General features: G+C 29.7%; 50 protein-coding genes (1 of these 50 only partly in view). 29 read left to right on the forward strand and 21 right to left on the reverse strand.

Annotated features, from left to right (window positions below):
- Together rsmA and mgtE are read left to right on the forward strand one after the other, a co-directional pair.
- Window positions 1-796, forward strand: partial view of a 16S rRNA (adenine(1518)-N(6)/adenine(1519)-N(6))-dimethyltransferase RsmA gene (gene rsmA, locus Q0662_RS09310; RefSeq protein WP_298949080.1) — the 3' portion only. It extends 8 nt beyond the left edge of the window; the window shows 796 of its 804 coding nt (coding positions 9-804); its start codon lies beyond the left edge, outside the window; the stop codon is at window positions 794-796.
- Window positions 786-2135: a magnesium transporter gene (mgtE, locus tag Q0662_RS09315; protein ID WP_298949081.1), complete on the forward strand. Its 1350-nt coding sequence runs from the start codon at window positions 786-788 to the stop codon at window positions 2133-2135. The genes rsmA and mgtE overlap by 11 nt, the downstream gene beginning before the upstream one ends.
- Window positions 2136-2145: 10 nt before the next feature.
- Here the strand turns inward: mgtE and Q0662_RS09320 are convergent, their stop codons facing one another.
- Window positions 2146-2676 (reverse strand): RNA methyltransferase, encoded by a 531-nt coding sequence (locus Q0662_RS09320; RefSeq protein ID WP_298949083.1) that lies wholly within the window; start codon window positions 2674-2676, stop codon window positions 2146-2148.
- Window positions 2677-2794: 118 nt separating this feature from the next.
- On the opposite strand from Q0662_RS09320, the gene mutS reads away from it, so the two are divergent.
- Window positions 2795-5425, forward strand: coding sequence for a DNA mismatch repair protein MutS (gene mutS / locus Q0662_RS09325; protein WP_298949085.1), 2631 nt, complete (start codon window positions 2795-2797; stop codon window positions 5423-5425).
- A gap of 127 nt (window positions 5426-5552) precedes the next feature.
- On the opposite strand, the gene Q0662_RS09330 is transcribed toward mutS, so the two are convergent.
- Both Q0662_RS09330 and Q0662_RS09335 read right to left on the reverse strand, forming a co-directional pair.
- The gene (locus tag Q0662_RS09330; RefSeq protein ID WP_298949087.1) at window positions 5553-6236 is read right to left on the reverse strand and encodes a hypothetical protein; all 684 of its coding nucleotides are present in this window, start codon (window positions 6234-6236) and stop codon (window positions 5553-5555) included.
- Window positions 6237-6316: 80 nt separating this feature from the next.
- Entirely contained in the window at window positions 6317-6856 is a 540-nt protein-coding gene (locus tag Q0662_RS09335) for a hypothetical protein (RefSeq protein ID WP_298949089.1), read from the reverse strand.
- 539 nt (window positions 6857-7395) lie between these two features.
- Between Q0662_RS09335 and Q0662_RS09340 the strand changes: the two genes are divergently transcribed.
- Window positions 7396-7677: a twin-arginine translocase TatA/TatE family subunit gene (locus tag Q0662_RS09340; RefSeq protein ID WP_298949091.1), complete on the forward strand. Its 282-nt coding sequence runs from the start codon at window positions 7396-7398 to the stop codon at window positions 7675-7677.
- Window positions 7678-7682: 5 nt separating this feature from the next.
- On the opposite strand, the gene Q0662_RS09345 is transcribed toward Q0662_RS09340, so the two are convergent.
- Entirely contained in the window at window positions 7683-8324 is a 642-nt protein-coding gene (locus Q0662_RS09345; protein WP_298949093.1) for an O-methyltransferase, read from the reverse strand.
- A gap of 123 nt (window positions 8325-8447) precedes the next feature.
- Window positions 8448-8891, reverse strand: a complete 444-nt coding sequence (locus Q0662_RS09350; RefSeq protein ID WP_298949095.1) for a nuclear transport factor 2 family protein — start codon at window positions 8889-8891, stop codon at window positions 8448-8450.
- Window positions 8892-9063: 172 nt separating this feature from the next.
- Between Q0662_RS09350 and panB the strand changes: the two genes are divergently transcribed.
- The 3 genes from panB (at window position 9064) to Q0662_RS09365 (ending at window position 11438) form a co-directional block, all read left to right on the forward strand.
- Window positions 9064-9882: a 3-methyl-2-oxobutanoate hydroxymethyltransferase gene (gene panB, locus Q0662_RS09355; protein WP_298949097.1), complete on the forward strand. Its 819-nt coding sequence runs from the start codon at window positions 9064-9066 to the stop codon at window positions 9880-9882.
- A 136-nt stretch (window positions 9883-10018) separates the two neighbouring features.
- Window positions 10019-10957 (forward strand): 2-hydroxyacid dehydrogenase, encoded by a 939-nt coding sequence (locus Q0662_RS09360; protein WP_298949099.1) that lies wholly within the window; start codon window positions 10019-10021, stop codon window positions 10955-10957.
- Between the two features lie 25 nt (window positions 10958-10982).
- Window positions 10983-11438: a DUF1801 domain-containing protein gene (locus Q0662_RS09365; RefSeq protein ID WP_298949101.1), complete on the forward strand. Its 456-nt coding sequence runs from the start codon at window positions 10983-10985 to the stop codon at window positions 11436-11438.
- A 538-nt stretch (window positions 11439-11976) separates the two neighbouring features.
- Here Q0662_RS09365 and Q0662_RS09370 read toward each other — a convergent pair.
- Genes Q0662_RS09370 through Q0662_RS09385 form a run of 4 tightly spaced genes read right to left on the reverse strand, consistent with a single transcriptional unit; the run spans window position 11977 to window position 18631 of the window.
- A complete protein-coding gene (locus tag Q0662_RS09370; protein WP_298949103.1) occupies window positions 11977-12834 on the reverse strand; it encodes a class I SAM-dependent methyltransferase in 858 nt (285 codons plus the stop codon).
- Window positions 12835-12890: 56 nt separating this feature from the next.
- On the reverse strand, window positions 12891-14768 hold the full coding sequence (gene mnmG, locus Q0662_RS09375; RefSeq protein ID WP_298949105.1) for a tRNA uridine-5-carboxymethylaminomethyl(34) synthesis enzyme MnmG: 1878 nt from the start codon (window positions 14766-14768) through the stop codon (window positions 12891-12893).
- Window positions 14769-14816: 48 nt separating this feature from the next.
- Window positions 14817-15227: an rRNA maturation RNase YbeY gene (ybeY, locus tag Q0662_RS09380; protein WP_298949106.1), complete on the reverse strand. Its 411-nt coding sequence runs from the start codon at window positions 15225-15227 to the stop codon at window positions 14817-14819.
- A complete protein-coding gene (locus tag Q0662_RS09385) occupies window positions 15224-18631 on the reverse strand; it encodes a DUF4175 family protein (RefSeq protein WP_298949107.1) in 3408 nt (1135 codons plus the stop codon). Before Q0662_RS09385 ends, ybeY begins: the two co-directional genes overlap by 4 nt.
- A gap of 111 nt (window positions 18632-18742) precedes the next feature.
- Here Q0662_RS09385 and Q0662_RS09390 point away from each other — a divergent pair, with 111 nt between their 5' ends.
- The 3 genes from Q0662_RS09390 (at window position 18743) to Q0662_RS09400 (ending at window position 22422) form a co-directional block, all read left to right on the forward strand.
- Entirely contained in the window at window positions 18743-19579 is an 837-nt protein-coding gene (locus Q0662_RS09390; RefSeq protein WP_298949108.1) for a hypothetical protein, read from the forward strand.
- 201 nt (window positions 19580-19780) lie between these two features.
- Complete coding sequence (gene gltX / locus Q0662_RS09395; protein ID WP_298949110.1) at window positions 19781-21304, forward strand: glutamate--tRNA ligase; 1524 nt, start codon at window positions 19781-19783, stop codon at window positions 21302-21304.
- Window positions 21305-21498: 194 nt separating this feature from the next.
- A complete protein-coding gene (locus Q0662_RS09400) occupies window positions 21499-22422 on the forward strand; it encodes an SPFH domain-containing protein (RefSeq protein ID WP_298949111.1) in 924 nt (307 codons plus the stop codon).
- 66 nt (window positions 22423-22488) lie between these two features.
- Here the strand turns inward: Q0662_RS09400 and tatA are convergent, their stop codons facing one another.
- From tatA to Q0662_RS09415, 3 genes are all read right to left on the reverse strand, one after another.
- Complete coding sequence (gene tatA / locus Q0662_RS09405) at window positions 22489-22677, reverse strand: twin-arginine translocase TatA/TatE family subunit (protein ID WP_298949113.1); 189 nt, start codon at window positions 22675-22677, stop codon at window positions 22489-22491.
- Window positions 22678-22746: 69 nt separating this feature from the next.
- Window positions 22747-23436 (reverse strand): head GIN domain-containing protein, encoded by a 690-nt coding sequence (locus tag Q0662_RS09410; protein ID WP_298949115.1) that lies wholly within the window; start codon window positions 23434-23436, stop codon window positions 22747-22749.
- 235 nt (window positions 23437-23671) lie between these two features.
- Entirely contained in the window at window positions 23672-25936 is a 2265-nt protein-coding gene (locus tag Q0662_RS09415; protein WP_298949117.1) for an RNB domain-containing ribonuclease, read from the reverse strand.
- A gap of 948 nt (window positions 25937-26884) precedes the next feature.
- Here Q0662_RS09415 and rpiB point away from each other — a divergent pair.
- Together rpiB and Q0662_RS09425 are read left to right on the forward strand one after the other, a co-directional pair.
- Window positions 26885-27319 (forward strand): ribose 5-phosphate isomerase B, encoded by a 435-nt coding sequence (gene rpiB, locus Q0662_RS09420; protein ID WP_298949119.1) that lies wholly within the window; start codon window positions 26885-26887, stop codon window positions 27317-27319.
- Between the two features lie 45 nt (window positions 27320-27364).
- A complete protein-coding gene (locus Q0662_RS09425; protein WP_298949121.1) occupies window positions 27365-27808 on the forward strand; it encodes a GNAT family N-acetyltransferase in 444 nt (147 codons plus the stop codon).
- A gap of 203 nt (window positions 27809-28011) precedes the next feature.
- Here Q0662_RS09425 and Q0662_RS09430 read toward each other — a convergent pair whose 3' ends face one another.
- Both Q0662_RS09430 and Q0662_RS09435 read right to left on the reverse strand, forming a co-directional pair.
- Complete coding sequence (locus Q0662_RS09430; RefSeq protein ID WP_298949163.1) at window positions 28012-28578, reverse strand: pseudouridine synthase; 567 nt, start codon at window positions 28576-28578, stop codon at window positions 28012-28014.
- A gap of 72 nt (window positions 28579-28650) precedes the next feature.
- A complete protein-coding gene (locus tag Q0662_RS09435; RefSeq protein ID WP_298949122.1) occupies window positions 28651-28824 on the reverse strand; it encodes a hypothetical protein in 174 nt (57 codons plus the stop codon).
- A gap of 188 nt (window positions 28825-29012) precedes the next feature.
- Between Q0662_RS09435 and recA the strand changes: the two genes are divergently transcribed.
- Window positions 29013-30023, forward strand: coding sequence for a recombinase RecA (recA, locus tag Q0662_RS09440; protein WP_298949124.1), 1011 nt, complete (start codon window positions 29013-29015; stop codon window positions 30021-30023).
- 142 nt (window positions 30024-30165) lie between these two features.
- On the forward strand, window positions 30166-30705 hold the full coding sequence (locus Q0662_RS09445) for a GNAT family N-acetyltransferase (RefSeq protein WP_298949125.1): 540 nt from the start codon (window positions 30166-30168) through the stop codon (window positions 30703-30705).
- A gap of 2 nt (window positions 30706-30707) precedes the next feature.
- On the opposite strand, the gene Q0662_RS09450 is transcribed toward Q0662_RS09445, so the two are convergent.
- The 3 genes from Q0662_RS09450 to Q0662_RS09460 all read right to left on the reverse strand — a co-directional run bounded on the left by Q0662_RS09450 (window position 30708) and on the right by Q0662_RS09460 (window position 31623).
- The gene (locus Q0662_RS09450) at window positions 30708-30860 is read right to left on the reverse strand and encodes a PspC domain-containing protein (RefSeq protein WP_298949126.1); all 153 of its coding nucleotides are present in this window, start codon (window positions 30858-30860) and stop codon (window positions 30708-30710) included.
- Window positions 30861-30997: 137 nt separating this feature from the next.
- Window positions 30998-31429, reverse strand: a complete 432-nt coding sequence (gene dut, locus Q0662_RS09455; protein WP_298949128.1) for a dUTP diphosphatase — start codon at window positions 31427-31429, stop codon at window positions 30998-31000.
- A 2-nt stretch (window positions 31430-31431) separates the two neighbouring features.
- A complete protein-coding gene (locus tag Q0662_RS09460) occupies window positions 31432-31623 on the reverse strand; it encodes a hypothetical protein (RefSeq protein ID WP_298949129.1) in 192 nt (63 codons plus the stop codon).
- Between the two features lie 190 nt (window positions 31624-31813).
- On the opposite strand from Q0662_RS09460, the gene Q0662_RS09465 reads away from it, so the two are divergent.
- The 4 genes from Q0662_RS09465 (at window position 31814) to Q0662_RS09480 (ending at window position 36472) form a co-directional block, all read left to right on the forward strand.
- A complete protein-coding gene (locus Q0662_RS09465) occupies window positions 31814-32809 on the forward strand; it encodes an NAD(P)H-dependent glycerol-3-phosphate dehydrogenase (RefSeq protein WP_298949130.1) in 996 nt (331 codons plus the stop codon).
- An 87-nt stretch (window positions 32810-32896) separates the two neighbouring features.
- Entirely contained in the window at window positions 32897-33556 is a 660-nt protein-coding gene (locus Q0662_RS09470; protein ID WP_298949132.1) for a hypothetical protein, read from the forward strand.
- A gap of 5 nt (window positions 33557-33561) precedes the next feature.
- A complete protein-coding gene (locus Q0662_RS09475; protein WP_298949133.1) occupies window positions 33562-34830 on the forward strand; it encodes an MFS transporter in 1269 nt (422 codons plus the stop codon).
- A gap of 166 nt (window positions 34831-34996) precedes the next feature.
- The gene (locus Q0662_RS09480; protein WP_298949135.1) at window positions 34997-36472 is read left to right on the forward strand and encodes a Na+/H+ antiporter NhaC family protein; all 1476 of its coding nucleotides are present in this window, start codon (window positions 34997-34999) and stop codon (window positions 36470-36472) included.
- A 23-nt stretch (window positions 36473-36495) separates the two neighbouring features.
- On the opposite strand, the gene Q0662_RS09485 is transcribed toward Q0662_RS09480, so the two are convergent.
- From Q0662_RS09485 to pheS, 4 genes are all read right to left on the reverse strand, one after another.
- Window positions 36496-36678 (reverse strand): hypothetical protein, encoded by a 183-nt coding sequence (locus tag Q0662_RS09485; RefSeq protein WP_298949136.1) that lies wholly within the window; start codon window positions 36676-36678, stop codon window positions 36496-36498.
- Window positions 36679-36729: 51 nt separating this feature from the next.
- A complete protein-coding gene (locus Q0662_RS09490) occupies window positions 36730-37041 on the reverse strand; it encodes a GIY-YIG nuclease family protein (RefSeq protein WP_298949138.1) in 312 nt (103 codons plus the stop codon).
- A 154-nt stretch (window positions 37042-37195) separates the two neighbouring features.
- Window positions 37196-37591, reverse strand: coding sequence for a hypothetical protein (locus tag Q0662_RS09495; RefSeq protein ID WP_298949140.1), 396 nt, complete (start codon window positions 37589-37591; stop codon window positions 37196-37198).
- Window positions 37592-37671: 80 nt separating this feature from the next.
- Window positions 37672-38691 (reverse strand): phenylalanine--tRNA ligase subunit alpha, encoded by a 1020-nt coding sequence (pheS, locus tag Q0662_RS09500; protein WP_298949141.1) that lies wholly within the window; start codon window positions 38689-38691, stop codon window positions 37672-37674.
- 208 nt (window positions 38692-38899) lie between these two features.
- On the opposite strand from pheS, the gene gdhA reads away from it, so the two are divergent.
- From gdhA to Q0662_RS09555, 11 genes are all read left to right on the forward strand, one after another.
- A complete protein-coding gene (gdhA, locus tag Q0662_RS09505; RefSeq protein WP_298949165.1) occupies window positions 38900-40243 on the forward strand; it encodes an NADP-specific glutamate dehydrogenase in 1344 nt (447 codons plus the stop codon).
- A gap of 306 nt (window positions 40244-40549) precedes the next feature.
- The gene (locus tag Q0662_RS09510) at window positions 40550-41389 is read left to right on the forward strand and encodes an alpha/beta hydrolase (protein WP_298949142.1); all 840 of its coding nucleotides are present in this window, start codon (window positions 40550-40552) and stop codon (window positions 41387-41389) included.
- 30 nt (window positions 41390-41419) lie between these two features.
- Window positions 41420-42502: a DNA polymerase IV gene (dinB, locus tag Q0662_RS09515; RefSeq protein ID WP_298949143.1), complete on the forward strand. Its 1083-nt coding sequence runs from the start codon at window positions 41420-41422 to the stop codon at window positions 42500-42502.
- Window positions 42503-42595: 93 nt separating this feature from the next.
- A complete protein-coding gene (locus Q0662_RS09520; protein ID WP_298949145.1) occupies window positions 42596-43732 on the forward strand; it encodes an FAD-dependent oxidoreductase in 1137 nt (378 codons plus the stop codon).
- 9 nt (window positions 43733-43741) lie between these two features.
- Window positions 43742-44458 (forward strand): methyltransferase domain-containing protein, encoded by a 717-nt coding sequence (locus tag Q0662_RS09525; protein WP_298949147.1) that lies wholly within the window; start codon window positions 43742-43744, stop codon window positions 44456-44458.
- Window positions 44455-45507 (forward strand): type III polyketide synthase, encoded by a 1053-nt coding sequence (locus Q0662_RS09530; RefSeq protein WP_298949149.1) that lies wholly within the window; start codon window positions 44455-44457, stop codon window positions 45505-45507. The genes Q0662_RS09525 and Q0662_RS09530 overlap by 4 nt, the downstream gene beginning before the upstream one ends.
- Window positions 45508-45563: 56 nt before the next feature.
- Window positions 45564-46001: a hydroxymyristoyl-ACP dehydratase gene (locus Q0662_RS09535; protein WP_298949167.1), complete on the forward strand. Its 438-nt coding sequence runs from the start codon at window positions 45564-45566 to the stop codon at window positions 45999-46001.
- Window positions 46002-46117: 116 nt separating this feature from the next.
- Entirely contained in the window at window positions 46118-47389 is a 1272-nt protein-coding gene (locus tag Q0662_RS09540) for a beta-ketoacyl synthase (RefSeq protein ID WP_298949151.1), read from the forward strand.
- A gap of 63 nt (window positions 47390-47452) precedes the next feature.
- Window positions 47453-47704 (forward strand): acyl carrier protein, encoded by a 252-nt coding sequence (locus Q0662_RS09545; RefSeq protein ID WP_298949153.1) that lies wholly within the window; start codon window positions 47453-47455, stop codon window positions 47702-47704.
- On the forward strand, window positions 47697-48266 hold the full coding sequence (locus tag Q0662_RS09550; RefSeq protein ID WP_298949155.1) for a 4'-phosphopantetheinyl transferase superfamily protein: 570 nt from the start codon (window positions 47697-47699) through the stop codon (window positions 48264-48266). The genes Q0662_RS09545 and Q0662_RS09550 overlap by 8 nt, the downstream gene beginning before the upstream one ends.
- Window positions 48256-48717: a 3-oxoacyl-ACP synthase gene (locus Q0662_RS09555; RefSeq protein ID WP_298949157.1), complete on the forward strand. Its 462-nt coding sequence runs from the start codon at window positions 48256-48258 to the stop codon at window positions 48715-48717. The genes Q0662_RS09550 and Q0662_RS09555 overlap by 11 nt, the downstream gene beginning before the upstream one ends.
- Window positions 48718-48776: the final 59 nt, after the last annotated feature.

A 48776-nucleotide genomic window follows, 5' to 3' on the forward strand; every position in this document is an offset into this window, starting at 1 on the left:
AAAAGCAAAAAAACATTTAGGCCAACATTTTTTAAAAGATGAAAGTATTGCAAAAGATATTGCAGATGCTTTAACAGAAAATGGTTATAATAATGTGTTAGAAATTGGGCCAGGTATGGGTGTTTTAACCAAATATTTATTGCAAAAAACACCAAAAGTTACAGTAATGGAGCTAGATAGAGAATCTGTAGTGTATTTAAAAGACGTTTTTCCTGTAGAACAATTAAATATAGATACCTCTGCAGAAAAATTTAAAATTATAGAGGGCGATTTTTTAAAGCAAAACTTACAAAGTATATTTATAAACCAACAAGTAGCAATTATTGGTAATTTTCCTTATAATATATCTTCTCAGATTGTATTTAAGGCCATAGAAAATAGAGCATTTGTTCCAGAGCTTTCAGGCATGTTCCAAAAAGAAGTAGCCAAAAGAATTGCAGAAAAAGAAGGCTCTAAAGTATATGGTATTTTGTCTGTATTAACCCAAGCTTTTTACGATGTAGAATATCTTTTTACAGTGCCACCTACTGTTTTTAATCCACCACCAAAAGTAGATTCTGGTGTCATTCGATGTATCAGAAAAGAAAATTACACACTTCCTGTAGACGAAAAATTATTTTTTAGAGTCGTAAAAACAGCCTTTAACCAACGTAGAAAAATGTTGCGTTCTAGTTTAAAATCTTTTCAACTTTCGGATTCTTTAAAAGAAGACCCTATATTTGCCAAACGTCCTGAACAATTATCGGTTTCAGCATTTATTTTACTCACGCAAAAAATAGCAGAAAATGGCATTTGAAATTACAGACGAATTTTTAGACGATCTAACAACGCTTATTGTCGAAAAAGATAATAAAGCCATAACAGCCCTATTTTCTGATGTACATTATGCAGATATTGCAGAGGTTTTAGATGAGCTAGATTTTGATGAGGCTGTTTATATAATAAAGCTTTTAGATAGCGAAAAAACATCTGAAATTCTTACTGAATTAGATGAAGACATTCGTGAAAAAATCTTAGAAAATCTATCTGCTCAAGAAATTGCAGACGAAGTTGAAGAAATGGATTCTGATGATGCTGCTGATATTATTGGAGAACTTTCTGAGGAACGACAACAACGGGTAATTAATGCGTTAAGTGATGATGATTTAGCTGCAGATATAAAAGAATTACTGTCTTACGAAGACAATACAGCTGGTGCATTAATGGCAAAAGAGCTGGTAAAAGTTTACGAAACTTGGACGGTTGCTGGTTGCATGCGTAGAATTAGAGGACAAGCCAAAGAAGTTACAAGAGTACACTCTATTTATGTTGTAGATAAAAAAGAAAAATTAGTTGGTAGACTATCTTTAAAAGACTTAATTATTGCCAAATCTGATCAAAAAATAGCAGAAATTTCGAAAAATACAGTAGATGCTGTAAATGTTTCTTTAGATGATGAAGAAGTAGCTAAAATTATGGCAAAATACGATTTAGAAGCCATACCAGTTGTAGATGATAACAACGTTTTATTAGGTAGAATTACTATTGATGATATTGTAGACGTTTTAAAAGAAGAAGCAGACAAAGATTACCAAATGGCAGCTGGTTTAACGCAAGATGTAGATTCAGACGATAGTATTTTTCAATTGACAAAAGCACGTTTGCCTTGGCTATTTTTAGGTTTAATTGGTGGTGTAGGTGCTTTTATTATTATGGAAGGTTTTCAAGGAGTATTTACAAAATACGCTGCTTTGTTCTTTTTTACACCATTAATTGCAGCCATGGCTGGTAATGTAGGTGTACAATCATCAGCAATTATTGTACAAGGTTTGGCTAATGATGATGTAAAAGGAAGTATTAATAGCAGACTTTTAAAAGAAATGTTATTAGCGGCCTTGAACGGGTTTATTCTTTCGTTATTTTTATTTCTCTTTGTTTGGATCTATGAAGGCAAAACAGATTTAGCTTTGGCAATAGCTGTATCTCTGGTAGTTGTAATTATTGTAGCTGGTTTAATAGGTACTTTTGTACCCTTATTTTTAAATAAAAGAGGTATAGATCCAGCCATTGCAACAGGGCCTTTTATAACGACTTCTAATGATATTTTTGGAATCTTAATTTACTTTATGATTGCGAAAATGATTTTAGGTATTTAGGTTTTAGAAGCTATCGTTTGAGCTTGCAAAACAAATCCCAAATTACAACACCTGTAGTTACAGAAATGTTTAAAGAGTGTTTGGTACCCAACTGAGGTATTTCTATACAGTCATCAGAAGCATTTACCACGTCTTGTTGTACGCCTTTTACTTCATTACCCATTACAATAGCATATTTTTGATTTTTTTCTGGGAAAAATGTGTTTAGTTTGGTCGAATTTTCAGCCTGTTCTATAGCCAACACTTTCACTTTTTCTGCTTTCAACTTTTTAACCAATGCTAAAGTATCTTCAGCGTATTCCCAATTTACAGATTCTGTAGCACCCAAAGCTGTTTTATGAATATCTTTATTGGGTGGTGTTGCAGAAATGCCACATAAATAAATTTTTTCAATCAAAAAAGCATCGCTAGTTCTAAAAACAGAACCAATGTTGTTTAAACTTCTAATATTGTCTAAAATCACAATTAAAGGCATTTTTTCAACAGCCTTAAACTCATCAACCGAAATTCTACCTAACTCGTTATTTTTTAATTTTCTCATATTCTGTAGTTGGTGGTTGGTGTTTTTTAGTTGATGGTATGCTAACTATTAACCAAAAACTAAACACTAACAACTATATTTTATATCTTCGCAAAACTAATCCAAAAATTTCTAAAACTTGGCAAAATCCAAAGCAAAAAAGGTTACACCTTTAATGAAACAGTACAATGCCATTAAGGTAAAATACCCTGATGCTATGTTGCTTTTTCGTGTAGGAGATTTTTACGAAACTTTTGGAGAAGACGCCAAAAAAGCGGCCGAAATTTTAGGGATTATTTTAACAAAAAGAGGTGCTGGTTCCGATTCTGAAACAGCTTTGGCAGGTTTTCCTCATCACTCTTTAAACACCTATTTACCAAAGTTGGTCAAAGCAGGTATGCGTGTTGCAATTTGCGATCAGTTAGAAGATCCCAAAATGACCAAAACTATCGTAAAACGTGGTGTTACAGAATTGGTTACACCTGGTGTTTCTTTAAACGACGAGGTTTTACAGTCTAAAAAAAACAATTTTTTAGCAGCCATTCATTTCCATACTTCAATTCGCTCTGCAACAAATAAACAAATCGGAATTTCGTTTTTAGATGTTTCTACTGGCGAATTTTTAGTGGCTGAAGGAAATGCAGAGTATATTGATAAATTGGTTCAAAATTTTAATCCGAGTGAAATTTTAGTTGAAAAACAAAACAAACAACAATTTTTAGAGCTTTTCGAAAATAGATATTACGCTTTTTATTTAGACGATTGGGTTTTTCAAAAAGAATATGCCTACGAAACTTTACAAAATCATTTTGAAGTTAAAAACTTAAAAGGTTTTGGTATACAAGATTTAAAAAACGGCATCATTGCAGCAGGTGCTGTGTTGTATTATTTATCGGAAACGCAACACAATCAATTAAAACACATACAAACTGTTGGTAGAATTGCTGAAGACAATTATGTTTGGATGGACCGATTTACTGTTAGAAATTTAGAATTATATAATCCAAATTCTGTAAATGCAGTTACACTTTTAGATGTGATTGACAAAACCATATCACCCATGGGTGGAAGGTTGCTAAAACGTTGGTTGGCATTGCCTTTAAAAAATATAGACGAGATAAAAAACAGGCACGAATTGGTGAAGTTTTTTATAGATTCTGTCGATTTTTCGAAAACAGTTACCTATCAATTAAAACAAATATCAGACTTAGAAAGGTTGATTTCTAAAGTGGCAACAAGCAAAGCGTCACCTAGAGAAATTGTGTTGTTAAAAAGCTCTTTACAAGCCATATTACCTATAAAATCTGCTGCAGAAAAAAGCAAAAATAAAACGGTTAAAAAGCTGGGCACACAACTGCATTCTTGCGATGTTTTAATTGCTAAAATTTCTGAAACTTTGTTTGATGATGCTCCTGTAAACATCAATAAAGGAAATGCCATTGCAAATGGTGTGCATCAAGAATTAGACGATTTACGTGCTATTGCATCGTCTGGAAAAGAGTATTTAGATGAAATGTTGGCGCGCGAAACTGAACGAACAGGAATTAGTAGTTTAAAAATAGCTTTTAACAACGTTTTTGGGTACTATATAGAGGTTAGAAATACGCATAAAGACAAAGTACCCACAACGTGGATACGCAAACAAACCTTAGTAAATGCAGAACGTTATATTACTGAAGAACTCAAAGAATACGAAACCAAAATATTAGGTGCTGAAGAGAAAATACAGGTTTTAGAGCAAGAAATTTTTAGCAAATTATTGCAATACATCATTCAGTTTATACAAAAAATACAAGAAAATGCGCAAATTATTGCTAAAATAGATTGTTTGATCGGTTTTTCTGTATTAGCTGTAGATAACAATTATGTGCGTCCGCAAATGGATGAAAGTACCGATTTAGAAATTAAAAACGGACGTCATCCTGTAATTGAAAAACAATTGCCCATTGACCAAACCTATATTGCTAATGATGTTGTTTTAAACAGAAATCAACAACAAATAATTATGATTACTGGACCTAATATGTCTGGTAAATCTGCTATTCTAAGGCAAACTGCACTTATTGTTTTATTAGCACAAATGGGGAGTTATGTACCTGCGCAAAATGCAAAAATTGGTATTGTAGACAAAATTTTTACCAGAGTTGGCGCCAGTGATAATATTTCTATGGGCGAATCTACATTTATGGTAGAAATGAACGAAACTGCATCAATCTTAAATAATATTTCTGAGCGTAGTTTGGTGTTGTTAGATGAAATTGGGCGTGGAACCTCTACTTATGACGGAATTTCAATTGCTTGGGCAATTTCTGAGTTTCTACATGAACATCCATCTAAAGCAAAAACCTTGTTTGCCACACATTACCACGAATTAAATGAAATGACTACCACTTTTGAGCGTATTAAAAACTTTAATGTCTCTGTAAAAGAATTGGAAGACAACATTATTTTCTTACGCAAGCTGGTTTCTGGAGGCTCTAACCATAGTTTTGGAATTCATGTTGCTAAATTGGCTGGAATGCCAAATATGGTGATTCATAGGGCGAATAAAATACTAGCGCAGTTAGAAAAGAATAACAAAAATAGTGAGGTAAAAGATGTTTTAAAACAAGCCCAACATGAAGAAATGCAACTCAGCTTTTTTCAGTTAGATGACCCGCTTTTAGAAAATATTAGAGAAGAAATTTTAGCAACAAATATTGATACACTAACGCCAATTGAAGCGCTTATGAAACTGAATGAGATTAAGCGAATGTTGGTGAAGAAGTAACGTGTTTGTAAAAGGTTAGTTACGTGGTTTAGCAATAAAATAAATAATTACTGACAAAGAAAATCCACGAGGATTTTCGTAAGTAAGCAAAAAGCAAGCAATTAATTTTGTACGGTGTTATGGGCTTTTAATTATTTCTATCTGTATATAACCTTAATATTCGATGAATATTATTATTATTATTATTATCTATTTTTTTATAGGGGAGAACTTTTAAGAAACTTAAATTATGAGTAATTATTATATTATCATTATCATCATAACATTTTATTCTTAACTCTTTTGGTTCGTATATTTTTTTAAATTTAGTAAAAGTTAACTCTAACCTGCTATTTTCACAATCGATTTCTTTTTCACCTTTTTTATTCCTAGTCACAATTATTTTCTCAAAAGAATAATCCTTTTTATTTATTTTAAATAAATTAAATTGATGCTTTGATTCAGTTTCAATAAGGTAGTAATTATAACTCTCTCTAAAACTTAAAATATTACCATTACTCTTTTTTGCCCATTTTAAATTCGCATACATAACTTGATATAAATAGTTAAATTTAGCTTTATGATTACCTCGAGTTTCTATTATTTTTATTTTAGAACTAAACAGTTTTTTAAATGAGACTAAAAAATCTATATTATTATCGATACTATCTTTAAAATTTTTAAAAATAGATTTAACTTTATAATTAACACCTTTTTGGAAAGCATAATTATATCTTATATTATTCCTTGCATCTCTCAATATTGAGGAAGCTATTTTTTTTTTATAGCTATCTAAAAGAACTATTTCTTTTAGTTTGATTACATTATTCAAAGTATCTTTTTGTGAAAATACAATTATAGTATTACACAAAAAGATACCTAAAATAAAATATTTTATAAAATTATTATACACTATAATAATCTTATTGCAGCTATTGTCATTGCTACTTCTTTAGCTATTTTAGCAATGTCCTTTAAAACACAACCAGTTCTACAAATAGCTCTACCAAAACCTGTTCTTCTATCTTCTTTACATTGATCCCAACATGATGTTTTTGCTAATAATTTATTTTTAAATAATGCTTTAGTCATATTTTGATTTTCAATTAGAAAATTTGTTGATAAACCTGTTTTTTCAAAAAAATCATTTTCTATTTGAAGGTTTGTTATTCCTTCAACATCTATCAAACCACTAGCTCTAAATTTAACATCAAAGTTATTCCCGTTTTCTAAAACAATATTAAATGTGAAATCTTCTGTAAAAGATTCAGAATTAGTTGAAGTTTTACCCATTAAATCGTTATCTATTTTAGAATGAAAAAGAGCAGGTAATTTTACATCACTAAATTTTTTTGAAGTTTCTATTTCATCATTATTACAAGAGTTTAATAAAATAACAAATAGAGTAAGTAAAGTTAGTTTTACAGGTAGTTTAATTTTTAAATTTTTCATTTTAATTTGTATTTAATATTTCACGCATTCAATTTTTTAGGAGTATTGAATACTTGCAATTTTGCCTTCTTTTTCAAGAAACTCAGTTAACAGACAATTCAAAGTTTTAACTCTTTTATTTTTTTCTTCCAAGCAGAGTTTATTCTCGGATATGGTTAAATCTTGGTTTTAATTGCCCATAACTCTTTATAAACAAATAATAAGTTGTTATATCCCGTCTATAAAGTGTGTTATTTTTTCTGTTATAAAAATAAACACTAAAAACGATGTTGTCAATCCCTGAATTCAGGGATATTTTGGCATCCCTGAATCCAGGGATATTTATCCCTGAATTCAGGGATACGAAGTTTTTAAATAAATGATAATCAGCACTTTACATTTTAGTGTTTTTTACACAAAAAAAGAAGGTTTAAAAAATGAAAAAGCTAGCAAAAGAAATTTTAGCTATTGTTGAACCTTATTATTTACTAAAAAAAGAAAGCAACGTTAAAGAATAATAGTTTATTCTATTTATTAAAATAACTCATTATCTTTGTCGTATGAATATAATATTCTTTTTTATTAGCGGTCCAGAAATTATGGTTATCATGTTAATTGTGGTAATGGTTTTTGGTGCAGATAAAATCCCTGAAATTGCTAGAGGTTTGGGTAAAGGAATGCGTCAGGTAAAAGACGCTACAAACGATATTAAAAAAGAAATAAAAGATAGCTCTGAGAAAACAAAAATAGATACTGATGTTGCCCAAGACATCAATAAAGAAATTAATGCTGTTAAAGACGATATAGACGACTTAACTGGCCCTATAAAAAGACAATTTTAAAACTTTTATTTTACTCTACTAATGGTTAAGCCATCTCTAATAGGTAGTAAAACTGTTTCTATTCTATCATCTGTATTTAATAGTTGATTATACTCTAAAAGCACTTTGGTGTCTTTATCTTTAGGGTCTAACTCTTCTACCACTTTTCCACTCCAAAGTACATTATCAGACAAAATAATACCTCCAGAATTCATTTTATCGATAATTAAATGAAAGTAATTCATATAATTAGATTTGTCTGCATCTATAAAGACCAAATCAAACTTTTTATGAAGGGTTGGAATAATTTCAAGTGCATTTCCAACAAACTGTTTTATCTGTTTTTGATAGCCAGATTTTTTAAAGTATTTGTTTTGTAGTGTTTCTAATTCTTCGTTTTTATCAATAGTAAAAATAGTACCCTCTTTTGCCAAACCTTCTGCCATACAAAGTGCTGAATAACCTGTATAAGTGCCAATTTCTAAAATGTTTTTTGGAGAAGTAAGCTTTGTAATCATCGACAAAACTCTACCTTGAAAAGCTCCACTTAACATTCTTGGGTTTAGTACTTTTTGCCACGTTTCTCTAGTTAATTCTTGCAAAATTTTCGGTTCACCTTGGGTATGTGCAACAACGTAAGTATCTATTTTTTCTGGTAAAAAGTGCATCTGATTTAATTTATTCTATTTTTAAAACTAATATGTACGTAAAAAACCGCAACAGAAAATCAAAATTACAAAAAAACGGAACTTATACTTACAAGTTCCGTTGAATTTTATCTTCTAAAAAATTTAATTCATTTCTTTTAAAGCTTTGCAATTTTCTCTTCTTCTAATGTCTACCAAAAAAATAATTTTCCATTGATTATCTTCTTTAAAAAGCTGAAATGAGTTGGCTCCACAATGGCTAAACTTTCCATTGAAATAAAACTCGTAAGGTGTCCAAACAGAAGCTAAATTTGTATCAACATTAATTTGATAGGCAAGTAGCTTTTCTAAATACACATGTTCTGGTTTTTTATTAGCAACCGAGGTTAATAATTTTAGTCTGCTTTCATTTTTTAAAGTACTTGTGCCCTCTTTGTTTATTGAGGTGGTTTGTATTTTAATATCTTTATGAAGTGTGGTTTGCATCAGAGTGCTATCACCTTGGTGTAAACCTTTAAAAAAGGTGCCAATTACTTTTTTTATTGCTAATTCTTCTTTGTTTTTTTGTGCGTGTAGATTGGTTATCAACAAACAAAAAAACAATACAATCCATTTTTTTAAACATAGTCCGTTTATTTTAAAGTGGTTAAAGCTACTAAATTAATTTTAGAGTTGGGGTTTTTAAGATAAATGGCAAAAAAATACACATAACAAGAAATCTATAGCTTTTTCTTACTTTTACCACTTTAAAATAAAATATATGTCTGTAGCTAATAAACAATATAAACGTATAACTGTAAAATCTTTGGTAGAAATGAAAGCAAATGGAGAAAAAATCTCTATGCTAACTGCTTACGATTATACCATGGCAAAGATTTTAGATAGTGCAGGTATCGATGTATTATTAGTGGGCGATTCTGCCTCTAATGTAATGGCAGGTCATGAAACAACATTACCAATTACGTTAGATCAAATGATCTACCACGCAAGCTCTGTTGTTAGAGGTATAGAACGTTGTTTGGTGGTAGTAGATTTGCCCTTTGGTAGTTATCAATCTGACCCAAAAGAAGCTTTACGTTCTGCTATTAGAATTATGAAAGAATCTGGCGGGCATTCGATAAAATTAGAAGGTGGTAAAGAAATAAAAGATTCTATAAAACGAATTTTAAATGCAGGTATTCCTGTAATGGGGCACTTGGGTTTAACACCACAATCTATTTATAAATTTGGTACGTATACTGTAAGAGCAAAAGAAGAAGAAGAGGCAGAAAAATTAATGGATGATGCCTTAATGTTAGAAAGACTTGGTTGTTTTGCCTTGGTTTTAGAAAAAGTGCCTGCAAAATTGGCTAAAAAAGTTGCAGATGCTTTAACCATACCTGTTATTGGTATTGGTGCTGGAAATGGTGTAGATGGTCAGGTTTTAGTTACGCATGATATGATTGGTATGACACACGAATTCAATCCGCGTTTTTTACGTAGATATTTAGATTTATTTAAAGATATGACAGGCGCTTTTGAAAATTATATTACTGATGTAAAAAGTGGTGATTTTCCTAATGAAAAGGAGCAGTATTAATTTAGACTCCTAGGTTCTTATGAATTTGATAAACTTAACAATACTCTAAATCAAATCATTAAAAGGATGTCGAAATTCGTCTCCTTTCTAAAAATTTAGTTATCTATATTGTCCGATAAATCCAAAAAGCGAAATTTTGAAAATACTACATCTAGATACCAACCATCCATTAATGCTCAATCAATTAAACGATTTAGGGTTTACTAATGAGGAAGATTACACATCTTCTAAAGAAGAAATTGAAGGAAAAATTCATTTGTATGATGGTTTTATTATTAGAAGTCGATTTTCTATTGACAAACACTTTTTAGACAAAGCTAAAAACCTAAAATTTATTGGTAGAGTGGGTGCTGGTTTAGAAAACATCGATTGCGATTACGCAAGAACTAAAAACATCGAATTAATTGCGGCTCCAGAAGGGAATAGAAATGCTGTTGGCGAACATAGTTTAGCCATGCTTTTATCGTTATTTAATAAACTAAACAAAGCCGATAAAGAAGTTAGGAACGGAAAATGGTTGCGTGAAGAAAATCGTGGAATTGAACTAGATGGAAAAACCGTTGGTTTGATTGGCTATGGAAATATGGGGAAATCTTTTGCTAAAAAACTACGTGGTTTTGATGTAAAAGTACTTTGTTATGATTTAAAAAATAATGTTGGTGATGAAAATTGCACACAAGTTTCTCTTAAAGAATTACAAGAAAAATCAGACATTTTAAGCTTGCACACACCACAAACAGACCTCACAAAAAATATGATAAATGCCAATTTTATCAATAGTTTTAAAAAGAATTTTTGGTTGATTAATACTGCACGTGGTTCTGCAGTAGTTACTAAAGATTTAGTAGCTGGTTTGCAATCTGGTAAAATTTTAGGAGCTGGATTAGATGTTTTAGAATATGAAAAATCATCTTTTGAAAACCTATTTTCTGACGTTAAAATGCCAGAAGCTTTTCAATATTTAATAGATACAGAAAACGTAATTTTATCGCCACATGTGGCAGGTTGGACAATAGAAAGTAAAGAAAAGTTAGCACAAACCATTATAGATAAAATAAAGGCAAAATTTTGTTAACTTGTTGTCTTAAAAAACAACTGTTATGCAAAACAAAGCAAATTCTCTAGAAGATTACATTCACCAAGCTCCAAAAGAAAGACAAATTGTAATTAAAAAATTACGAGAAACCATCAGCCAAAACCTACCAAAAGGATTTGAAGAAGGGGTTCAATATAGAATGATTGCTTATTATGTTCCACATGAAATATATCCAGAAGGTTACCATTGCAACCCAAAAGAACCTTTGCCTTTTATGAGTTTTGCTTCGCAGAAAAGTTCTGTAAACCTTTATCATATGGGTTTGTACGCTGTTCCAGAAATACATGATTGGTTTGTAAATGAGTATCCAAAATTTAGTTCTAGAAAATTAGACATGGGTAAAAGTTGTATCCGTTTTAAAAAGGTTGATGATATTCCCTATGAATTAATTGCAGCATTATGCAAAAAATTGTCTGTAAAAGAATGGATAACTGTGTATGAAAACAACATCAAAAAATAAAAAAGTTGAAAATGATTTATAGGAATTGGCTGATTGTTGTTTAAATCTGAAGACCTAAAAGTAAGAAGAGCTTGATACAAAAACGTTTAGGTTTTTTACAAATAATTATGATCATACTTTTAATAGAAATATGCCAAGAAAAAAAAACTATTCTAAGTAAAATAGAACTTTGATTACTTAAAGATGAGGTAGTTGAATAAATTAAATTTCAACTAATAATACATAAAAGAGGTGGAAATTTAAAATCGGAAAAATTACTTTGTTCGGAAATAAACCCTCTACTATCACTTTAATTTTTTTAAATTGAAGAACGTTAATAAAAAAATTTTGGAGTTACAATATTTTTAAATGTCAATTTTATACGCTGTTTATTTGATATCGAAACAAAATAACTAAAAACTATATACTTTAAATAAACCATAACCAATGTTTATTAAAAATACCTTTAAAAAAAAGCTTTTAAAGGTGTTTTTATTTTTAGTAAGGTATTTCTATAGAATTATAGCTTAAAAACCATAAAAGCGTCTTAAAATCTAAATTATCGGTTTTTTATCACGTAAATCAAAGAGGAGTATTCAGAATTTTGTTTTGCCTTAAGATTAGATCTAAACCCGTTATAAAGAGCTTTTATTGGATTCATTTTTTGGCTCTTGTATTTTTCACTTAAAAGAGAAACATAGTACGCATCAAACTTCATTGGTTTGGTTTGCACAACTTCCATTTGAACTTCTGTAAATAACTTTTGTATGGCTTTTTGAGAGAAATGCCAAAGGTGTCTTGGAACATCAAAAGCAGCCCAATGTTCTTTATACAATTTAGCATCGTAACTTTTATAATTAGGAACAGCAATTACCAAATAGCCATCTTCCTTTAAAAGTGCTTTTAATTTTTTAATGTAAGTTTTTAAATCTTTTACATGTTCTAAAACATGCCACAGAGTAATTACATCAAAACTTGTGTTCTCTATTTTGTAAAGATTATCTTTTAAATAAATGCCTTTTTTGTGGGCAATATCTCTTGCTTTCAAACTAGGTTCTACTCCTAAAACATTCCAATTATTATTGCTACAATGTTTTAAAAAATCTCCTGTTCCAGCTCCAACATCTAATACATTTTTTTCTGGCGTATCAAATGAGTTTATCAATTTTAATTTTTGTTGTAAAGCAACATTTTTTACTTTTTGATAAACTTTATCTAACACTGTTTTTTTGCTATCAGTATGCGAAATATAATTTTCGCTTTCATAATAATTTTCTAAATTTTCTGGGACAGGTGTTGTTACCAACATCTGATAATCTTCGTTAATTTTTACCTGAAATTTTTTACCAGAAACTGTATAATCTTTACAAGTTAAAAAGGGTTTTAAATTGGTGTAGAGTTTTTTTTCAATCTCCATTTTTTACTTTTTATACAAATTGTTCCACGAGGAACACTTAGCAATTTTTTATTTTTTTACCTACCCATATAGACTAACAAAACAGAAATATCACTTGGTGAAACTCCACTAATTCTGCTTGCTTGAGATATTGAGGTTGGCTTAATTTTATTCAACTTTTCTCTAGCCTCATAAGAAAGAGATTTCACTTTATCGTACTTAAAACTAGAAGGAATAATTACATTTTCTAACCTGTTTAACTTGTCTGCGTTGTTCTTTTCTTTTTCTATATAACCAGAATATTTTAAATGAATTTCAGCTTGCTCGATAATCTCATTATCTATATGATGCTCCGCAATAAATGTGTTTAATTTTTCAATGTTTTTAAAATCTAAAAAATTTAATTGTGGTCTTGCAGCAATCTTAAAAAGTTTCATAGATTGTTTTACCAGGGCTAAATTTTTAGCTTCTAAAATAGGATTTATCTCTTCTTGCTTTACACTAGTTTCATTTAAAAACTTAATTAACAAATCGGTTTTTTCTTGCTTTTCTATAACTCTATCTAAACGTTCTTTAGACGTTAAACCAATTTTAAAACCTCTTGGAGTTAATCTTAAGTCGGCATTATCTTGCCTTAATAAAGTTCTATATTCTGCTCTTGAAGTAAACATCCTGTAAGGCTCTTCTGTACCTTTTGTGATTAAATCGTCTATTAAAACACCTATATAAGCTTCGTTTCTTTTTAGAATAAAAGGATCTTTTTCTTGCACTTTTAACGCTGCATTTACACCTGCCATTAAACCTTGTGCAGCTGCTTCTTCATAACCTGTTGTTCCATTTATTTGTCCAGCGAAAAATAAGTTTTCAATTAACTTAGTTTCTAAAGAATGTGTTAATTGTGTTGGTGGAAAATAATCGTACTCGATAGCATAACCATATCTAAAAAACTTCACATTTTCAAAACCTGCTACAGATCGAATTGCTTTGTCTTGAATATCTTCTGGTAATGAAGTAGAAAACCCATTTACATACATTTCACAAGTGGTCCACCCTTCTGGTTCTACAAAAATTTGATGACGCTCTTTGGTAGCAAATCGATCTATTTTATCTTCAATAGAAGGGCAGTATCTTGGCCCGGTAGATTGTATTCTACCATTAAACATTGGTGAACGATCAAAACCATCTCTAAGTAAATCGTGCACCTCTAAATTGGTATATGTTAACCAACAAGAACGCTGTTTTTTTAAAGAAGATGTTGTAGGTAAATAAGAAAATTTTTCTGTGATTTGATCTCCTGGTTGTTCAATCATTTTAGAATAATCTAAAGATCTACCATCTACTCTTGGTGGTGTTCCTGTTTTCATTCTGCCAGATTCGAAACCTTTTTTTACAAGGTCTTCTGTAATTCCTGTAGAAGCCCCTTCTCCTGCTCTACCCCCACCAAAACTTTTATCACCAATATGAATTAAACCATTTAAAAAAGTACCTGCAGTTAAAATAACTGTTTTTGCTTTTATTTCTAAACCTAAAGCTGTCTTTACTCCTACAATTTTATCACCGTCAAACATTAAACCATTTACAGAATCTTGATAGAAGTCTAAATTTTCGGTTTCTTCTAAAAGTGTTCTCCAACATTCTGCAAACTGCATTCTATCAGATTGTGCTCTTGGACTCCACATTGCAGGTCCTTTAGATTTGTTTAGCATCTTAAATTGGATTGCTGTTTTATCTGTAACAATTCCACTATAACCTCCTAAAGCATCAATCTCTCTTACAATTTGTCCTTTTGCAATACCACCCATTGCAGGGTTACAACTCATTTGTGCAATATTTTGCAAATTCATTGTAATTAACAAAGTATGTGCACCCATGTTTGCAGCGGCAGCAGCAGCCTCACTTCCTGCATGCCCACCACCAACTACTATAACATCAAATGTTGTTGAAAATAAACTCATATTCTATAGTTCCACGTGAAACTTTTATTTTATTTAATTGATTATCAATTACTTAATTAAAGATAAAGCTAAATTTTCTTGTTTCGTCATTTCTAATTGCTCTTTTACTGACTTATCTTTAAAACCAATGTAATGTAATACACCATGTATCATTACTCTGCGTAATTCTTCGTTAAAAGAAACCTTAAAATCGGTTGCATTATCAGCAACTCTTTCTACAGAAATGTAAATATCGCCATTGATTAATTTTCCTAAAGAATTATCAAAACTGATAATATCTGTTAACGTATCATGATTTAAAAATTCTACATTTAGTTTGTGCAAATAATCATCATCACAAAAAATATAGTTCACCTCCCCTAACTCACAATTGTGTTTTGTTATGATTTGATGAATCCATTTTTGTACAGATACTTCGTCTTCTAAAATAAAATTGGTTTCGTAATTAAACGTGATCATTCTTTTTTTTCTGGTTCAGAAAAATACTTTCGAACCTTTATTTTATAATTTTGTTGCAAAGGTAAGGATTGTCTGTTTAATATTTCTATTTGATTGTAAAACTGCTTTTTAAATTCGAGTGCCTTTACTTTATATCTTTGACGCTCTTTCAAATTTGCTGTAGATTTTCTTTTGTTGTCTTTACCTTGCTCTAGAGCTGCTTTGTCTAATTTTAGAAGTTGATAATTTAGATTTTGCATTTTTTGAATGGTTGTTGCATTAAAACCTTTTTCTAAAATTTCATTCTCTAATTGTTCCATGGTTTTTAAAGCTCTTTTTGCAGCTCCATTTCCATTTGGATTTCTTTGTTCAGCTTCTTTTATGGCCTCTTGTAATTGTTGCCTTAATTGAGATTGTTGCTTGTAAATTTCATAAATTTCACCATCTAAATCATCATTTTCTCCATTACTGTTTTTACCTTCACCTTTCCCTTCTCCTTTTCCTTTTCCTTTTCCGTTTTTACTTGACTTATCTCCTTTACCAGAATTTCCAGTTTTACCATCTTCACCGGGTTTTTTACCTTCTTTACCTTGTCCAGGTTTTTCTCCAGGCTTCTTTCCTGTTTTGTCGCCTTTCTTTTTGCTATTTTTCATTTTCTCAGTTAAGTCTTGCTGTTTTTTAATAATATCTGGCAAGCTAAACTCTCCTGATTTTTTTCCTTTGCCCATTTTCATGGACATAGAGTTTTTCATGCTATTTAAAATATTACTTAAATAATCAGCCAAATTATTAGTGGCTGTCATTACATAACGTTGGTTAGAAAGACCATTATTAAATCTGTTTTCAGAAAAGTTTTCTAGAGATTGTTCTAAATTGTAATGTGTGGTAGATAAATCGTCTTGAATTTTAGCAGAAATTTTTGGCAAACGCATGGAAAGTACATACAAGCTATCGTCTATATGTTCAAAATAAGTTCTAATATCATTTTGCTTTTTTAAAGCTTTACCAAAATTTGGATGCATGGTAGAAATATCGCTAAACTTGTTCATCAAGTTTTCTTGTTTAAAAGAAAACGTAACTAAATTTTCTAGTATTTTTCGCAAATCATCCATGTTTTCTTCCATAGATTCACCTTCCATGGCTTGCATAGCTTTTTGCATTTTAGCACTCATTTCTTTCATTTTTTGAGCACTGTTATTCTGATTCTTTTTAGCAGAATTTTTATCTTGTTTTTGTAGGTTTTCTTTCGATTTTTTTAGCTCCTCATCAATAGCGTCTTTCTCATCATCTACATCTGGTAATTCCATTGGCTCTTTTAACTTTTCGTTGTCTTTAGCCAATTCTTCCAGTTCTTTCTTTAAATCGTTAAACTCTTTATGAATGTCTTGTTGCTCTCTAACAGTTGTGTCTTCCTTTTTTGCAAGCTCTTCTTGTTTTTTTGCCAATGCTTCCAATTTATTGGCAATTTGCATTGTTTTTTGCTCAACATAAAAACGTTTTGTTAATTCTAACATTCGTTCTAAACTACGCTGTTGTTGTTTGTTTTGTTGTGCTAATTCTTTGGCTTTTTTTACTAAATCTTCTTTATTTAGTTTTTCTGCCATTTTTGCAATTTCTTCCAACAATTTTTCTTGTCTTTCGTGCTTTTTTAATTCTTCAATACGTTTATTTAATTCTTCTTTATTTTCTTGTAGGTTTATATTTTCTTCTTTCTTTTCGTCTAAATTTTGTTGCAACTGATCGGTTTGACGCTGCATCATTTTTTTATAATTTTCTTGACGTTTTATAAAATTCTCAACCTTCTTTTTATCATTCCAATTTATTTTTTTCTTGTTCTGAAAATCTTGTTGAATTTTATCTAACTCTTCTCTTTGTTTTTGTTGTTTTTGAATTGAATTTTCTAGACTATTAATTATGTTTCTTTGTTCGTGTAGCAACTCCTCCTCTATTTCGTTTGCTGTTTTTTGTCGGAAATTAAAAAGTTTACTTTTTGCTTTTTTATTTCCGTTTACAGCATCATTATCAAAAACCTCAAAATACATTTCATAGTTGGTGCCTTTTATCAAATTTAATCCTTCAGGAAATTGATAGAAAAAAGTTTGCACATTAGCTCTAGATATTGGTAAAATATAAGTGTTTAATTGATTTGGGGAATCCATATCATAATAAACCAATTGTAATTTTTTTAAACCATAATCATCAGAAATTTGACCAGCAAACTGGGCAATACCTCTAGAAATACTATCTATATTAGATTGTACAGTTATTTCTGGGGCTTCATCTTTTATTACATTTACAGAAAATTGTAAATTCTCGTAATCTTTTAAATTTTTATTTGAAGATGCTATTTGATAATCTAACGCTTTTCTAACGCTTTTTGTAAATTTAAAATTGTTGTCATCTGTCTTTTTAAATGCTTCTCTTTGCTCTTCATTTATAAAAACAACCTCATCTGTTTGTTGGGTTGCTACCAACCAAGATATTTTTGTGCCTTCAGGTACTATTAAGTTACCAGAGTTCTGAATAGTTTCATTCTTTTTACCCACATAATATGGATATTTTAATTGCAAAGAAATATTATTTATAGTTGGTGTGTTAATGACATTAATTTGATAATCTTGAGACTGCACTCCGTTAGCTTCTACAAAAAAGGTAAGTGGTTTTTGAACATCAGAAAACATGTAAGAAAAAGAACCGTTTCCATTATTTTGCAAATAATATTGCTGATTATTATAAATAATTTTAGCATCTGAAGGCAATACAGAACCAACCGTCTTTAATGAAACTGTTATGGGTTTGCCTTGTATAACTTGTAAATTTTGATTGTTTAGATTAAAATAAAATGGCGCTGGTGGTGTGTATTTAGTTCTATGGTTTACAACGCGTTTTAAACTATCTTTAAAAATAGCGTTATTACCTGTAAATAAAGTAGTTAACCATATTAAAATAGGAACAATTGCATACTTTAAATACTTTTTATTTTGGGTAAAATCAATAGCTTTTACAAACGGAATCGGTTGTAATTCTTCTGATTTTTGATTGATACTTGCCAATAACAAATCAGATTGATTGGTGTATTCTTTAAGTTGTAAAGCATTTAACAACTTGTCTTCTACTTTTGGAAAATGAGCTCCAATAATTTTAGACGATTGCTCTAATGAAATCCCTTTTCTAAAACCAATCAACTTAAAAATTGGAATGGCTATAAAACGAATTAGTAGAAAAACTTCAACTACAATAAAAATCCAAAAAAGTAAGGTTCTTGCTGTGGGTTTTAACCACAAAAAATACTCTAAAAAAAGGGTAAAAAATAAGTATAAAAAGCCTAAGGAAAGAAACAAGATTGTTCCTTTAATTAGTTCGTTTAGGTAGTATTTTCTAGTAAACTGATGTAGTTTTTTTTCTATTTTTTCAAATCCATTCATAATCAACTAATAAAAATAGTATTTTTGATAGGAAAACCAACAAATAATTTGTTAAAAGACTTTGTAAGCAATTGTAGATATTGGCTACTAAACTAAAGTAAAAACAATTTTATGAAAAAACTAACTACAATTCTATTTTTATTCTTTACAATATTAATAGTTGCACAAAACCCTTGGACAAAAGACAAAGGAGATTTGTTTATCAACTTATCTTACACAACAATCTCAGATTATAGCGAGCTTTTTGGGTATCCAGATTATACTATTTCTGGCTCAATTACAGATCAAACTTATCAAATTTATGGTGAATATGGTTTTACAAACAAAACCTCATTTGTTTTTAATATCCCTTTTAAATCGATAGATAATAAAGAAATAGTTAACCCTTGTTTGGTAGCTCCTTGTCCGGAATCTTCTAATGAAAAGTCTTCATTTGGAAACGTTTCTTTAGGAATCAAACATCAACTGTATAACAAAGGTTGGGTGGTAGCAGCCCAATTAATTTCTGAAATAAATACGGGTTCTTATGACGAAAACACAGGAATTAGAACAGGTTATGATGCATTTACATTTACACCTCAACTTTTAGCAGGTAAAAGTTTTGGAAAAACGTTTTTTCAATCTCAAATTGGTTTTGATATTAAAACCAATAATTATAGTAATAATTTTAAAATTGGTGGCGAATTTGGTGGTAAAGTATCAAAAAATATATGGTTAATTGGTTATATAGACGTTGTAAAATCTTTTGAAGATGGTAATGTTAATTTACCTTCAAATAACTTATTAACAGGTTTATACATAAATAATCAAGAATATGGTGCTTACGGTTTAAAAGGAATTTTACAGTTTTACGATATTGGTATAACAGCTGGTTTTGGTAGTGCTTTTTTTGGAAACAATGTGCCTAAAAAAGCTGCATTTAGTTTTGGTATTTTTAATACGTTTTAAAATATATTGCAGCAAATTCAGAAATAAAATAATAAAATTTAGAATTCACTGTTTTTAAAAACTTGTGAGATTTTTTTAAAATCAATGTTTTATATTCATAATCAATATTTTTTGTTTTTTTTTAATTCGTGAATTCGTGGTACGTTTTTTTATTAAAAACTATCTTTGCACCCGTTAAAAGCAATCTTTAAAAAACAAAAAATGGAATCAAATGTTCGTGTTCGTTTTGCGCCAAGTCCAACAGGACCGTTGCATATTGGTGGTGTAAGAACCGCTTTATATAATTATTTATTCGCTAAAAAACACCAAGGTACTTTTGTGTTAAGAATAGAAGATACAGACCAAACACGTTATGTAGCTAACGCAGAACAATATATAATTGACGCTTTACAATGGTGTAACATTCCTTTTGATGAAGGACCAAAAACAGATGATAAATTTGGGCCTTATAGACAATCTGAACGTAAAGAAATTTATAAAAAATATGTAGATATTTTAATAAATACAGGTTGGGCATATTATGCTTTTGATACTTCAGAGCAATTAGATGCACATAGAAAACAACACGAAAGTGAAGGTAAAACCTTTATGTACAATTGGCACAATCGTGCAAAAGGCCGTTTGATAAATTCGTTGGTGTTGTCTGAAGATGAAGTGCAGCAAAAAATTAATGCTGGTGAAAAATTTGTAATTCGTTTTAAAACACCACAAGACGAAATTTTACAAATGGAAGATGAAATTAGAGGTAAAATTAGCATAGATACCAACACGTTAGATGACAAAATTTTATGTAAAAGTGATGGCATGCCAACATATCATTTAGCAAATGTTGTCGACGATCATTTAATGGAAATTTCTCATGTAATTCGTGGTGAAGAATGGTTACCATCTATGCCATTACACGTTTTATTATACAGAGCTTTTGATTGGAAAGCTCCTAAATTTGCACATTTACCCTTAATTTTAAAACCCGTTGGTAAAGGTAAATTAAGTAAAAGAGATGGAGATAAATTAGGGTTTCCAGTGTTTCCTTTAAAGTATAGAAATGAAAAAACAGGAGATGTCTCTAGAGGTTATAAAGAAGATGGTTATTTTGTAGATGCATTTATAAATATGTTAGCTTTTTTAGGGTGGAATCCTGGTACAGAGCAAGAACTTTTTTCTTTAGAAAAATTAATACAAGAGTTTGATTTAAAACGTGTTAGTAAATCTGGAGCTAAATTTAATCCAGATAAAACGAAATGGTTTCAGCAACAATACATGCAACTAAAATCAAATACAGCTTTAACTAATTTATACTTACCTATTTTAGAGGAAAAAGGAATTAAAACGGAAAAATCTTACGTTGAAAAGGTAATTTCATTAATAAAAGAAAGAGCTATTTTTATAGATGATTTTTGGGGTTTATCAGCTTTCTTTTTTACATCGCCAACAGAATTTGATGCAAAAGCTTCTAAAAAAAATTGGAAGCCAGAAACTGGCTCGTTAATGACAGAATTAATTAATGTAATAGAAAGTATTGAAGATTTTTCATCAGAAAATACAGAAACACATATTAAAACTTGGATTACCAATAAAGAAATTGGTTTTGGTAAGGTAATGCAACCTTTACGACTTTCTTTGGTTGGTAAGTTAGCAGGTCCTCACCTATTTGATATTATAGCTATGATTGGTAAAGAAGAAACCATCAACAGAATAGAAAATGCAATTCAGAAATTATCATGAAATCAGAATTTGATTTAAGCGAAGCAGAAATGCGTTCTTATGGATATAAAATTATGGTTGCTATTTTATAAGTACATGTTCTTAAAAGTTTTCTTAAAAAATTTATTATACCTATTTTTTACAATTAATATAATTAACAGCTGTTTTTCAGTATCTTTATACAGTATTAATTATTAACATTAAAAAAATTAACTATGCCACCTACTATTATTATTATTATTGTAGTTCTTGCAATTATTATTTTCGCATCTTATTTTATTGTAAAACAACAAACAGCTGCAATTATAGAAACGTTTGGTAAATTTACAAGTATTCGTCAATCTGGTTTTCATTTAAAAATACCTGGAGTACAAAGAATTGCAGGTAGATTAAGTTTAAAAATACAGCAGTTAGATGTTATTATAGAAACCAAAACTTTAGATGATGTTTTTGTAAAGTTAAAGGTTTCAGTACAATATAAAGTGATAAAAGACAAAGTATATGATGCTTTTTACAAATTAGATTACCCTCATGATCAAATAACATCTTACGTGTTTGATGTAGTAAGGGCAGAAGTACCAAAAATGAAATTAGATGATGTATTTGTTAAGAAAGATGATATTGCTATTGCAGTAAAATCTGAATTAAATGATGCTATGATGGAATATGGTTATGATATTATTAAAACCTTAGTTACAGATATAGATCCTGATGCACAAGTAAAAGCAGCAATGAACAGAATTAATGCTGCAGATAGAGAAAAAACAGCAGCACAATATGAAGGTGATGCACAACGTATTTTAATTGTAGAAAAAGCAAAAGCAGAAGCAGAAAGTAAACGTTTACAAGGTCAAGGTATTGCAGATCAACGTAGAGAAATTGCACGCGGTTTAGAAGAATCTGTAGAAGTTTTAAATAAGGTTGGTATTAACTCTCAAGAAGCATCTGCATTGATTGTTGTAACACAACATTATGATACTTTACAATCTATTGGTCAAGAAACTAATAGTAACTTAATTTTATTGCCAAATTCGCCACAAGCAGGTAGCCAAATGTTAAATGACATGGTTGCAAGTTTTACAGCAAGTAACCAAATTGGAGAAGCTATGAAAACCGCAAAAAAGAAGGAAGAAAATTAATGTAAAATTAAAAAAAAAAGTGCTATCAAATGATAGCGCTTTTTTTTCGTTTATATGTTAACTATTCTATTTCTTCTCTTCAATTTTTTCTTCAGAATCATCTTTAGAAGCGTTTTTAAACTCTTTAATACCACTTCCTAAACCTTTCATTAACTCTGGTATTTTTCTTCCTCCAAAAAGTAATAACACAACCACTAATATAATAATTACTTGTGGACCGCCAATAAAACCCGATACTATTGATAAACTATACATTTCTTCTTTAATTTAATAGTACAAAGATACAAAAAAGGTTGTTATACAAACTCTTTTGTATTTCTTCTGTTAATTTCTTTTTTCTATAATACCACCAATTAATTTTTTATCTTTTACAACCTCTGGGTTTCCTTTATAAAAAATAGTACCACCAAAACTAACTTTAGCATTTAAAGTTTCGCCTGGGTTTACTTCTGCTTTTGCTCCAGTTCCTGATTTTACATTAGAATTACCAGCAACTTGTAAATTAAAACCATGATAAATACCATATAAATCTACATCTATTTCTTGATTTTTTGCAGTACCAGAAAGTTTTACAATACCACCAGAAGAAGCTCTAACAATTAAATAATTAGTTTTTGTGGTTAGGTTGATAAATGCTCTTTCTTGTGCATTTACCTCTAATTTATCTTGATAAAAATCTTTACTTGTTATAGTTGCACTTTCATTTGCGTCTATAATATTAATAGCTCTATTATAATATAATTTTACCAGTATTTTACCATCTGCTGCATTGTCTGCAGGAGTTAAAGAAAATGGTAAAGACAATTTTAATGTATTATTTACATTTTTAATTTTAACCATTTCAGACTTTTCTCCAGTTATTTCTAACTTTTGATCTGTACTTTTAATCAACTCTACTTCTATACCATTATAAACTTTTAGAATATTATAATCTCCTAAGTTTTTATTTACTGTAGATTGTGCAGTAACTGTTAATCCAATAAAAAACAGCAATATAAAATTAAGTTTTTTCATTTTTTTAAATTTGATTTGATAATTACTTTAATAATTATACCAATTATAACGATTTTTTTAGCTCTCTATTACATAAATAACGTTAAAATTTATCTCATTTTTAGCGTTTTTCTAGTAATTTAATTTAATAATATTTTATCTTTTATAACTCGTATACTAATATATTTTTTATAACAATTAATCATAATATATAAATGATATTTTATTTTTGTTAGAAGAATAACTAAAATATTAATTAATCCTCAATTAAGTTAAAATCTAAGTGCTTGCGTTCTAAATCTGTTTTCTTTACTTGAACGCTTACATCATCTCCTAGTTGATACATTTGTTTGGTAGATTGCCCTACAATAGCATATTGTTTTTCATCAAAAATATAATAATCGCTTTTTATATCTCTAATACGAACCATACCTTCACATTTATTTTGTTTTATTTCAACATAAATACCCCATTCTGTAACACCTGTAATTACCCCTTCAAAAATTTCATTTTTATGTTCTTGCATGTATTTTACCTGCATGTATTTTATAGAATCTCGTTCAGCTTTACTAGCTAACTCCTCTCTTTTTGAAGAATGCTTACATTTTTCTTCATAAGAAAGCGCTTTTGGGCTGTTTCCACCATCTAAATAATGCTGTAATAATCTATGTGTCATTACATCTGGATAACGTCTAATTGGTGATGTAAAATGACTGTAATAGTTAAAAGCTAATCCATAATGACCAATGTTTTGGGTTGTATAAACAGCTTTAGACATGGTTCTAATAGTTAAAGTTTCTATCATATTAGATTCTGCTTTACCATGTACATCACTTAAAAGTTGATTTAAAGAGTCTGATGTGGTTTCTTTTGTATCTGTATTAATTTTATAACCAAATTTGCTAATAATATTCTGTAAAGAAGCTAATTTTTCTACATCTGGCTCATCATGAACTCTATAAATAAAAGTTTTACCAGAAGGTCTGCCTTGTTTTTGTCCTATAAATTCAGCTACTTTTCTATTGGCTAATAACATAAATTCTTCAATTAATTTATTAGCATCTTTAGAGGATTTAAAAAATACTCCAACAGGATTTGCTTCTTCATCTAAGTGAAACTTTACTTCTACTCTATCAAAAGAAATAGCACCTTGTTTCATACGTTTTTTACGTAATTTTTTTGCTAATTCATCTAATTTTAAAGTAGCCTCTACAATTTCTGTAGAAACTTTATAAGCAGCTCCTGTTATAGAAACATCATTAGGAATTGTATTTTTAAAAGACTTTTTGATACTTATATTCTCATCCTTCGAAAATTCACTCGAAGTGACGCTTTTGTTTTCTTGATTCTGCTCTATTAAATATTGTGCTTCTTCATATGCAAAACGCTGGTCTGAATAGGTTACTGTTCTACCAAACCACTCGCCTACTATTTGTGCTTTTTCATTAATTTCAAAAACTGCAGAAAAAGTTAATTTTTCTTCATTAGGCCTTAAAGAACAAACACCATTAGATAACATTTCTGGTAACATAGGTACTACCCTATCTACTAAATATACAGAGGTTGCACGTTCGTAAGCTTCGTGATCTAAAATAGTGTCTTGTTGTAAATAATGAGAAACATCTGCAATGTGAATACCAACTTCGTAATTTCCATTTTCTAACTTAGTAAAAGACAATGCATCATCAAAATCTTTAGCATCTTTAGGATCTATGGTAAAAGTTAAATCTTTACGCATATCTCTACGTTTGCTAATTTCATCTTTAGTAATTTCTATGGATAGATTTTCGGCATCTTTTTCTACTTCTGCAGGAAACTCGTAGGGTAAATCGTATTCTAATAAAATGGAGTGCATTTCTGTATTATGATCTCCTGGTTTTCCTAATACTGTGGTGATTTTACCAAATGGGTTTTTAGAATTTTCTGGCCAATCAGAAATGGTAGCTTGTACTTTATCTCCATGTTCTGCACCATTCATTTTATTTTGCGATATAAAAATATCTGCATACATTTTGTTATTATCTGGAATTACAAAACCAAAATTTTTATTTTTTTGTAAAACCCCAACAAATTCCGTTTTTGCGCGTTCTAAAACTTCTACAATGTCTGCTTCTACTTTTTTACTTCTTTTACGCTGATAAATATAAGCTCTAACCACATCTCCATGCAATCCTTTTCCTAAATTAACATTGGGTATAAAAATATCATCTTCATAATCATCTGTTATAAAATATCCATTTCCATTTGATGTAATATCTAAAGTTCCTATAGAGTATTTACGGTCTTCGTTTATTTGAAACTTACCTCTATCTACTTCTTTTATTTTTTTAGTTGCTGTTAGTTCTGTTAATTTTTTTAAAATTTGAGTTTTACCATCAGTATCAGAAATACCTAATTTACCAGCAATTTGTTTGTAATTATAAAACTTACTACTATCTTCATTTAAAATTCTAAAGATATTTCTGGTTAAATCTTTAATAATTTTACCTTTCTTTTTATATATTTTCTTCTTTTTTGGCATATACTACAGTGTATTTTTAAAGTGATCCCAAAATACAATTATTTGTGTTGAATCTTATTAATTAAGTGTTATGATTCTTTGCTTGTATTTTGATTGTATGTTAATTTTTAAATGGAATTTTTATTACTTATGGAAGTACTACTTTATAAACCTAAAAATAAGTAATATTCTTTATTTAAAATACAATTGTAATAAAACGATATTAGAATAGTATTTAGAAATATATTTCGATTATAGAGAAGGATGTCTTTTTAAAGATTCGAAATACTAATGCAAACATAGGTAAAAACTTTGTATATAACTATTTTACTTTCTTTTCTATTTTAATCTTCTTTTTCTAGAAAATTTAAACACTTATAAACATTCTATATTATAATTATTTTTCTTTTAGAAAATTTTAAAAAAAATATGATGTTTATAATAGTATGTGAATAGTTACTATAAATTTTTAAACTTTTATTTTTATGTATGAGTTATTAAAAATAGCTGACAATTTATAAGTTATTTAAATCCTTAAAAATCAACTTTAAAATACAGTTGTTAACAATAGTTATAAACAGCTATCAACCTATTTTAACTCATAACTATTTTACTTTTCTATGTAAATAAATTGTAAATTTTATGTTGATAAAGTTTTATCAAAAATCAATAAAAAAAGTTGCGTATATCAATTTACTACTTGTATTGTAATAATTTTTTTACCCACCAAAAAAACTTACGAGTTTTTCAATACAACTTCTTAACATTCTCTTAAAACGCTAAAAACTTAAAAATTAAAGAGTTATTAAAATTGTATAAAATAACGTTGTTTATAACTGTTGATAAGCATAAATTTCTATATTTTTGTTGATGTAACTTCGTCATTACGAATGTAATGAAGTAATCTTTTTATTTATGAACAGATACTTTATTATTTTTCTTGTAATGGTAAAATTTAAAAAATAAATAATGACAATTGCCATAGGAAACGATCACGCAGGAACTGAATACAAGTTCGAAATTATTAAACATTTAGAAGAAAAAGGACATTCTGTAATAAATTTTGGTACAGATACTAATAGTTCTATGGATTATCCAGATGCAATACATCCAACAGCAGATGCTGTAGAATCTGGTAAAGCAGAATTAGGTATTATTTTATGTGGTTCTGGAAATGGCGCACAAATTACTGCTAACAAACACCAAGGTATTAGAGCTGCTTTATGTTGGAATAAAGAGTTGGTTGCTTTAACAAGACAACATAATGATGCGAATGTTTTAACTATTCCTGCACGTTTTGTGTCTTTACAACAAGCAATTGGTTTTGTAGACGTTTTTTTAAATACAGAATTCGAGGGTGGAAGACATGCTACAAGAGTAAATAAAATTTCTTGTGCTGGGTAATTTTTTCTTTCATTACTGTAGAGATAAGAATCTATTTTTAAAGTTATGAATTTTAGAACAAAATTCTTTTCAGAATTAACCACAACAGAATTGTATCAAATACTACAATTACGTTCTGAAGTTTTTGTGGTTGAGCAAGACTGCGTGTATCAAGATGTTGATTTTAAAGACCAAAAAGCAATCCATATTTTTGGTAAAAAAAATGATAAAATTATTGCTTACACACGTATTTTTAAACCTGGAGATTATTTTAAAAATGCAAGTATTGGTAGAGTAGTGGTTGCTGCAAACCAAAGAAAATTTGGTTATGGACATCAAATAATGAAAGTTTCTATAGATACCATAAAAAAATATTTTAAAGTTGATGAAGTTACTATTTCTGCTCAAAAATATTTACAAAAATTTTACGAATCTCATCAATTTAAACAAATAGGAGATGAGTATTTAGAAGATGGAATACCTCATATAAGAATGGATAGAGAATTTTAATTAGATTAATAAATATTTTCTATTTTATTATCACAACCACCTTTTTATTTTTTTTCACTTTTTTTATTCATTTTGTAGATTAAATACCCAAAACCTACCAAAAAGTGTAAAATAATTATGACAGCAACAATGTAAATTGTAGTGTTAGAATTATCCATAGTTCCAAAATTAAATAGAATTAAAAATATAGAAGGTAATATTTGTTACATTAAACTATCTACCTCTAGAACTTCACCAACTTCTAAATTTCCTAATTCAATTTTTCCAATACGAACTCTTATTAATCGTAAGGTAGGAAAACCCACGGCAGCTGTCATTTTTCTAACTTGTCTAAATTTTCCTTCTCTAATACAAATAGAAACCCAACTTGTTGGGCCATGTCTAGCATCTCTAATTTTTTGACTTCTTAACGGAAAATTAGGATCTTTAATTATAGCAGCTTTCCCTGGTTTTGTTAGATATTTTTTTCCATTAAAACCAATTTCTACACCTTTTTTAAGTTGATGAATTTCGTTTTCAGTAATAATTCCATCTACTTGAACATAATATTCTTTTTCGTATTTACTACTTCTAATTGCTTCAGATACTTTACCATCTGTTGTTAATAAAAGTAAGCCCTCAGAAGGCACATCTAATCTTCCAATTGCCATAGTTCCCTTAGGAAAATTAAACAATTCTCCTAACAATCTTTTCTTGCGTTTAGCAGGGTTTACAAACTGAGAAATCATTCCCCATGGTTTGTGAATGACAAAATGATGATGATTTTTAATCAAATTATAAAATTTTAAATTGCACTTAAAATTCGTTTTCCTCTCTAAGAGTCGTATATTTTATTTAGAAAATTATTGGTCTGTATATTGTGAAATAGAATCAATATATAACTCAGTATCAAGCTCTATCCACAACATAAAATTATCAAAACCTTTGGTGGTAATTTTTTGATTGTTATAAATTAATTTTTTTATCTGAATTTCGTCAACCTTTATTATTTTTTTGATAAACCTACTTGTTTTCATTAACTTTAAAAGAGATTAATGCTCCTTTTTCTATTGTAACAACACTATTTTTATAGTTAAGAGAAAGTATATTATTCATGTTTATAAATTATATGACAATACTACAAAATTCGAAATTATTTTTTAGGAATTTATAGAGAGTTTTTTGTAACTTGCTATACTTTTTAAAAAACAATTTAGCAATATTTATGGCAGCAGCAGATAAAGAAAAAACAGCAAAACTAAAGGCTTTACAACTAACTTTAGATAAATTAGATAAAACTTACGGAAAAGGCTCTGTAATGAAATTAGGAGATGTAGTAACCGAAGATGTAGATGCGATTTCATCTGGTTCTTTAGGTTTAGATTTAGCTTTAGGTGTTGGTGGTTATCCAAGAGGTAGAGTTATCGAAATTTATGGACCAGAATCATCAGGTAAAACAACCTTAACAATACATGCAATTGCAGAAGCACAAAAAGCAGGTGGTATTGCAGCATTTATTGATGCAGAACATGCTTTTGATAAATTTTATGCAGAAAATTTGGGGGTTGATATAGATAATTTAATTATTTCTCAACCAGATCATGGAGAACAAGCATTAGAAATTGCAGACAATTTAATTCGTTCTGGAGCTATAGATATTGTTGTTATTGACTCTGTTGCAGCATTAACACCAAAATCTGAAATTGAAGGTGAGATGGGAGACTCTAAAATGGGTTTACATGCACGTTTAATGTCTCAAGCCTTGCGTAAATTAACAGGTACTATTTCCAAAACAAATTGTACGGTTATATTTATCAATCAATTACGTGAAAAAATTGGGGTAATGTTTGGTAACCCAGAAACAACTACAGGAGGTAATGCACTTAAGTTTTATGCATCAGTTCGTTTAGATATTAGAAGAAGAACACAAATTAAAGACGGAGACAAAGTTATTGGAAACAGTACCAAAGTTAAAATAGTTAAAAATAAAGTAGCGCCTCCTTTTCAAATTGCAGAATTTGATATTATGTATGGACAGGGAATTTCTAAAGTTGGTGAAATTTTAGACATTGGTGTTGAATTAGGAATTGTTAAAAAAAGTGGTTCTTGGTTTAGTTATGGCGAAACCAAATTAGGCCAAGGTAGAGATGCTGTTAAAGGTTTGATAAAAGACAATCCAGAATTAGCAGAAGAGTTAGAAGGAAAAATAAAAGATGCCATTGATAATCAAGAATAAGTTAGTAAAACTAAACCTGATAAAAATCGGCATGTAATCAATATTATATTATTTTTAAACTGCTATAAATTAATCAATCTATAGCAGTTTTTTTATGCCTTATTTTTAATTATTTTTGAGAGTATAAGTAAACTATTTTACATTGATAAAAGTAGCAGAAAACCTTTTTTTAAAAGAAATAAAAAACTCCGATTGCGCAACTCTTTATAGTTTGATGCAAGAAATATATCCATCAGCTTACAAACATTTTTGGTTAGATGATGGGCAATGGTATGTAAACACTCAATATGCTAAAGAAAATATTTTAAAAGAACTATTAGTAACAAATGCAAATTATTATTTTATTGTTTATAAGGATGAATTTGTGGGCAATTTTAGAATTATTTGGGATGAAAAATTATCAGGTTTGTCTCAAGAAAAACAAGTAAAATTACATCGTATTTATTTGCATCAAAAATTACAAGGTAAAGGAATAGGAAAACAATTATTACTTTGGTTTGAAGCTTTTTCTAAATTAAAAAACTATACTGTTATTTGGTTAGACGCTATGGATGCACAACCACAAGCATTTCAGTTTTACAAAAATTTGGGTTATAAATACCATTCGCACACCTTTTTAATGTTTGATAATATGTTAGATGAGGTTAAAAAAATGAGTCAGCTTTATAAAGAAATTAAGTAAATTTATTCGTTAGACAATACCTTAACCAACCATAATATTAAATAAGCACCAATACCAAAACCAACAAATAGTACTAATAAAACAAACAGAATTCTAATATTTTTTGCTGTAAAATTTGTTTTTGTACTTAACCATTTACATACTCCTAAAATCATAATTTTTGTTTTTTAATATTGATAATAAAAAGACTTTTTAAAAAACGCTTAAATTACTTTAAACATATATTTGTTTTCCCTGGATGAAAGAAAAAATTTACACCAGAGTTTTCCCCTTTGGGGAATTAAAGGGGCTTTTAAACTCCTGTACTACCAAAACCACCAGAACCACGTTCTGTTTCACTTAAAACAGTTACTTCTTGCCAATTTATACGTTCATGTTTTGCAATTACTAATTGTGCAATTCTTTCGCCATCATTAATTACAAAATCTTGCTTAGATAAATTAACTAAAATTACACCAATTTCTCCTCGGTAATCTGCATCTACAGTTCCAGGGCTGTTTAAAACCGTAATTCCCTTTTTAGCGGCCAAACCACTTCTAGGTCTAACTTGCGCTTCAAAACCAATTGGTAACGCTATAAATAATCCTGTTTTTACAATGGCTCTTTCTAAAGGTTTTAATATAATTGCTTCACTAATATTTGCTCTTAAATCCATACCGGCAGCACCTTCTGTTTCGTAGTTTGGTGTAGCGTGTTTTGATTTATTTATAATTTGTACGTTCATTATTAATAATATAAAAATGTAATTGTTTCTAAAAATTCTGCTTTCCAAAAAGATTCTGTATGTTTTCCTCCAGCCACTATTTTGGTGTGTATATTTTCTTTTGTAAACCCCAAATCTACTAATAATTTTGACATATTATTGGTGTCAGCCATCATAGTACCTCCTTCAGTATCTTTAAAATTGAAACATTGCACGTTTTAGTAGGTTTTTTTCAGTTGCATTTGTTTCTTTTTTATAAGAAAATATTAAAGAAAACATACAAGTTAAAACCAAAAATTAATTTTTCATAGAAAACAAATGTGCTTTTACAAATATAATAATTCAAAGAAGTATTCATCAAAAGATACTAATTTTATTACATTTGAGCTTTAAACTAAATGTAGAATGGACGAACATACAAATATTGCAGTAATTGGTGGCGGTAGTTGGGCAACAGCAATTGTAAAAATGTTACAAGAAAATTTAGAAACAGTAGGTTGGTATATGCGAAATGAATCTATAATTGCTCATATTATAGAAAATGATCATAACCCTAAATATTTATCTTCAGCAGATGTTTATGCTAATAAGTTAGATTTAACAGGAGATATTAATAAAATTGTAACGAATTACGATGTCCTTATTTTTGCAATTCCCTCTGCTTTTTTAACTTCAGAATTAGACAAACTAACTACATCTCTAGAAAATAAAATTGTTTTTTCTGCTATTAAAGGTATTGTGCCAGAAACAGGTTTAATTGTTGGCGAACATTTTAATCAACAATATAACATTCCTATAGAAAATATAGGTGTTATTACTGGACCTTGTCATGCAGAAGAGGTGGCAATGGAGCGTTTATCTTATTTAACCATTGCTTGTCAAGATGAAGAAAAAGCAAAATTTATAAGTAAATCTTTAGAAAGTTGGTATATAAAAACCAAAATTTCTGATGACATTATTGGAACAGAATATGCAGCCATGTTAAAAAACATTTACGCTGTTGCTGCAGGTATTGCTCATGGATTAGGGTATGGTGATAATTTTCAGTCAGTTTTAATGAGCAATGCAATTCGCGAAATGAAAAAGTTTATTAAAAAAGTACACAAAATGAAACGTAACATAAACAACTCTGCTTATTTGGGTGATTTGTTAGTTACTGGCTATTCTGTTTTTTCTAGAAACCGACAGTTTGGCAATATGATTGGTAAAGGATACACAGTAAAATCTGCTCAAATGGAAATGAGTATGATTGCAGAAGGATATTATGCCACAAAAAGCGCCTTTAAATTAAAAGAAAAAAACGGTGCTAACACACCCATTATCAACGCAGTTTATAACGTTTTGTATAATCATAAAGACCCTAAAAAGGAGTTTAAAAAACTAACACACAAACTTAATTAGTAGTTTAAAAGTTATTTTCTTTTTAAGGTTTTATTTTCTATAAATTGTTTATTTTTGAACATTCGTTTAAAATATTAAACAACTACCATGAAAACAATACAAGAAGTTGTAGAAAGTACCATTAGAAAAACTCCTTTTATAGAAGAAGCTTTACATGAAAAGTTGATAAACGTTTCTTCTTTAGCAAGAATTATTTTACCAGAAGTTTCTGCTGTTTTAAAAAAAGATGTTAAAGTAGGTGCAGTAATGATGGCTATCAACAGGCTTTCTCCTGCAAGTGAGTTACGTATTAGAAAAAATATAAAAAAACTAGCCTTAGATTTAGGAGATGTTATTGTACGTTCTGATTTATGCGATTTTACTTTTAAAAACACCCCTTCTTTATTAAAAGAAATTGCTAAAATTTTAAATAAATCTTCAGAAAGTTCAGACTATTTTTTAACGGTTTCTCAAGGTATTTTTGAAACAAATATTGTTACCAGTAAAAACTTACAACCTTACGTTAATAAAATTTTCGATAAAGAAACCATTATTTCTAGTGTGTTAGATTTGGCATCCATCACTATAAAATTACCAAAAGATAACCAAGAGCAATCTGGTATTTATTATTTTATATTAAAACAATTAGCTTGGGCAGATATTTCTTTACAAGAAATAATTTCTACCACAAATGAAATGACAATTGTCGTAAAAGAAGAAGATATAAATCAAACATTTGCCATTTTAATGGATATGAAATTGAGCTAAAAAAAATGGCGAAAAACGATCCTTATGCGGCACTTAGAATAAAGGAGTTTAATATTTTTTTATTTGTAAGATTTTTATTGGTTTTTGGTTGGTCTATGCAATTTATTGTTATTGAGTGGCAAGTCTACTCTATTACAAAAGACCCACTTTCTCTTGGTATTATTGGGTTGATGGAAATTATTCCAGCATTTTCTATGGCTTTATTTGCAGGCCATATCGTAGATCAATCAGAAAAAAGAAATTTATTAGCAAAGTGTACTGCTGCATTTTCTTTAATTAGTTTGGGTTTGTATTTTTTAACTACAGCAAACATTATTAATAATTGGTCTACAAATACTATTTTGTATGGTATTTATGCACTCGTTTTTTTTGGTGGTTTTTTACGCTCATTTTTTGGTCCTACCATATTTTCTTTAGTTGCGCTATTAGTCCCTAAAAAAATATATCACAATGCTGCAACTTGGAGTACAAGTACTTGGAAAACAGCTTCTGTTTCTGGGGCACTTTTTGGTGGTTTTTTAATAAGTTGGATAGGTGTAGATAATACTTTATTATTGGTCTTTATACTAGTAATATTATCGTTAATTTTTACTTTTTCTATACAAAAGAAACCCATTTTAAATACAAAAATTGGCGAGCCAATGATGCAAAGTTTAAAAGCAGGTGTAAAATTTGTTTTTAAAACCAAAGAAATTTTAGGGGTTCTAACTTTAGATATGATTGCAGTACTTTTTGGAGGTACAGTCGCTATTTTATCTGTTTTTGCACAAGATATTTTAAAAGTGGGCCCAGAAGGTTTTGGCCTTTTAAACGCCTCTATTTCTATAGGAAGTATTGTAACTATGTTTTTAACAACCTATATTCCTATCAATAAAAAAACAGGACTAAAAATGTTGGTTTCTGTATTTATTTTTGGAATAAGTATCATTGCTTTTGGCTTATCTTCTATATTTTTGGTAAGTGTTTTAGCATTGTTTATAAGTGGTGCTGCAGATGGTATTTCTATGGTAATTCGTCAAACCATTTTACAATTAAAAACACCAGATGATATGAGGGGTAGAGTGTCTTCTGTAAACTCTATGTTTGTAGGTTCTTCTAACGAACTTGGTGCGTTTGAAAGTGGTTTAGCAGCAAAATTAATTGGGCCAGTTGCAGCTGTTGTTTTTGGGGGTACAATGACTTTATTAACGGTTGGTTTTACAGCCATTACAAACCCAACTTTAAGAGAATTAGATTTAACTCAAGAAATTAAAGAAAACGAAAAAGAAGAATAAACCAACTCAAGAATCGTTCTAAATATATCAAAATAAGGTCTAATCACAGGTATTAAACATTAATTTTTTATAGAATTTAGACATTTAAATAAATAGATTCGCCACCACCAAACTACATTATCTCAAAGTATTAATTTATTACCTTTATCCAAAATAATACACTTTTATGGAATATGGATTTCTATCAATAATACCACCTATTATTGCCATTATTTTAGCCTTAAGAACCAAGCAAGTATATATTGCTTTGTTATTTGGCATCTGGTTTTCTTGGTTAATTATAGAAGGCTGGAACCCCTTACAAGCCACTTTATCTATGGTAGAAGGAATGGTAAATGTATTTCAGTCCCAAGGAAACACAAGAACCATAATGTTTAGTGCTTTGGTAGGTGCTTTGTTAATATTTATTCAATTTTCTAGAGGTGTAGAGGGTTTTATAAATATTATAAATAAAAAATTAGTAAAATTAGAAAGTAAAAAAACAGGTTACAGTAGAGTAATGGTGCAAATTCTGGCAACGTTAACAGGTTTGTTATTGTTTGTAGAAACCAGTATTAGTTCTTTAACTGTAGGGACATTGTATCGTCCAATTTTTGATAAATTAAAAATACCAAGAGAAAAACTCGCTTATATTGCAGATTCTAGTTCTGCACCTTCCTCAATTTTAATCCCTTTTAATGCATGGGGAGCTTTTATTATGGGCCTGTTATTAACACAAGGTATAGAGCAACCTTTTTCTGTAATGATTGCCTCTATTAAATATAATTTTTATCCCTTATTGGCAATTATTTTAGTGTTTGTAGTTATTTTATCAAAAAGAGATTTTGGTTTGATGAAAAAAGCCGAAAAAAGAACCAAAGAAACAGGTTTGTTAATGAATAAAGGTTCTAAACCTATGGTTTCTGATGAAGTTACTTCTTTTCCGCCCAAAGAAGGCATACCACCTAAAGCCTATAATATGGTTGTCCCTTTATTGGTAATGGTTTGTATGATGCCCATCAACTTAATATATACGGGTTGGAATCAAGTAAAAACATACACTTCTACTTTTGATCATGTACAACAAGCCATTGGTGTAGGTTCTGGATCTTCATCTGTTTTATATGCAGTAATTACAGCACTTTTAGTAGCTATTATTATGTATATGATTCAGGGTTTTTTAAAACCCAAAGAAGCTGTAAACTTAACCTTAAAAGGGGTTAGCGAGTTAATGCCATTAGCCTTGTTAATGTTATTAGCCTTTGCTATTGGAGACGCTTGTAAAGTATTAGACACAGGTAATTATGTGGCAAACGCAACAGAAAGTTGGTTATCGCCACAATTATTACCAGCAGTAGTTTTTATAGTAAGCTCTTTTATTGCTTTTTCTACAGGAACTTCTTGGGGTACTTTTGCAATTATGATGTTAATTTCTATACCTATGGCAAATACACATGGTGCAGATATAACCATGGTAGTAGCAGCCACTTTAGGAGGTGGTATTTTCGGAGACCATTGTTCGCCCATTTCAGATACTTCCATTATTTCTTCTATGGCCTCTGCTAGCGATCACATAGATCATGTAAAAACACAATTACCTTATGCGCTTTTTGGTGGTTTAATTACGGTTATTTTGTATTTGATTCTTGGGTTTTTAGGGTAAGTAAAGTACAATTCTACACTTGTTTAGAGCTTAATTTTTTGTTTAGTTTCAAACGGATTTAATCGATTTTCCATCCAGTTACCAACCAGTTTTGTCATTCCGTAGGAATCTTCTGGGTATAGTTTTGGGTTTTGTAGAGACATTTTGAGCAAGACAATTTGGGTGTGACAAGCTTTGTGTAATTGTGTGTGGGATGCTTTCAGCATGACAAACTGTGTGTTTCAAAAACTTTTAATAAAACTTTGGCTCAAACATACTTATTCAAACAAATGATTCATAAATTCCATTTTAGCATTTTTTTCTAAAATCAAATTAATTTTCTTTTGTCTTGTTAAGTTTTTTATTTCTTTTTCTCTCGCAATTGCCTCTTGTATCCAACCAAAATGTTCATAATACAACAAATAATGTACATTGTATTTCGCAGTAAAACTTTTAGGATTCTTTTTTTGTTGGTGCTGTTGTAATCTTAATTTTAGATTGTTGCTAACACCAGTATATAAAACCGTTTTATGTTTATTGGTAATAATGTAAACGTAAAAATTGTAGATACCTGAAGTGTGGGATATCATATTGTGGTGGTGTTTAGGTTTGTTCTTTTTTTATTAAAGTAAAAATATGTAAAGTTTGTTATTTTTTAGGAATCTCATGCGTGTAGTTTAGAATTTTTATGCGAGACGCTTACAGCGTGACAAACTGTGTATGAAAAACTGTGTATTTTAAATATTATTTAACTAAAACCCCACGTTTATTCAACTCAGGTAAAAAACGTAAAGCACCTTCTTTAATTGTATTTGCTTTAAAAATAAATGTTTTTTCAAACAAAGTATTTCCCTCAAAAAAAGTTACTTGAAAACGATTGTTTAGTTTAAATAATTCAGGTTGAATTAACTCTACCTTAGCAAAAGAATTTGCAGGTAATTTTTCTACTTTTTTTCGCAATAAAGAAGTTGTTTTTGTAGTTGAAAAACCTTGCGAAACAATGACCACCATTTCTATGTCTACCTCTTTATTATTAATGATATAAACATTCCAGTCGTCTGTTTTATAAATATCATTGTATTCATAAACAACAGCTATTTCTACATTGGTAACTTCTGGTATTTGGATGTCTTTTTTCAAAATTTGTTTTTAAAGTTTTAATGTAAAAAAGTTTACAAAGTTAAAAAGCCTTTCAACTTTAATAAATTTCTACTTTTGAACTAAATTACCGACTTAAACTGTTCTAAGAAACGTTTATCATTTTCATAAAACATTCTAATATCTGGTATTTGATATAACAACATGGCAATACGTTCTATACCCATTCCAAAAGCATAGCCAGAGTATTTTGTAGGATCTATATTCGCATTTTTAAGAACGTTTGGGTCAACCATACCACACCCCATAATTTCTAACCAACCTGTTCCTTTGGTAATTCTATAATCGGTTTCTGTTTCTAATCCCCAGTAAATATCAACCTCTGCACTTGGTTCAGTAAACGGAAAGTAAGAAGGACGCAATCTAATTTTAGATTTCCCAAACATTTCTTTTGTAAAATACAAAAGCGTTTGTTTTAAATCTGCAAAAGAAACGTCAGTATCTATATATAAACCTTCTACTTGATGAAAAATACAATGTGCTCTTGCAGAAATATCTTCGTTTCTAAAAACCCTACCAGGAGAAATGGTTCTAATTGGGGGCTTGTTTTCTTCCATATAACGTACTTGTACAGAAGAAGTATGTGTTCTTAGCAAAATATCTGGATCTTGCTCAATAAAAAATGTGTCTTGCATGTCTCTTGCAGGATGATATTCTGGCAAATTTAAGGCTGTAAAGTTATGCCAGTCATCTTCAATTTCTGGGCCTTCAGAAACGGTAAACCCAATTCTGTTAAAAACATCAATAATTTGGTTTTTTACTAATGATATTGGGTGTCTTGAACCTAATTCTATAGGCTCTGAAGGACGCGTTAAATCACCATAAAAACTTTTTTGATTTGTGCTGTTTTCTAAAGTTTCGTTTAAAGCCGCAACTTTATCTTCTGCTAATTTTTTTAGGCTGTTTAATGCTTGCCCAAAATCTTTACGCATTGCTGCATCAACATTTTTAAACTCAGCAAATAAATCTTTTAGCAAACCCTTGCTTCCTAAATATTTAATTCTAAACGTTTCAACCTCTTCTTTTGTAGTAGCATTAAATGCGTTTACATCTCCAATAAGTTCCTTTACTTTATCTAACATTTTTAGGTAAAATTAAGGAACAAATTTAGTGTTTTTTATAGAGTTTTATCAATCTAAAACTTAAAAAACAAAAACACCTCTCGAAATCGATTGAAATAAGGTAATGAAGACGTTAAATAAAATATAATTATTATTTCAATAATCTATAATTTAATTATCTTTGCAGATGAAAATTTTACTAAATTCATAAAAAACTATGTCAAAAAGTATAGAGTTAAAAATTAAGGAGTTTATGGAAATGGTTAAAAGTAGAAATAACCATGAGCCAGAATTTTTACAAGCCGTTCAAGAAGTTGCAGAAACTGTAATTCCTTATATAGTAAATCACGATATTTATCATGGAAAAAACATCTTGTTAAGAATGGTAGAACCAGAAAGATTAATTTCTTTTCGTGTTTCTTGGGTAGATGATGATGGAGAAATTCAAGTAAATAGAGGATATAGAATACAAATGAATTCTGCAATTGGGCCTTACAAAGGGGGTTTGCGTTTTCATCCAACAGTAAATGCAAGTATTTTAAAGTTTTTAGCTTTTGAGCAAGTGTTTAAAAACTCTTTAACCACATTGCCAATGGGTGGTGGTAAAGGAGGTTCTGATTTTGATCCAAAAGGAAAATCAGACAATGAAATTATGCGTTTTTGTCATGCTTTTATGAGCGAATTATTTAGGCATATTGGACCCAATACAGACGTGCCAGCAGGAGATATTGGTGTGGGTGCAAGAGAAATTGGTTTTATGTTTGGAATGTACAAAAAATTGAAAAACGAATTTACAGGTGTTTTAACAGGAAAAGGACAATCTTGGGGAGGGTCTTTAATTAGGCCAGAAGCAACAGGTTATGGTACGGTGTATTTTGCACAAAACATGATGCAACGTAAAGACGATTCTTTCAACGGTAAAAAAATTGTAATTTCTGGTGCTGGAAACGTGGCACAATATGCTGCTGAAAAAGCCATAGAATTAGGAGCAACTGTTTTAACTTTATCAGATTCTGGTGGTTATATTTTAGATGAAGAAGGCATCGATTTAAAAAAATTGAAGCATGTAATGCATATTAAAAATGAAAAAAGAGGTAGAATTAGCGAATATGTAAATAAGTATTCATCAGCAAAATATTTTGAAGGAGAAAAACCTTGGTCTGTAAAATGTGATATTGCTTTACCATGTGCAACCCAAAACGAATTAAATGGAGAAGAAGCAAAGCAACTAATTAAAAACGGTTGTTTGTGTGTTTCTGAAGGGGCAAATATGCCATCTACACCAGAAGCAATTCACGAATTTCAAAAAGCAAAAATTTTATTTGCACCAGGAAAAGCAAGTAATGCAGGTGGAGTTGCAACTTCTGGTTTAGAAATGAGCCAGAACTCTTTAAGAATTTCTTGGTCTAGAGAAGAAGTAGATTCTAGATTAAAAGATATTATGGAAGATATACACGATTCTTGTGTAGAGTATGGAGAAAACGAAGATGGTTCTATAGATTATATTAGAGGTGCAAATATTGCAGGTTTTGTTAAAGTAGCAGACGCAATGTTAGCACAAGGTATTATCTAAAATTTTCTAAGTTATCATAAATTGGAAACGCATCAAGTATTTGGTGCGTTTTTTTGTTTATTTGTGTATCTAAAATAAAACATGTTTTTTTTACAAGTATAATCTTAGGATTTTTTATTGCTAAAGGTGAAAGTACTACAGCAATTTTTTAAATTTAACAGTAGTAAAATTCAGTTTAAGAAATGTAAAAAGACCCGCTTTTTGTTTAATTGGAGGATTTGCGAATGAACTATTTTTTCAAGAAAATATTGGAGCTTATTTAGCCTAGTAAATTTAACGCATCTTCTCAATAAATAGCATTGTATTATGAAAATTTTAAAAAATATACTAATTCAAGGAAAACATCAAAAACCTATTGTTACAGATGTTTTTTATAAACAAACTCATCAACCAAAAAAAGTAGTTGTTTTTTGCCACGGTTACAAAGGTTTTAAAGATTGGGGTGCATGGAATATAATGGCAGAAGCATTCGCTAAAGCTGATTTTTTCTTTGTAAAATTCAACTTTTCTCACAATGGAGGTAGTGCAGAAAACCCCACAGATTTTCCTGATTTAAATGCTTTTGGGAATAACAATTACACAAAAGAATTAGACGATTTAGAAAGCGTTTTAGATTGGGTTTTATCCGAAGAAAAATTTAAAATCGAAATAAAATCTAACGATATTTCCATTATTGGACACAGTAGAGGAGGAGGGATTGTTTTGTTAAAAGCGAATGAGGATGAGAGAGTTAAAAAGGTAATTACATTGGCTGGAGTTTGTGATTTTGGTTCAAGATCTTCTACCATTGGTGATTTAGAAAACTGGAGAAAAACAGGGGTTAAATATGTTGTTAACGGACGAACTAAACAACAAATGCCTCACTTTTACCAGTTTTACATTAATTTTAAAGAAAACGAAGAACGCCTAAATATTCAAAAAGCAGCTAAAAATATTACCATACCCCATTTAGTAATTCATGGGGATGTAGACACGTCTGTTTCTATAAAAGAAGGAGAAAACCTACATCAATGGAACGCGAAAAGTGAGTTTGAAATTATTAAAAATGCAGACCATGTTTTTAATGTTTCTCATCCATGGAAAAAACCAAACATGTCTAAAGAGTTAAAAAGCGTTACAAATCTTTGTATCAATTTTTTAAGATAATTTCAACTTCAAATTTTGTAATTTCGAAAGATGGAATTGCAACCTCCTTTTCGTAAAATAATTCATGTAGATATGGATGCTTATTATGCATCTGTAGCGCAGTTAGACAATCCAGAATTAAGAGGTAAAGCCATTGCTGTTGGTGGCGGTGGAGATAGAGGTGTAGTTTCTGCAGCCAGTTACGAAGCTAGAAAATTTGGCGTAAAATCTGCGATGAGTAATGTGCTGGCAAAACAAAAATGTCCTCATATTATTTTTGTAAAATCAGACTTTGAAAGATACAAAGAACTTTCAGCAAAAATTAGAGAAATTTTTTACGAGTATACAGATTTAGTAGAGCCCCTTTCTTTGGATGAAGCTTATTTAGACGTTACAGAAAACAAAAAAGGGAATCCGTCTGCAAATGCTATTGCCAGAGAAATTAGATGCCGTATTTATGATGAAACAGGTTTACATGCTTCTGCAGGTATTTCTATCAATAAATTTATTGCTAAAGTTGCTTCTGATATTAACAAACCAAATGGTCAAAAAACGGTTCATCCAGAGGACGTTTTACAATTTTTAGAGGATTTACCCGTTAACAAATTTTATGGAGTAGGTAAAGTTACTGCAGCTAAAATGTATAATTTAGGCATTTTTGTGGGTAACGATTTAAAGAAAAAAACATTAGAAGAGTTGGTGCAATTGTTTGGTAAATCAGGGGCGCATTATTACAATATTGTTCGCGGAATTCACAATAGCCCAGTGAAACCAAATAGAATCAGAAAGTCTTTAGGAGCAGAAAGAACTTTTTTTGAAAATATATCATCAGAAATATTTATGCTAGAAAAATTAGAAAATATTGCAGATGAATTAGAAAGAAGAATGAAAAAAGCCAACACCAAAGGAAAAACGGTAACTTTAAAGATAAAATATTCTGATTTTACCCAACAAACCAGAAGTAAAACAGTATCAAATTTTTTACAATTAAAAACAGAATTTATGCCCATTGTAAAAGAGCTATTGTATCAAGAAAAGTTATTGAATTCTGTAAGACTGTTAGGTATTTCTTTTGGAAATTTAAATACAGAAAAAAAAGAACCTGTTTGGGTACAACTAAAATTTGAGTTTTAAGAAAAATATACTTTTAAAACTAAAAAGACCTTCGTGATAAAATAATAAGTAAGTGAATAAAAACCTTTAGACCAAAATTAGGGTGTCAAATACATGAATAAAGATAAATTGAAATACGATATTGTTATAGTTGGTGGAGGTTTAGCAGGTTTGTGCAATGCAATTCACTTATCTAAATTCGATAAAAAAGTTTTATTGATAGAAAAAAACAATTACCCCAAACACAAAGTTTGTGGCGAATATATTTCAAATGAAGTTTTACCTTATTTAGAATTTTTAAACGTTAATCCATTTAATTTTGGCGCCGTAAAAATTGATGATTTTCAATTATCTACCACAAAAAATAAAGTGATTACTGCAAAATTACCTTTAGGTGGTTTTGGTATTTCACGTTACACTTTAGATTTCGAATTGTATAAAAAAGCCAAAGAAAATGGTGTAGAAATTTTACAAGATCAAGTGATAAATATCAATTTTAAGAAAGATGTATTTACTTTTGAAACAAAAGAAAATAACAGTTTCACTTCAAAAATTTGCATTGGTGCTTTTGGTAAACGTAGTTTGTTAGATATAAAATTTGAGCGCGATTTTATCAAAAAGAAATCGCCATATTTAGCTGTAAAAATTCATGTAAAAGGCAATTTTCCTAAAAACAAAGTGGCTTTACACAATTTTAAAGGAGGCTATTGTGGTGTTTCTAAGGTAGAAAATGATGTGATCAACCTGTGTTATATTACTAATTTTTCATCTTTTAAAAAACATAAAAATATTACTGATTTTCAAGAAAATGTGGTTTTTAAAAATACATTTTTAAAAGAAATGTTTCAAAATGCAAGTCCAATATGGAAGCAGCCTTTATCTATCAGTCAAATTTCTTTTGAACCCAAAAAGCCAGTAGAAAATCATATCATTATGTCTGGTGATGCTGCAGGCATGATTCATCCACTATGTGGAAATGGAATGAGTATGGCAATACAATCTGCACAAATAGCATCTAAACTGATTCTAAATTACTTGAATGATAAACTTGAATCTAGAAAGCAATTCGAAAACCTTTATATTACACAGTGGAACAAGCAATTTAATTGGCGTTTAAAAGCAGGTCATTTTATAGCAATGTTGTTTAGAAAAGACAAAATTGCATCGTTTTTATTATCAATTTTAAAGAGAATGCCATTTTTATTACCTCTAATTATCAAACAAACGCATGGAAAACCAATCAAACTCTAAAAATCAATAATGGATTTTTTCATCAACACAAAACAAAGAACAGACAAAGAAGAATTGATGGACGATTTTTCGATTGGTGGCGATTTGTTGCGAGATACTTTAGATAAATTAGAGAAAATTAACAGATGGTTAGGAGGCAATAAAGTAACAGTAAATGGCTTAAAGGCGCTCTTAAAAAATCACCCAAAAGAACAAAAAATTACCATTGTAGATATTGGTTGTGGGCATGGAGATATTTTAAGAGATGTTGCAAAATTTGGGCGTAAAGAAGGCTATAAATTCAAATTAATAGGTGTAGATGCCAACTCAGCAGCCATAGATTATGCCAACGAATTATCTATGGAATATCCAGAATTGAGTTTTAAAACTCAGGATATTTTTTCTAAAGATTTTAAATCTGAAACCTTTGATGTAGTAATAGCCACCTTGTTTTTGCATCATTTTAAAGAAGAACAATTGGTTTCTTTTTTAAAAAACACCATCAAACAAACTAAAATTGGCATGGTGGTTAACGATTTACACAGACATACATTAGCCTATTATTTGTTTCTATTACTGTCTATTTTTATCAGCAATAAAATGATTATTGAAGATGGGTTAACCTCTGTTTTAAGAGGATTTAAAAGAGATGATTTAGAGAAAATTTCATCAAAAATAAATGTTACTCCACAAATTTCTTGGAAATGGGCATTTCGTTTTCTGTGGACTATAAAAAAAATAAAATGAAAGTAAAAATAACATCAGTAGCCAAACAGCTACCTAAATATTATAAAGAAACCAAAGACATTATTCCGTTTGTAAAGTTATGGATGCAAAATCAAGAAACCCGTTTTCAACGAAAAGTAATCAAGCTCTTTGAAGGCGCAGGTGTAGATAAACGGTATTCTATTATGGATCCAGAAGAAGTTTTTACAGCCACTTCTTTTGAAGAAAAAAATGATATTTATACAAGAGAGGTAGTACAATTGGCAGAACAATCTTTAAAAAAATCGTTAGAAAAAGCAAGTTTAAAACCCACAGATATCGATTACATAATTACGGTAAGTTGTACAGGAATTATGATTCCTTCAGTAGATGCATACCTTATAAATTCCTTAGGGATGAAACAAGATATTGTGCGTTTGCCAGTTACAGAAATGGGTTGTGCAGCAGGTGTATCTGGAATTATCTATGCCAAAAACTTCCTAAAAGCCAACCCAAATAAAAGAGCTGCTGTTATTGCCGTAGAAGCACCTACAGCAACGTTTCAGTTAGAAGATTTTTCGATGACAAATATTGTTTCTGCGGCTATTTTTGGTGATGGGGCTTCAGCAGTAATTTTGTCATCCTATCAAGAAGATGAAGGCCCAACAATTATAGACGAGGCCATGTATCATTTTTATGACGCCACAAATATGATGGGTTTTAAACTGGTAAATACAGGTTTGCAAATGATTTTAGACAAAGAAGTTCCACAAAAAATTGCAGACCATTTTCCTGCGATTATTCATCCATTTTTAGAAAATAATAACTTAACTATTAACGATGTAGATCACTTAATTTTTCATCCAGGAGGAAAAAAAATAGTACAAACTGTAGAAGAATTGTTTGGTGTTTTAGGTAAAAATATAGAGGACACTAAAGAAGTTTTGCGTTTGTATGGTAATATGTCTAGTGCTACAGTTTTGTATGTTTTAGAAAGATTTATGGATAGAAACCTGCAAAAAGGAGAACGTGGAATTATGTTAAGTTTTGGGCCAGGATTTTCTGCACAACGTATATTGTTAGAGTGGTAATTTAGACCTCAAAAGTTTTTAAAACCTGTGAGGTCTGTAAAATGAAGTTAACAAAAATGAATAACCAACACATCATAAATAACCTACCTTATCAAAAACCCTTTTTGTTTGTTGATAAAATTATAGAAATCGACGAAAATGGAGTCAAAGGAGCTTATACTTACAAAGAAAATGAATTTTTTTACAAAGGACATTTTAAAGATAAGCCAATAACACCTGGTGTAATTTTAACAGAAACCATGGCACAAATTGGTGTAGTTTGTTTGGGTATTTTTTTGTTGAAAGATGAAATAACAGCAACTAAAAAACCAAAAATTGCTTTAACATCTAATCAAGTAGATTTTTATTTACCAGTTTTACCCAACGAAAAAGTAAACGTAACTTCAGAAAAAGTTTATTTTAGATTCAACAAACTATCATGTAAAGTAAAAATGATGAACACCCAAAACCAATTGGTCTGTAGAGGTACTATTTCAGGAATGTTAATAGTTTAGTTAATCAGACCTCAAAGGTTTTAAAAACTTTTGAGGTCTAGAAATTTAATAAAGTAAAAGAAGTGTTAAACCTGTAAATAATCCGTAAAATACGTGTCAAAAAATAATCACAAAAGATGAAAAACAGAGTCGTTATAACAGGTTTAGGAGTAGTTGCTCCAAATGGAGTAGGTTTACAAGCATTTACAAATGCCATAAAATCTGGAAAATCAGGTATTACATATCATCAAAATTTAAAAGATAAAGGTTTTTCTTGTTGTATTGGAGGTATTCCAGAAGTTTCCGAAGAAAAAAAACAAGAATATTTAACACCCTTACAATTAAGAGGTTTCAAGTCAACTTCTATTTTATATGGAGTTATGGCAGGTATAGATGCTTGGAAAGACGCAGGTTTTACTGTTGATGAAAATTCACCTTTAGATTATGATACAGGATTAATTTTTGGAACAGGAACTTCAGGAATTGAGAAATTTAGAGAAGCCATTTATAAAATAGACGACCAAAATGTAAGACGTTTAGGAAGTACCTCCGTTTTACAAACCATGGCAAGTGGTGTAACTGCTTATTTGAGTGGAATTTTAGGTTTTGGCAACCAAGTAACCACAAATTCATCTGCTTGTACAACCGGTACAGAAGCTTTATTAATGGGTTTTGAACGTATTAAAAACGGAAAAGCAAAACGAATGTTGGTTGGGAGTTCTAGCGATAGCAGTTTATATACTTGGGGAGGTTTTGATGCCATGCGTGTAATGACTTATAAACATAATGAAAGTCCAGAAAAAGGCTCAAGACCCATGAGTACAACTGCATCTGGTTTTGTTCCTGGAAGTGGAGGTGGCGCTTTGGTTTTAGAATCTCTAAAAAGTGCATTAGCAAGAAAAGCCACTATTTATGCAGAGGTTTTAGGCGGTAATATCAATGCTGGTGGACAAAGAAAAGGAGGTACTTTAACAGCGCCCAATGCAGAGGCTGTTCAGAAATGTATTACAAATGCCATTGCAGATGCAAAAATTACTGCTAAAGAAATTGATGTTATCAATGGGCATTTAACAGCAACTTCAAAAGACGCTTTAGAAATAGAAAATTGGACCAAAGCCTTGGGTAGAAATGGAGTAGATTTTCCATTGATAAATTCGTTAAAATCGCAAGTTGGGCATTGTTTAGCAGCAGCAGGTGCTATAGAATCTGTGGCTGCTGTTATTCAAATAAAAGAGCAATTTGTGTTTCCAAATATCAATTGTGATGATGTGCATCCTGAAATTTTAGCATTGATTGACAAAAATAAAATTCCGAGAAAAAAAACAGACACAAATATTACTATTTTAGCAAAAGCAAGTTTTGGTTTTGGTGATGTAAATGCTTGTGTTATTTTTAAGAAATATAATTAACTTACACTTAAAGACTTTGCAGGTTTTAAAAACCCTTGAGGTCTGAAAAATATTTAGAACAACATGAAAAAAGAAGAAATCATACAAAAATTAACTACCATCGTAAAACCCTATGTTCAGAACGAAGAAGGGTTTAAAAACATGTCTGAAGAAACAGATTTTATTAACGATTTAGAAATAAATTCAGCAAATTTGGTAGATATTATTTTAGATGTAGAAGATGCCTTTAACATAGAAATAGACAACGATTCTATGGAAAAAATGTTGAATGTAAAAGCTACAGTTGCTATTATTCAATATAAAATGAATGCCTAGAATTGGAAACGATATTATTGATTTAAACCTTGCCAAAACACAAAGTAATTGGCAAAGACCAGGGTTTTTAGAAAAACAATACACCCAAAAAGAGCAAGCGGCCATTTTAAAATCAGAAAACCCATTTGACCAAGTTTGGTTGTTTTGGAGTATGAAAGAAGCTGCCTATAAATGCCATGTTCAGCAGTTTCAAAAACGTTTTTTTGCACCCCAAAAATTTTCATGTAAAATACTTTCTAATCAAAGTGGAATTGTACAATTTAATACCCTTATATATCATATAAAATATATAGTAACAAATAATTACATTTACACAGTTGCAATAGAAAAAAATGACATAAAAATGATTTCAAAGCTATTTTTTATTGATACTATTTTGAATACCACCAAAATTATTGATAAAAAAATACAAGCTTATTTTTCATCAGCAATACAAATTAAAAAAAATGCTTTGGGCATTCCTTTTATTTATCAAAATAGTGAAAAAACAACCATAACTCTTACTAAAACCCATCATGGAAATTATGGTGCCTTTGCTTTTGTACTAGATAATGAATTTTAAACAAGAACTTTTTACGCAATGTGAAAACTTTGTAAATAAACGCTTACAAACTGTAGAAGAAATTATTACTTCTAACCAGAAAGGATTGCAATCTGAAACTAAAAATTCTGCTGGCGATAAACATGAAACAGGACGTGCCATGTTGCAGTTGGAAATAGAAAAAGCGAGTCAGCAATTAGCAGGCATAACACAAATGAAAGAAATATTAAACAGAGTAGATGTTTCTAAAACTAGCAAAAATGCACATTTGGGTAGTATTATTTTTACCAACAAAGCCAACTATTTTTTAGCAATTTCTGCAGGTAAGCTAACAGCCAGTGGTAAACATTTTTTTGCTATTTCTGTATCTTCTCCCATTGGAAAATTGTTATTGGGCAAAGTAGAAAATGATGAGGTTACTTTTAACGAACAACGTATTAAAATTGAACAGGTTTGTATTATACTGAAATAGGTTGACCTTTTTTTAGGTTTAATTTATACGTTCAAACTATTTTTTTAAGCCGTTTAGAA

It is taken from the genome of uncultured Polaribacter sp., assembly GCF_947503855.1.
Taxonomy (GTDB): domain Bacteria; phylum Bacteroidota; class Bacteroidia; order Flavobacteriales; family Flavobacteriaceae; genus Polaribacter.

What these genes read in the sequence shown, in the direction of transcription:
- mgtE (WP_298949081.1), top strand. Translation starts at nt 786, where the DNA reads ATGGCATTTGAAATTACAGACGAATTTTTAGACGATCTAACAACGCTT.
- Q0662_RS09320 (WP_298949083.1), bottom strand. Translation starts at nt 2,676, where the DNA reads ATGAGAAAATTAAAAAATAACGAGTTAGGTAGAATTTCGGTTGATGAG.
- Q0662_RS09335 (WP_298949089.1), bottom strand. Translation starts at nt 6,856, where the DNA reads ATGAAAAATTTAAAAATTAAACTACCTGTAAAACTAACTTTACTTACT.
- Q0662_RS09340 (WP_298949091.1), top strand. Translation starts at nt 7,396, where the DNA reads ATGAATATAATATTCTTTTTTATTAGCGGTCCAGAAATTATGGTTATC.
- Q0662_RS09345 (WP_298949093.1), bottom strand. Translation starts at nt 8,324, where the DNA reads ATGCACTTTTTACCAGAAAAAATAGATACTTACGTTGTTGCACATACC.
- panB (WP_298949097.1), top strand. Translation starts at nt 9,064, where the DNA reads ATGTCTGTAGCTAATAAACAATATAAACGTATAACTGTAAAATCTTTG.
- Q0662_RS09365 (WP_298949101.1), top strand. Translation starts at nt 10,983, where the DNA reads ATGCAAAACAAAGCAAATTCTCTAGAAGATTACATTCACCAAGCTCCA.
- Q0662_RS09370 (WP_298949103.1), bottom strand. Translation starts at nt 12,834, where the DNA reads ATGGAGATTGAAAAAAAACTCTACACCAATTTAAAACCCTTTTTAACT.
- mnmG (WP_298949105.1), bottom strand. Translation starts at nt 14,768, where the DNA reads ATGAGTTTATTTTCAACAACATTTGATGTTATAGTAGTTGGTGGTGGG.
- ybeY (WP_298949106.1), bottom strand. Translation starts at nt 15,227, where the DNA reads ATGATCACGTTTAATTACGAAACCAATTTTATTTTAGAAGACGAAGTA.
- Q0662_RS09385 (WP_298949107.1), bottom strand. Translation starts at nt 18,631, where the DNA reads ATGAATGGATTTGAAAAAATAGAAAAAAAACTACATCAGTTTACTAGA.
- Q0662_RS09390 (WP_298949108.1), top strand. Translation starts at nt 18,743, where the DNA reads ATGAAAAAACTAACTACAATTCTATTTTTATTCTTTACAATATTAATA.
- gltX (WP_298949110.1), top strand. Translation starts at nt 19,781, where the DNA reads ATGGAATCAAATGTTCGTGTTCGTTTTGCGCCAAGTCCAACAGGACCG.
- Q0662_RS09400 (WP_298949111.1), top strand. Translation starts at nt 21,499, where the DNA reads ATGCCACCTACTATTATTATTATTATTGTAGTTCTTGCAATTATTATT.
- tatA (WP_298949113.1), bottom strand. Translation starts at nt 22,677, where the DNA reads ATGTATAGTTTATCAATAGTATCGGGTTTTATTGGCGGTCCACAAGTA.
- Q0662_RS09410 (WP_298949115.1), bottom strand. Translation starts at nt 23,436, where the DNA reads ATGAAAAAACTTAATTTTATATTGCTGTTTTTTATTGGATTAACAGTT.
- Q0662_RS09415 (WP_298949117.1), bottom strand. Translation starts at nt 25,936, where the DNA reads ATGCCAAAAAAGAAGAAAATATATAAAAAGAAAGGTAAAATTATTAAA.
- rpiB (WP_298949119.1), top strand. Translation starts at nt 26,885, where the DNA reads ATGACAATTGCCATAGGAAACGATCACGCAGGAACTGAATACAAGTTC.
- Q0662_RS09425 (WP_298949121.1), top strand. Translation starts at nt 27,365, where the DNA reads ATGAATTTTAGAACAAAATTCTTTTCAGAATTAACCACAACAGAATTG.
- Q0662_RS09435 (WP_298949122.1), bottom strand. Translation starts at nt 28,824, where the DNA reads ATGAAAACAAGTAGGTTTATCAAAAAAATAATAAAGGTTGACGAAATT.
- recA (WP_298949124.1), top strand. Translation starts at nt 29,013, where the DNA reads ATGGCAGCAGCAGATAAAGAAAAAACAGCAAAACTAAAGGCTTTACAA.
- Q0662_RS09450 (WP_298949126.1), bottom strand. Translation starts at nt 30,860, where the DNA reads ATGATTTTAGGAGTATGTAAATGGTTAAGTACAAAAACAAATTTTACA.
- dut (WP_298949128.1), bottom strand. Translation starts at nt 31,429, where the DNA reads ATGAACGTACAAATTATAAATAAATCAAAACACGCTACACCAAACTAC.
- Q0662_RS09465 (WP_298949130.1), top strand. Translation starts at nt 31,814, where the DNA reads ATGGACGAACATACAAATATTGCAGTAATTGGTGGCGGTAGTTGGGCA.
- Q0662_RS09470 (WP_298949132.1), top strand. Translation starts at nt 32,897, where the DNA reads ATGAAAACAATACAAGAAGTTGTAGAAAGTACCATTAGAAAAACTCCT.
- Q0662_RS09475 (WP_298949133.1), top strand. Translation starts at nt 33,562, where the DNA reads ATGGCGAAAAACGATCCTTATGCGGCACTTAGAATAAAGGAGTTTAAT.
- Q0662_RS09480 (WP_298949135.1), top strand. Translation starts at nt 34,997, where the DNA reads ATGGAATATGGATTTCTATCAATAATACCACCTATTATTGCCATTATT.
- Q0662_RS09485 (WP_298949136.1), bottom strand. Translation starts at nt 36,678, where the DNA reads ATGCTGAAAGCATCCCACACACAATTACACAAAGCTTGTCACACCCAA.
- Q0662_RS09490 (WP_298949138.1), bottom strand. Translation starts at nt 37,041, where the DNA reads ATGATATCCCACACTTCAGGTATCTACAATTTTTACGTTTACATTATT.
- pheS (WP_298949141.1), bottom strand. Translation starts at nt 38,691, where the DNA reads ATGTTAGATAAAGTAAAGGAACTTATTGGAGATGTAAACGCATTTAAT.
- Q0662_RS09510 (WP_298949142.1), top strand. Translation starts at nt 40,550, where the DNA reads ATGAAAATTTTAAAAAATATACTAATTCAAGGAAAACATCAAAAACCT.
- dinB (WP_298949143.1), top strand. Translation starts at nt 41,420, where the DNA reads ATGGAATTGCAACCTCCTTTTCGTAAAATAATTCATGTAGATATGGAT.
- Q0662_RS09520 (WP_298949145.1), top strand. Translation starts at nt 42,596, where the DNA reads ATGAATAAAGATAAATTGAAATACGATATTGTTATAGTTGGTGGAGGT.
- Q0662_RS09525 (WP_298949147.1), top strand. Translation starts at nt 43,742, where the DNA reads ATGGATTTTTTCATCAACACAAAACAAAGAACAGACAAAGAAGAATTG.
- Q0662_RS09530 (WP_298949149.1), top strand. Translation starts at nt 44,455, where the DNA reads ATGAAAGTAAAAATAACATCAGTAGCCAAACAGCTACCTAAATATTAT.
- Q0662_RS09535 (WP_298949167.1), top strand. Translation starts at nt 45,564, where the DNA reads ATGAATAACCAACACATCATAAATAACCTACCTTATCAAAAACCCTTT.
- Q0662_RS09540 (WP_298949151.1), top strand. Translation starts at nt 46,118, where the DNA reads ATGAAAAACAGAGTCGTTATAACAGGTTTAGGAGTAGTTGCTCCAAAT.
- Q0662_RS09545 (WP_298949153.1), top strand. Translation starts at nt 47,453, where the DNA reads ATGAAAAAAGAAGAAATCATACAAAAATTAACTACCATCGTAAAACCC.
- Q0662_RS09550 (WP_298949155.1), top strand. Translation starts at nt 47,697, where the DNA reads ATGCCTAGAATTGGAAACGATATTATTGATTTAAACCTTGCCAAAACA.
- Q0662_RS09555 (WP_298949157.1), top strand. Translation starts at nt 48,256, where the DNA reads ATGAATTTTAAACAAGAACTTTTTACGCAATGTGAAAACTTTGTAAAT.